Source organism: Planomonospora parontospora (assembly GCA_014647935.1).
Lineage (GTDB): Bacteria > Actinomycetota > Actinomycetes > Streptosporangiales > Streptosporangiaceae > Planomonospora > Planomonospora parontospora.
The window spans coordinates 112,638-156,395 of record BMQD01000018.1 but is presented as its reverse complement, the minus strand read 5'-3'; the positions used below and the strand labels follow the sequence as shown (position 1 = coordinate 156,395).

Genomic DNA, 43,758 nt, shown 5'->3' with positions numbered 1-43,758 from the left:
GTCTTTATTCTTTCAGATCCGCTTTTCCGTGTCAATTTGACCCGGTCTGGCCGATCTTTCTAGAATTCGGACCGCCCCGTTTCCGAGGCAACCCCTCAAACTTACCAGCCCTTGAGCGGTTCTGCGAACCGATCTCTGAAGCCGTTGGTTTCAGGGGATTGTCGACAGAACACGGCAAACCACATCGAAGTCACCGGAGTGAGTGGAGTGGTTTGCGCCGGATCTCGGCGACGTCAAAAGATTAGCAGTCCCCGGGGACCGCTCGAGACGGAACCGCGAACCGGGCGGTCCGGGTCCGGGACGCGCCGGATGAACGCATTCGACCCCGGCCGGAGCATGACAACGCACCGGAGGACGCGCTGATTACCTGATCGGGTCCGAAGCCGCCGGAACCATAGACTCGACGGGGTGAGCAGCGAGATGCCGCCTACGGCGAAGAAGGTCCCCAGCGAGCGCGTGCACCACGGGGACACCGTGATCGACCACTACGCATGGCTGACGGTCAAGGACGATCCCGAGACGATCGCCTATCTCGAAGCCGAGAACGCCTACACCCAGCAGATGACCGCCCACCTGAAACCCCTCCAGGAGACGATCTTCCAGGAGATCAAGGGCCGGACCCTGGAGACGGACCTGTCCGTCCCCACCCGCAAGGGCGACTGGTGGTACTACTCCCGAACCGAGGAGGGCAAGCAGTACGGCATCCAGTGCCGGGTCGCCGCCGCGGGGGAGACCCCTCCGGAGCTCAAGGCCGGTGAGCCGCTCCCCGGCGAGCAGGTCATGCTCGACGGCAACGAGCTGGCCGGCGAGAGCGACTTCTTCGCCCTCGGCACCAGTGCGGTGAGCCCGGACGGCACCCTGCTGGCCTACTCGGTGAACTTCACCGGCGACGAGCGCTTCACCCTCAAGATGAAGAACCTCGTCACCGGCCAGACCCTCACCGACGAGATCCCCGGCATCTTCTACGGCGGCGCCTGGTCCGCCGACGGGACCACGTTCTTCTACACGACGGTCGACGAGGCCTGGCGCCCCTACCGGGTCTACCGGCACACCGTCGGCACCCCGGCCGCCGACGACGTGCTCGTCCACGAGGAGGAGGACGAGCGGTTCTGGATCGGCGTCGGCCTCACCCGCAGCGAGCGCTACCTGATCCTCTCCGCCGGAAGCAAGATCACCAGCGAGATCCGCATCCTGGAGGCGGACCGCCCGACCGGCGAGTTCCGCGTCGTGCGGCCCCGCGAGACCGGCGTCGAGTACGGCCTCGACCACGCCGGCGACCGCTTCCTGGTCCTGCACAACAAGAACGCCGAGAACTTCGAGCTGGCCACGGCCCCGCTCGACGACCCCGGCACCTGGACGCCGCTGATCGCGCACCGCGAGGACACCCGGCTGCTGGACGTCGACGCCTTCTCCGGTCACACCGTCGTGCACTTCCGCCGCGACGGCCTCACCGGCATCCGCATCCTGCCCGCGGACGGCGAGCCGTACGAGATCGGCCTGCCGGAGCCGATCTACGACGTGGCGCCCTCCGGGAACCCCGAGTTCGTCACCGGGCGGCTCCGCATCGGCTACACCAGCATGATCACGCCGCCGTCGGTCTACGACTACGACCTGGCGTCGCGGGAGCTGATCCTGCTGAAGCGCAAGCCCGTGCTCGGCGGTTACGACCCGGCCGACTACGAGCAGTTCCGCGAGTGGGCGACCGCCCCGGACGGCACCCGCGTGCCGATCTCCATCGCGGTGCGCAAGGGCACCGAGCGGCCGGCGCCCACGGTCCTGTACGGCTACGGCAGCTACGAGATCTCGGTCGACCCGTCGTTCTCGGTGGCCAGGCTCAGCCTGCTGGACCGGGGCTTCGTCTTCGCCATCGCGCACATCAGGGGCGGTGGCGAGATGGGCCGCCGGTGGTACGAGGACGGGAAGTTCCAGCAGAAGAAGAACACCTTCACCGACTTCGTCGCCTGCGCCGAGCACCTCAAGGCCGCCGGCTGGTCCTCCGGCGTCATCGCGCGCGGCGGGTCGGCGGGCGGGCTGCTGATGGGCGCCGTCGCCAACCTCGCGCCCGAGTCCTTCGCCGGCGTGGTCGCCGAGGTGCCGTTCGTGGACGCGCTGAACACGATCCTCGACCCGTCGCTCCCGCTCACCGTCATCGAGTGGGACGAATGGGGCGACCCGCTGCACGACCCGGACGTGTACGCCTACATGAAGTCGTACACGCCGTACGAGAACGTGGACGGGCGGGTCTACCCGCCGATCCTGGCGATCACCAGCCTCAACGACACCCGGGTGCTCTACCACGAGCCCGCCAAGTGGATCGCGAGGCTCCGCGACACCGCGCGCGGCGGACCGTTCCTGCTCAAGACGGAGATGGGCGCCGGGCACGGCGGCCGGAGCGGCAGGTACGACTCCTGGCGCGAGGAGGCCTTCACCCTCTCCTGGATCCTTGACACCGCGAAGGCGGCGCAGTGACCCCCGGCGACTACAGGGCGGCCGACGACCGCTACGACGGGCGGCAGCCGTACAACCGGGTCGGCCGGAGCGGGCTCAGACTGCCCGCGGTCTCGCTGGGGCTCTGGCACAACTTCGGCGACGACAAGCCGTTCGAGGTGCAGCGGGCCATCCTGCGCCGGGCCTTCGACCTCGGGGTGACCCACTTCGACCTGGCCAACAACTACGGCCCGCCGTACGGCTCGGCGGAGGCGAACTTCGGGCGGCACCTGCGGGAGGACTTCGCCCGCTACCGCGACGAGCTGGTCGTCTCCACCAAGGCGGGCTACGACATGTGGCCGGGGCCGTACGGCGAGTGGGGGTCGCGCAAGTACCTGCTGGCCAGCCTGGACCAGTCGCTCAAGCGGATGGGCCTGGAGTACGTCGACATCTTCTACAGCCACCGGCCCGACCCGGACACGCCGCTGGAGGAGACGATGGGCGCGCTGGACCACGCGGTCCGGTCCGGGCGGGCGCTGTACGCCGGGATCTCGTCGTACTCGCCGGAGCAGACCGCCGAGGCGGCGCGGATCCTGCGCGAGATGGGCACGCCGCTGCTGATCCACCAGCCGTCGTACTCGATGCTCAACCGGTGGATCGAGGGCGGCCTGCTGGACGTGCTGGAGGCGGAGGGGGCGGGCTGCATCGCGTTCTCGCCGCTGGCGCAGGGCATGCTGACCGACCGCTACCTCGGCGGCATCCCGGAGGGGTCGCGGGCCTCGCTGGGGCACTTCCTCAAACCGGAGATGCTCACCGAGCGGACCATGCGGCGCGTGCGCAGGCTCAACGAGATCGCCTCGGCGCGCGGCCAGTCGCTCGCGCAGATGGCGCTGGCCTGGGCGCTGCGGGACCGGCGGGTGACCTCGGTGCTGATCGGCGCGAGCAGCGTGCGGCAGCTGGAGGACAGCCTCGGGGCGGTGCGGAACCTCTCCTTCACCCCGGAGGAGCTGGCGGCCATCGACGAGGACGCGGCCGAGGCCGGCGTCGACCTCGGGGCCGGCTAACCGTACGTGCGGGACACCGGATCCGGCCCGGCTACAGGGCCTCGTTCCGCTGCAGGTAGGCGAACGAGGCCCAGCCGGGCAGGACCGGGAACCAGAAGGTGAGCAACCGGAACAGCAGCACGGCGGAGATGGCGACCTCTCGGTCGAGACCGGCGATGGTGAGGCCGGTCGCGAGGGCGGCCTCCACCGCGCCGAGGCCGCCGGGGGTGGGGGCGGCCGAGCCGATGGCGTTGCCGGCCAGGAAGACCACCGCGACGGCGGCGAAGGGGAGGGGGTCGTCGAAGGCGCGCACGCAGGCGTCCAGGCAGACGACGAAGAAGACCGTCAGCAGCAGGGTGCCGGCGAAGCCCTCGGCGATCTTCCGGGGGGACTGGAGCACGTCCAGCAGGCGCGGGACGACCCCGGAGAACAGCGAGCGGACCCGCGAGGTCACCATGCGGCGCAGGCGCGGCACGCCCATCAGGAAGAGCACCAGCACCGCCACCGCCAGCAGCACGAAGACCAGGGTCCGCGACGGGGTGAAGGACGCGGCCGTGGCCGAGCCGGTGATGTAGGCGAACAGCAGCAGCAGCGCGATGTGGAAGGCGAGGCCGACGAGCTGGGACGCGCCGACGCTGGCCACCGCCTGGCCCGGCGGGATGCCCCGTCGCTGCAGGTAGCGGGTGTTGACGGCGACACCGCTCACCGCGGCCGGGGCGACCAGCTTCACGAACGACCCGGCGAACTGCGCCAGCACGGTCCGGCCGAGCGGGAGCCTCTCGGGCACGAAGCCCCTCAGCATCAGGGCGGCGGCGACGTAGCTCAGCATCGCGGCGGCGAAGGCCACCCCGGTCCACCCCCACTTGGCGGAGGTGAGCATGTTCAGGTTGGTCTCGGCCAGGTAGGAGACGACGAGGTACGCGGCGAGGGCGCTGGCGACGATCGTGAAGAGGGTCTTCGGGCGGAACCGCTCCAGGCGGATCGTCTCGGCCTCGGCCCTGGGCTCCAGCTCGACGATCCGTTCCCGGATCGCGGGCAGCAGCTCCTTGTCCTTGCTCAGCGCCACCCTGGTCTCGCGGGTGAGCGCGATCCGCTGGAGCAGCGGGAGCGCCGCGGCCAGCGTGTGCGGCCCCGCCACGGTCGCGGCGGCGCGGACCGCGCGCTCGGCTCCGACCCGGAGGCTGAGGTAGGTGAGCAGCTGGGCGATGTCCAGGCTGAGCAGCAGGTCTCCGGCGGCGATCTCGCCGCTGCGGGCGTCCATCAGGACGACCCGGCCCTCGTCGTCGACGTGGATGCTGTCACCGGTCAGCCGCCGGTGGGCGAGCCGCTGGACCTGCAGGAGGAGGACCTGCTCCCAGATCTGGGCGAGCAGGTCGTCGTCGATCTCCTCGTCGGGGATGTCCTCCAGCGCGCGGGTCGGAGTGTGCTCGTAGACGAGCAGCGCGGCCTCCGAGCCGATCTCGCTGGTGCCGACGAGCCGGGGGGTGCTGGCCCCAGCGGCGTGCGCGGCGTACGCCATCAGGGCCTCGCGCTCCAGTTCGGCGCGGAGTGAGCGGATGGCCTTGCGGCGGGTCTCGGAGCTGAGGCGGATGCGCCGCCAGAGGCGGTAGAGCAGACCGGCGACCTGGCGGTCGCGGTCGAGGACGGTGACGTCGAGGCGGCTGCCGTCCCGCAGCCCGACGGCGTACCGGCGGCTGCTCTGGTGGTCGTCGTCGAGCCTGCGGGCCTTGACCGGGTGGAAGCCGAGCTTGCGGACGGCGGCGACGATCGCGCTGCCGGGCGGGCGGGTGTTGGGGCTGCCCACGCCGTACAGCGTGGCGTAGCCGACGGCGAGGCCGACCAGGATGGAGACGACGATGCCGAGCACGGTGGCGGCCAGTCCGGCGAACAGCGCGATCGCGTTCACCACGACCGCCGTCCACAGCGCGGCGCGCCAGGTGGGGCGGTTGGAGATGCGCACCGCGGTGGTGTAGGCGATGACCGAGGTCAGCAGGGTGTTGAGCGGCTCGACCCCGGCGCGGCCGCCGGTGAGCAGCAGGCGCAGGTCCTCGGCGCCGGCGGCGATGATCCACTCGCCGAGGACGAACGAGAGGACCATGCCGGCGATCGCCGCGAACAGGCCCTCGGCGACGCGCAGGCCGTCGCGGTGGATCACCCGCTCGATCGCGTAGGCGGCCGGGATGGCGAGCATGGCGCCGCCGCCCAGCACGCCGACCAGGCCGCTCAGCAGGAACGGCACGCGCCTGGTGCCCTCGGTGACGTCGGCCTCCAGGCCGTTGAGCGTCTTCTTGGCGACCAGCGCGAGGAGGATCACGGCCGCCAGCGCCAGCAGGGTGGCCAGGAAGCGCAGCGCGTCGGAGGGGCGGCGGATGCGCTGGGGCAGCAGCGGCTCGACGACGAGCACGGCGGGGTCGCCGCCCGGCGGCGCGCCGGCGGCGGAAGTCCTCTCCCCGCGTTCCTTGATATTTCTCACCGCCTGCGATTCTGCCTGTTTCGTACTGGATCTGCGTCACCGATCTTTCCTTCCAGTCTCCACAGGCGCGGCCGTGCCCACCTCACCGCCCCACACTTCCGTCCGGAACGGTTCCCGCGGGGATCGGCCGCCCGTCCGAGACGGAGAATTGACCCTCCGGTTCGCGCGATCGCCGGTACGGGGCGGGAGCGACCTGGAAAGCTCGGGTCATGCCCTGTCATCCACCCCGCCACCTGCGGCGTCGCCCTCCATCTGACTCTACTCGGTAACAAATGTCGAGAAATGCTTATCAGGTTCTATTTGTCCGGACGTGTTCCGCCTGATCGCGATCGCGGGGATTTCCCGCTCCACTGGTTCAGAGGAGGAGTTCCGCATGCGCACGCGCGCGCACAGGGGCCTGCTGGCCGCCGTCACCGCGGTTTCGGCCGTGGTCCTGCCCGTCGTCTCCGCCGCCCCGGCCGGCGCCGCCCCGGATCCCCGGACGCTCAGCCAGGCGGTCAAGGCCCCCGCCGTCAAACGGCACCTGCAGGCGTTCCAGGAGATCGCCGCCGCGCACGGCGGCACCCGCGCGGCGGGCACCCCCGGCTACGACGCGTCGGCCGGCTACGTGGCCGACCGGCTGCGCGAGGCCGGTTACCGCGTCACCCTGCAGGAGTTCGAGTTCCCCTTCTTCCGCGAGATCACCGAGACCACGATGCGCCGGGTCGCCCCCTCGGCCAAGGCCTACACCCGCATGACCCACTTCCGGGTCATGACGTACTCCGGGTCGGGCAGCGTCACCGCCGCGGTCCGGGCCGTGGACGTGAAGCTGCCGCCGCCCGCGACCGCCAACGGCTCCACCTCCGGCTGCGAGGCGGCCGATTTCGCCGGCTTCACCCCGGGTGACATCGCGCTCCTGCAGCGCGGCACCTGCACCTTCCAGGTCAAGGCGGAGAACGCGCAGGCCGCCGGGGCCCGGGGCGTGATCATCTTCAACGAGGGGCAGGCCGGGGAGGGCCGGGCGGATCGCCGGGGACTGATCGGCGGCGCCCTCGACGGGACGACCGTGAACATCCCGGTCGTCGGGACCACGTTCGCGGTGGGCAAGGAGCTGTCCGCCCCCGGGACGGCGGTGACCCTCACCACGCACACCGAGGGCGACCCGAAGCGCAGGACGCACAACGTGCTGGCCGAGAGCCGCTGGGGCGACCCGGACAGGGTCGCCATGCTCGGCGCGCACCTGGACAGCGTCCCGGAGGGCCCCGGCATCAACGACAACGGCTCGGGCAGCGCGGGCGTGCTGGAGACCGCGATCCAGGCCGGGGGCCTGCAGACGAGGAACAGGCTGCGCTTCGCCTTCTGGGGCGCCGAGGAGCTGGGCCTGCTCGGCTCCAAGCACTACGTGGCGGGACTGTCCGCCGCGGAGAAGGCCGGGATCAGGCTCTACCTGAACTTCGACATGATCGCGTCCCCGAACCACGTCTTCGGCATCTACGACGGCGACGATTCGGACCGCACCGGGTCCCCTGCCGGTCCGGCGGGCTCGGACAAGATCGAGAAGCTCTTCGAGTCGTACTTCAGGACCGCCCGCCAGCCGTACACCGGGACCGACTTCACCGGCCGCTCGGACTACGGCCCCTTCATCGCGGCGGGCATCCCGGCGGGCGGGCTGTTCACCGGCGCGGAGGGCGTCAAGACCGCGGCGGAGGCCGCGAAGTTCGGCGGCCGGGCCGGGGTGGCCTACGACAAGTGCTACCACGAGGCCTGCGACACCATCGCCAACATCAGCGACAAGGCCCTGCGGGTGAACAGCGGCGCGATCGCCACCGCGGCGTTCACCTACGCCTACAGCCCGGTCCTGCCCGGCGGTTCCACCCGGTCCGGGCGGGCGGCCGCCGGCGGCTCCGGCCGGGCGGCCTCCGGCGGGGGCGGTCTCGGTCACGACCACGACCACGCCGGCGTGCCCTCGTAGCGGGCGGCCGGAGGACGGGGGTACGGCCGGGGCGGGCCGTACCCCTTTCCCTTCTCCGCGGCCGCGCGGCTACAGTCGGGCCCATGTCGGACGAACTGCAGGTCCTGGGGGCGTGTCCGCTGGACTGCCCGGACACGTGCTCGTGGGTGGTGACCGTCTCCGGCGGCGAGGCCGTCAAGATGCGCGGCAACCCGGACCACCCCTACACGCGCGGTGCGCTGTGCGTGAAGGTCAACCGCTATCTGGAGCAGACCCGGGCCGCCGACCGCCTCCTGCACCCGATGCGGCGCGTCGGGCCCAAGGGTTCGGGCGAGTTCGAGCGGATCACCTGGGACGAGGCCCTGGAGGAGATCTCCGTACGGCTGCGCGCGATCGTCGACGAGCACGGCGGCGAGGCGATCTGGCCCTACAACGGCACCGGGAGCCTCGGCTACCTCCAGGGCTGCGAGGGCGTGGCGGGCCGCCGGTTCTGGAACGTGCTGGGTGCCTCCAGGCATCATCTGAACATCTGCTCGGCGGCGGGCAACGCGGGCCTGACGGAGATCAACGGCACTCCCGGCGGCATGGACCCCGAGGACTTCGCGTCGTCGAGGCTGATCCTGCTCTGGGGCACCAACACGCTCACCAGCGGGCACCACCTGTGGAAGTTCGTCCAGGACGCCCGGGCGGCCGGGGCCCACGTGGTGGCGGTCGACCCGATCCGGACCCGCACCGCCGAGCAGGCCGACGAGCACCTGCCCATCCGGCCGGGCACCGACGCGGCCCTGGCGCTCGGCCTGCTCCACGTCGTGCTGGCCGAGGGCGCGGAGGACCGCGACTACCTGGAGCGGCACACCGAGGGCTGGGAGGCGTTCCGCGAGGAGATCCTCCGCCACCCCCCGGAGCGGGTGGCGGAGATCACCGGACTGCCCGAGGAGGACGTCCGGGCCCTGGGCCTGCGCCTGGCCCGCACCCGCCCCACCGGCATCCGCGCCACGATGGGGATCCAGCGGCACGCGGGCGGCGGGGCGGCGCTGCGGGCGCTCGCCGCGATCCCCGCGGTGACCGGCGACTGGCGCCGGCCCGGCGGCGGGATCGCCTACTCCACCAGCGGCCACATCCACCTGGACATCGACCACCGCGACGACCTGCTGGCCCGGCCGGTCCGCACGCTCACCATGACCCGGCTCGCGAGCGAGCTGGACGAGTCGGTGAAGTGCCTGTGGGTCTACGGCGCCAATCCGGTGGGCTCCTCCCCCGACCAGAACCGCATCCGCGAGCGGCTGCTGCGCGAGGACCTGTTCACGGTCGTGATGGAGCAGTTCGCGACCGACACCGTCGACTACGCCGACCTCGTGCTCCCGGCGACGATGCAGACCGAGCACCTGGACCTGCACGCCGGCTACGGCCACATGTACCTGCTGTGGAACGAACCGGCCGTCCCCCCGCCGGGCGAGTGCCTGTCCACCACCGAGACGTTCCGCCGCCTGGCCCGGCACATGGGCCTGACCGAGCCGTCGCTGTTCGACTCCGACCTGGAGCTGGCCGAGCAGCTGCTCTCCTCCGGCCACCCGTCCCTGGACGGGATCACGGTGGACCGGCTCCGGAAGGAGGGCTGGGTCCGGCTGAGCGTGCCGCGGCCGTTCCTGCCCTTCGCCGACGGGTTCCCGACGCCCTCGGGGCGGCTGCGCTTCCCCTCCGGGCCCGCCTACGTGCCCCCGCGCACGGTCACGGCCGCTGCGGCGCGGGAGACGTATCCGCTGGTCCTGGTCACCCCGGCGTCCCACACCTTCCTGAACACGACCTTCGGCAACAACCCCGAGCTGCGGCGGCGCTCGAAGGGCCCCCGGGTCCTGGTGAACCCGGCCGACGCGGCGGCGCGGGGCCTGGCCTCCGGTCAGCGGGCCCGCGTCTTCAACGACGACGGCGCGTTCGAGGCCGAGGTGGAGGTCACCGAGACGGTACGGCCCGGCGTGGTGGCGTCCACCAAGGGGCACTGGCGCAAGCTCAGCCCGGGCGGCTCGACGGTCAACGCCGTGGTGGGCGAGCACGACGCCGACCTGGGCCGGGGCGCGACCTACCACGACAACCTGGTGGAGGTCGCCCCGGCGTGAGCCCGCCGGCCTGCCCGCGCCCAGGCCGGCGGGCCCACGCCGGGAGTGCGGCCGCCTGTGCGGTAGGCCGCCGGCACGGTGACGGCCTACCGGCGGCGCCCGGGCTCGCCGGGGGAGGTCCGGTCGGCCCGCACGAACGCCCTGAGGCAGGCGGTCAGCTTCTCCACCAGGGCCAGCACGTCCGCCCGGCGCTCGGCGCGGAGCCAGGGCCAGGACATCCAGACCGGCACGGAGAGCAGGACGATCACGAGGATCGGCAGGATGAGCAGCGCGATCACCGCGACACGCTGCCAGCGAGCGAGGGCGAGCATCGATCCCCCTGGTGAAGACAGATGAAGCCTGGTGAGGACAGGTGAATGCCGAAGGGGGGAGCCCGGCTTGCGACGATCCCGACGCTACCTCGCCGACGAGTCCCCCGCACGGACGACTCGCACATTCTTTCGAAAGAACAGGTGACACTTCCGGACATCACCGGCGCGGGCCGGATCGGTGGGAATCCCGAGCCGGGACGCGCCCGCGGGTAAGGGAGGAATCAGGGTCGTCCCCCGATGTGGACAAGGGGACGGAAAGGGCAGCCTGGAGGCATGAAAGAGGAACTGACTCGACGTGACGAGATGTCCCTGTCCGGCGCGGCCCTGCGCGGCGCCCCCTGGAAGGCCGCGGCGGTGACCGGCGGCGCGGCGGCGGCCACCAGCTTCGGCCTGGGGGTCATCCTGCCGGGCGACGCCAGCCTGACCTGGGCCCTGTGCCTCGGCATCAGCCTGTTCTCGATGATCGCGGCGGTCGGCTCGGTCACCAGGCCGGACGTCGCCGACCGGGTGACCCGGTCGGCCCGCCAGTGGGCGCGCAACCACCCCTGGCGCTTCTCGCTCTATCCCGCGCTCGGCTCCGCCGCGCTGATGTACCCGGTCCAGCTCATCATCGACCGCGAGGGGCCGTTCAGCGCGGCTCTGGACGCGCTCCAGGGCGGCGTCGCGGTCTACCTGGTCACCGCCGTACTGGCCCTGGTCCTCGGGGGGCGGAAGCAGGCTTCCCTGCCCCGCGGCCACTGAGCGGGCCCTGCCGGACGGCGGCGAGCGGGCCCGCTGCCGCGGCTACTCCCGCTCGGTCTCACTCCTGCAGACGCAGAACTCGTTGCCCTCGGGGTCGAGCATGGTCACCCAACCGGAGCCGTCGGGGGCGCGCCGGTCGGCCTGGACCGTGGCTCCGAGGGCGAGCAGCCGCTCGACCTCCTGGTCGCGGGTGGAGCCCTCGGAACCGGAGACGTCCAGGTGGACGCGGTTCTTGACGGCCTTGCCCTCGGGGACCCGGATGAACAGCAGGTTGACCTTGCCGAGCAGGAGGACCTCGTCGTCGTCCGCCCCGGTCTCCGGGGAGATCTCGAAGCCCGTGGCGTCGCGCCAGAAGGCCGCCAGTTCGTACGGCCGGGCGCAGTCGAAGGTGACGTAGTCGATGTCAATCATGCGTCCAGCCAACCGTGACACCGGCTAAACCGTCAAGCCGGTTACATAACCACCCAATAGGCTATGACGGTTACGCCACGTCCCACCAGAGCGTGACCCACCGGTCCCTGAGCATCGGCCACATGTCCAGCTCGACCGCCGCCGCGACGACCTCCTCCGCCCGCCCGGGGTCGAGGCAGAGTCGGCGGCAGGCGCTCTCGGCCATCGCCTCCAGGCTCGCGAACCGGGGCAGCGGGGCCGGGCGCTCCTCCCGCCGCACGCCGTACCCCAGCCGCCGGGCGAGCGCGGCCACGTCGTCCGCGGTGGGCCGCTCGGGCCGGATGAGACCGTGGAAGCGCGCCCAGAGGGGGCTCAGCCAGCTCATCGGGTGCCGGTGGGTGAGCTCCAGGACGACCCGGCGGCGGGCGTGGCCGGTCAACGCGGCCAGGAAGGCGGCCAGGTCGGGCACGTTGTAGACGACGTGGGCGGCCACCGCGACGTCGGCCGCCGGGGTCTCCCCGGCGACGTCCGGCCAGCGTCCCGTGACGGGCCGCACGGGCACGCCCAGGCTCCCCGCCCGCGCCGCCAGCTCGGCGAGCATCGCCGCGGAGGTGTCGACCGCGATGAGCTCCCCGAGGCGGGTCCCCGATCCCTGCGCGTGTTCGCGCCGCACCGCGCCGCCCGCCGTACCGGCAGGGGACGGCCGCGTCGGCGGGCCCGGCCCCGGACCGGCGTCGTCCAGGCGGGCCAGCGGCAGGGAGGCCGCCCCGGTGCCCGCGCCCACGTCCAGCACGCTCCCGCCCGGTGGAAGCGCCTCGGCGACGCGGGCCAGGGCCGGGCCCTCCGGGTCGGCCAGCGCGCGGTCGGTGCGCTCGCCGAACCGGGCGGGCGAGTGCCCCCACGGGTCGCTGCGGGCCCCGGCCACGATGGCGTCGGGGATGCCCCACTCCGACAGGTCAGCCCGCCAGCGTTCGTCCAGCTCGTCCGGCGTCTCCCGCTCCTCCATGCCGCCGAGCCTACGCCGGGCCCGCCCGGCCCCAGAAGGCCCTGCCGGAACGGGTGCCGGAACGGGTGCCGGACCGGATGCCTGGCCGGACGGAGGTCTCCGGCACGTCGGCCGGGCGGGCCCCGCCCTAGAAGAGCCTGCCGAACTGGTCGATCAGCGTGAGCACGGAGAAGTAGCCGAAGAACGCGAAGGCCACCAGCACGACGACCAGCCGGTAGCCGCGGATCCGGACGGCCTCGGGGAGCATCTTGCGGTTCAGCCGGGCGAGCAGCGCGGAGTAGAGGAACATCATGATCCCGCCGACGCTGGCGGAGATCACCAGCAGCGTGATCGGCTGGTCGAAGCCGATCGTGAGCATCGCGATGCCGAACAGGACGATGAACCAGACGACGAGGCTGTAGACGCGGCTCTCGGTCCACCGGGCGCTGCCCGGCAGGTAGACCGTCTTGACGTTGTCGGCGACCATCCGGGCGACGTAGTCGCAGATGCCCATGCTCGCCGCGAACAGCGAGAACGCGCCGATCGCCCAGAAGAAGGTGCCGAACCACGACAGCCGCTGGTTGAGCGCCTCCCCCTCGGTGCGCAGGAAGGTCACGTCGCTGGCGGTCTCCGCGCCGAAGACCGTGGAGTAGGCCAGCATCGACATCAGGAAGATCGTGAAGACCGTGATCGCCACGAACGAGACCAGCTGCTCGATGTTGGCCACCCGCCACCAGGCGCGCCAGCGGGCCAGGTTCGCCTCGTCGGGCTCGAAGGTGTAGCCGGTGGCGGGAGCGGCCTGGTCCTCGCCGGTCACCGGGGAGACCAGGCGGGGGATCCGGGCGCCCATGCCCATGTTCTTGTCCCTGATCCAGTTGCTCTGCACCAGGTTCTGCCCGCCGCCCGCCCCGGCGAAGGCCATCGCGCCCAGGACGAGCGCCGCGCCGAGTCCCGCCGGCACCTGGCCGATGTGGGTGACCGCCTCGCCCAGCCCGCGGTAGGCGTCGCCGGTGACGGCCAGGAAGAGCGCGACGACCAGGAAGACGACCACCGCGCCGACCTTGACGAACTGGGTGGCCTCCACGGTCCGGTAGATGACCGGCGAGAAGGTGAGCGCCACGCCGATGACCAGCAGCTCGACCACGGCGATGACGGTGACGTCTCCCCCGCCGGCGGCGTAGGTGAGCACCGTGGCCGAACTCGTGGCCCAGCCGGGCCAGATGTTGGCCAGGACCGCCATGAGCGCGAAGACCAGGCCCCAGTGCCGCCACAGGCGGCTGAACCCGGTCAGCGCGGTCTCGCCGGTGGCGAGCGTGTAGCGCTCGATCTCCATGTTCAGGAAGTACTGGGCGATCACGCCGACCACCGCGGCCCACAGGAAGACCAGGCCGACGTTGGCGGAGATGTAGGGCCAGATGACGAACTCGCCGGAGGCGAGGCCGACGCCGGCCGCGATGACTCCCGGTCCGAGCACCTTCCGCAGCGGCTGGGGATCCGGGAGGACGGCCGGGCGGAGCGGGGGTAGCGCCATGAAGGTCACCTGTTCCCCATAACCATGTGACAAACGTCCCTGTCGGGCCTGTTTTTTAGCGGTTACCGGCGGGTAGCATTCTCGGTAAGGTTACTGGCGAGTACACGCCTGTCCCGAGCGAGTACACGCCTGTCCCGAGCACATGCGATCCCGGACCCCCGGCTTCAAGGAGCAGACCCCATGGGCCACTACAAGAGCAACATCCGTGACCTGGAGTTCAATCTCTTCGAGATGTTCGGACGCCGGGAGATCCTGGGCACAGGTCGCTTCGCCGACCTGGACGAGGACGTCGTCCGCAGCATGCTGGAGGAGCTCAACCGGATGGCCACCGGCGTGCTCGCCGACTCCTTCGAGGAGGGCGACCGCACGCCTCCGGTGTTCGACGCGGCGACCGGCGCGGTGAAGATGCCCGAGGGCATCAAGAAGTCCTTCTTCGCCCTGCGCGACGCCGGCTGGACCAACCTCGACCTGCCCGCCGAGATGGGCGGCCCCGGCGTGCCGCGCAGCGTGGCGTGGGCCCTGGCCGAGCTCATCCTCGGCTCCAACCCGGCGCTGTGGATGTACTCCAGTGGCCCCGGCTTCGCCCACATCCTGCACACCATCGGCAACGACGAGCAGAAGCGCTTCGCCGAGCTGGCCATCGAGCGCCAGTGGGGCGCCACCATGGTGCTCACCGAGCCCGACGCGGGCTCCGACGTGGGCGCCGGCCGGGCCAAGGCCGTGCAGCAGCCCGACGGCACCTGGCACATCGAGGGCGTCAAGCGCTTCATCACCAGCGCCGAGCACGACATGGCCGACAACATCTTCCACCTCGTGCTGGCCCGCCCCGAGGGCCACGGCCCCGGCACCAAGGGCCTGTCGATGTTCCTGGTACCGAAGTACCACGTGGACCTGGAGACCGGCGAGCTCGGCGAGCGCAACGGCGTCTACGTCACCAACGTCGAGAAGAAGATGGGCCTGAAGGTCTCCACGACCTGCGAGCTCACCTTCGGCGACAAGCACCCGGCCGTCGGCACGCTCGTCGGCGACGTGCACGAGGGCATCAAGCAGATGTTCATGGTGATCGAGCAGGCCCGCATGATGGTGGGCACCAAGGCGATCGCCACCCTGTCCACCGGCTACCTCAACGCGCTGGAGTACGCCAAGGCCCGCGTGCAGGGCGCCGACCTGACCCAGATGGCCGACAAGACCGCCCCGCGCGTGACCGTCACGCACCACCCGGACGTGCGCCGCGAGCTCATGCTCCAGAAGTCGTACGCCGAGGGCATGCGGGCGCTGGTCCTGCTGACCGCCACCTACCAGGACGCGGTGCAGATCGCCGAGTTCGAGGGCCGCCGGGACGAGCACGCCGAGGCGATGAACGACCTGCTGCTCCCGCTGGTCAAGGGCGTCGGCTCCGAGCGCTCCTACGAGATGCTCTCCCGCTCGCTGCAGACCCTGGGCGGCTCCGGCTACCTGCAGGAGTACCCGATCGAGCAGTACATCCGGGACGCCAAGATCGACTCCCTCTACGAGGGCACCACCGCGATCCAGGGCCTGGACCTGTTCTTCCGCAAGGTCCTGCGCAACCAGGGCGCCGCGCTCGGCTCGCTCCACGCCGACGTCAAGGCCTTCGCCGCCTCCGAGGCGGGCAACGGCCGGCTGAAGGTGGAGCGCGCCCTGCTCGACGAGGCCGCCGACGAGGTCAAGGCCATGGCCGACACGATGGCCGGCTGGGCGATCGGCTCGATGGAGGACCCGAAGGAGGTCTACAAGGTCGGCCTCAACACCACCCGGTTCCTGCTCGCCCTGGGCGACCTGGTGCTCGGCTGGCTGCTCCTGCGCCAGGCCGAGGTCGCGCTGGCCGCGCTGGGCTCCTCCGAGGAGGACCGGTCCTTCTACACCGGCAAGGTGGCCGCGGCCACCTTCTTCGCCCAGACCGTGCTGCCCCGGATCTCCGCTGAGCGCCGCATCCTCGCCGCCACCGGCCAGGACCTGATGGAGCTCCCGGAGGACGCGTTCTGAGCGACCACTCCGCGGGACGGCCCTGAGACGGCCGCTCCCGGAGGGCGAGAACCCCCTGCTCCCGCGGCAGGTCGGCGATGAGGGGCGGTCCCGTGACACGGGACCGCCCCTTCTCCGTTCCCGGGCGCCGTACGGCCCGTCCTCTCGATCCGCGCTCCGGAGCCGTCCTCCGGCCCCGCCCCCGGGGCCGGTCGGCCGTCGGCGGGCCCCGCCGTACGGGAGGAGGGATTGACACGGCCCATCGTTCTTCTCATACTGAGACCATCTCATAGTGAGAAGGACGTGTGATGAGCGGTGAAAGCGAGTACCTGGCGGCCTACGACCCGCGGGAGTTCCCGCCGGTCGCCGTGACCGTCGACGTGGTGGCGCTCACCATCCTCGGCGGGGTGCTGCACGTGCTCCTGGTCGAGCGGGGCGAGCCGCCGTTCGCGGGGCGCTGGGCGCTGCCCGGCGGCTTCATCCGGCCGGGCGAGGACCTGGACCGGGCCGCCGCCAGGGAGCTGGCCGAGGAGACCGGAATGGCCGACCGCGTCCACATCGAGCAGCTCGCCAGCTACGGGGCGCCGGACCGCGACCCCCGGATGCGGATCGTCTCGGTCTCCTACCTGGCCTTCGCGCCCGACCTGCCCGACCCCCAGGCCGGATCGGACGCCGCCGACGCCGCCTGGTACGGCGTCGACCACCTGCCCGAGCTGGCCTTCGACCACGCGCGCATCCTCGACCACGCCCTCGACCGGGCACGGGCCAAGCTGGAGTACACCCCGCTGGCCACCGCCTTCGTCGGCGAGACGTTCACCATCTCCGAGCTGCGCGGGGTCTACGAGGCGGTCTGGGGGGTGCCGCTGCACGCCGGCAACTTCCACCGCAAGGTCCTGTCGGTCCCCGGGTTCGTGGAGAGCACCGGCGAGACCACCGAGAGCGGCGGCCCTCGGGGCGGTCCCCGCGCCCGGCTCTACCGCGCGGGCGACGCCCGGCTCCTCCACCCGGCCCTGCTCCGGCCCGAGCGGGAGGAGGAGGTCCGGTGACCACCACCGCCGAGGCGATCGCCCTGGTCAACGCCGCCGCGACACCGCAGGACCTGTTCGGCGGGGACGCGCCGCGGCGGACCTACCGGCGGCTCGCCCGGTGCCTCCACCCCGACCTGACCACCGCCCCCGGCGCCCCGGAGGCCTTCGCCCGGCTGTCCGCGCTCTGGGCCGCGCTGCGCGGGGGACCTCCCGGTGACCACGCCGGGCCGGAGACGGTGATCACCACCGCGGGCGGGACCTACCGGGTCGGCGGGACGCTCCACCGGGGCGCCACGGCGGTGCTCCGCGCGTGCGAGCGCGACATGCTGCTCAAGCTCCCCCTCGGCCCGGCCGACAACGACCTCATGCGGCGCGAGGCCGAGGCGCTCCGGACGCTCGAGCGCGAGGCCGACCCGCTGCTCCTGCCGTACGTGCCGCGCCTGGTGGACTCCTTCCGGCACCGCGCGGACGGGGTCGAGCGGCACGTCAACGTGATCAGCCGGGTGCCGGACGGGTTCCTGACCCTGGAGGAGGTCCGGCGGCGGCGGCCGGTGCTGGACCCCCGGGACGCGGCCTGGATCTGGCGGCGGCTGCTGGTCGCGGTCGGCACCGCGCACCGGGCCGGGATCGTGCACGGGGCCGTCTTCGGGCAGCACGTCCTGGTCCACCCCGTCGAGCACGGCCTGGTCCTCGTCGACTGGAGCCAGTCGGTGCCGGTCGGCGGCCGGCTGACCGCCCTGGTCACCCGGCACCGCGCGGACTACCCGCCGGACGTCCTCGCCCGGGGGCCGGCCACCGAGGCCCTGGACATCCGCCTGGCCACCCGCTGCGTCGCCGCCCTGATGGGCGTGCGCCCCGACGGCCCCGATCCCGATCCGACCGGACCCGACCGCCTCGGGCACCCCGGTCCCGACGACTCCCGCCGCCCGGCCGGGCGCGTCCCCGGGCCGATGCGCGCCTTCCTCCGGGGCAGCCTGCTCGCCCCGCCGCGCGACGCCTGGCGGCTCCTCGCCGAGCTCGACGAGCTCCTCGACGACCTGTACGGGCCGCGGCAGTACCGGCCCCTCCACCTGTAGCGACCCCTCAAGACCCGCAGCGACCCCTCAAGGAAGAGAACCCATGGGAAGCGGAATCTGGTCCACCGACGTCTACTCCGCCGCCTCCCGCCTCCGGGCGGCCAGGGGCGCCAGCGCCTTCGCCTACAGCGACTCCGGCGCGCGCACCGTGCACGACGACCTGAACCCGCACGGCGTGGCGGCCCGGGAGAGCCGCGACTCCGCCGAGCATCCCGCCTCCCTGGCCGTGGCCGTGCTCTTCGACGTGACCGGCTCGATGGGCGGCGTGCCGCGCACCCTGCAGACCCGGCTGCCCGACCTGCTCGGCCTGCTGCTGCGCAAGGGCTACGCCACCGACCCGCAGATCCTGTTCGGCGCGATCGGCGACGCCACCTGCGACCGGGCGCCGCTGCAGGTCGCCCAGTTCGAGTCCGACAACCGGATGGACGAGCACCTCGGCAAGGTCCTGCTGGAAGGCGGGGGCGGCGGCCAGATGACCGAGTCCTACGAGCTCGCGATGTACTTCATGGCCCGGCACACCTCGATCGACTGCTACGAGAAGCGGGGCCGCCGGGGCTATCTGTTCATCATCGGCGACGAGCTGCCGTACCCGGCGGTGAAGCGGCGCGAGGTCGCCGGGGTGATCGGCGACCGGCTGGAGCGGGACATCCCCACCGAGGACGTCGTCGCCGAGCTGACCCGGATGTACGACGTCTACTTCATCCTCCCCGCCGGGGCGAGCCACTCCCGCAACGGCCACGTGCTGGCCGCCTGGCGCGGGCTGCTCGGGCAGAACGTGCTGGAACTGGACGACCTGGACGCGGTCTGCGAGACCATCGCGCTCACCGTCGGGCTGGGCGAGGACGCCGTCGGCCTCGACGAGGGCCTGGCGGACCTGGCCGAGTTCGGTTCCACCGCGCAGGCCTCGGTCTCCCGGGCGCTGGCCGGTCTGGAGCGGGGCGCGGCGGTGGTGGACTCCCCCGCCCTCGGCGCGTCCCTCGACCCCCGGAGCGCGCTCGGCCCGGGTGACCCCGCCGGCTCCCGGGACGCGCTCGGCCCCGGTCACCCCTCCGGCCCGCGCGGCGCGCTCGGCCCGGGCGGCCCCTCCGCCCCCGGCGGCAGCGGGGTGACCCGGCTGTGAGGGACCACGTGATCGTCGTCGACCTCGGATACGGCGACGCCGGCAAGGGCACCGTGGTCGACTGGCTCTGCTCCCGCGGCGGGGTCTCGGCGGTGGTCAGGTTCAACGGGGGCGCCCAGGCCGGGCACAACGTCGTGCTGCCCGACGGGCGGCACCACACGTTCTCCCAGTTCGGGTCGGGGACCCTGCGCGGCGTGCCGACCCACCTGTCGCGGTACACCGTGGTGGACCCCTTCGCGCTCACCGCCGAGGCCGACCACCTGCGCCGGATCGGCGTCCCGGACCCGTACGGCCTGCTCACCGTCGACCGGGAGGCCCTGCTCGCCACGCCGTACCACGTGGCGGCCGGGCGGGCCCGGGAGCTCGCCCGCGGCGGGAAGCGGCACGGATCCTGCGGGATGGGCGTCGGGGAGGCGATGGCCTACGCGCTGGAGCACCCCTTCATGGCCCCCAGGGTCGGCGACTGCGAGCGGCCGTGGGCGCTGACCCGCAAGCTGGAGGCGCTGCGCGAGCGGCTCGGCGCGGGCGGGCCGCCGGTCGCCGACTGCGTGGCGGTCTACCGGGCGTTCGCCGAGCAGGTGGCCCTGGTCGACCCCTCCTACGTCACCGCCCTGCTGCGCAGGCGGCCCGTCGTCTTCGAGGGCGCCCAGGGGGTACTGCTCGACGAGTGGCACGGCTTCCACCCCCACACGACCTGGAGCACGACGACCTTCGGCAACGCGCTGGCGCTGCTCGACGGGGCCGCCGCCGTACGGCTCGGCGTGCTGCGCACCTACACGACCCGGCACGGTCCGGGGCCGCTGGTCACCGAGGACCCCCGGTTGCGCCTGCCCGAGCCGCACAACCGGGACGGCCGCTGGCAGGGCCCGTTCCGGACCGGGCACTTCGACGCCGTCGCGCACCGCTACGCGCTGTCGGCGGCGGGCGGGGCGGACGCCCTGGCCCTCACCCACCTGGACGCGCCGGTCTCGCGGATGTGCGACTCCTACGACATCGGCGAGCCGCCGGTGGGCCGCAGGGGCGACCTGGAGGGCCAGGCCCGGCTCACCGCCCGGCTGGGGCGGGCCCGGCCGCACTACGCCGACGGGGTCGACGACTGGCCGGAAGCGGTCGCCGGAGCGCTGGGCGTGCCCGTGTGGCTCGGCTCCTCCGGCCCGACCTCCGCGGACAAGGCGCTGATCGCGTCTGCCAGAGGCCGGGTTCTGCGGGCGGTCTAGACGTGGTGCCGCACGGCGGCGTGCACTGATCGTCTCCGCCGGAGGCCGGGTCCGGCCGCCGGTCTAGACGTGGTACTGCACGGCGGCGCGGGAGGCCAGGATCGGCTTGATGCGCTCGGCGATCACGGCCTGGTGCTCCGGGTGGTCCCGGTAGACGACGTAGTCCTCGACGCCGTCGAAGTCCGCGACCACCGCGAAGTCGTGGTTGCCGGCGCTCACCCCCGCGTCGGGACCGATCACGTAGGAGCGCAGCTGCGGGATCAGCTCCGGCAGCCTGCCCAGTCCGGCCGCGACGGCGGCCTTCTGCTCGTCGGTGGCGTCCTCGGTCCAGGCGAGCAGCACGATGTGGCGGAACATGGTCGGTCCTGTCTCCCTCGCGGTTCGGATGCCCGCCAGCGTACGGCGGGCCCCGCCGGTGCACGGCGGGCCCCGCCGATCTCCGGCCGTCCGGCTCCGGACCGGGACCTCCGGCGTCCGGTCCCGGTCCTTCTGGTCCCGGTCCTTCACCGTCCGGCTCCGGCCCCGGCCGTGCGGCCTCAGCCCCAGGCGAGCATGCGCAGCGGGTCCTCCAGCATGGCCCCGATGTCGCGCAGGAACAGCGAGCCGAGCTCGCCGTCCACCACCCGGTGGTCGAAGGAGAGCGCGAGCGTGCACACCTTGCGCACCGCGATCTGCCCGTCCACCACCCACGGCATGTCCCTGACCTGGCCGAGGGCCAGGATCGCGGACTCGCCCGGGTTGAGGATCGGCGTGCCGGCGTCCACCCCGAACACGCCCACGTTGGTGATCGTGATCGTGCCGCCCGCCATGTCCGCCGGTCGGGTGCGGCCGGCCCGCGCGGTCTCGGCCAGCTCCGCCAGGGCCGCCGCCAGTTCCGGCAGCGACAGGGACTGGGCGTCCTTGACGTTGGGCACGAGCAGGCCGCGGGGGGTCGCGGCGGCGATGCCCAGGTTCACGCGGTGCTTGACCACGATCTCCTGCGCCGCCTCGTCCCACACCGAGTTGATCATCGGATGGCGGCGGACCGCGACGAGCAGCGCCTTGGCGACCAGGAGCAGCGGCGAGACCCTGACCCCGGCGAAGTCGTCGAGGGCGCGCAGCCGCCCGACCGCCTCCATGGTCCCGGTCATGTCCACCTGGAGGAACTCGGTGACGTGCGGGGCGGTGAACGCCGAGGCCACCATGGCCTGGGCGGTCGCCTTCCGCACGCCCTTGACCGGGATCCGCTCCTCGTCCGCCGCCCCGGTCCGCGCCGCAGGCCGTACGGGTGCGGCCGCCGCCGCGTGCACGTCCTCCCGGGTGATCGAGCCCTGCGGCCCGGTCCCGGTGAGCGCGGCCAGGTCGATCCCGAGGTCCTTGGCGAGCTTGCGCACCGGGGGCTTGGCCAGCACCGCCACGCGTCCCGCCGCGGCCCCCGGACCGGTCGCGGCGGACGCCGGGCCCGGCACGCCGCCCGACTCCGCGCCCGGCGCGGCGGCCTGCGGAGCCGGTCCGGCGGCCGGCCGGTCCGGCACGGCGCTCCGCTCCGCGCCCGGCGCGGCGGGCGGCTGCTTGCGGGGGCGGCGCTTGGCCGCTCCCGGCTTGACGCCGTAGCCGACCAGGACGGGCTGGCGCTTCTCCCCTCCCCCCGCGGCGGTCCCGTTCCGGCCCGCCTCCGCGGGGACCGCCGGGACGGCCGGGACCATGTCGTCGGCCAGCGCCGCCCGGCCCGCGGGGGCGTCCGCCGGGGGCGGCGGGACCGGGGCCGGGGAGCCGTCGTCGACCGCGATGATGGGCCTGCCCACGTCGACGGTCTCGCCCTCCTCCGCCAGCAGGGCGGCGACCACGCCCTCGAACGGGCAGGGCAGCTCGACGACCGCCTTGGCGGTCTCGATCTCCACGATGGTCTGGTTCACCTTGACCGGGTCGCCGGCCTTCACGTGCCAGCGGACGATCTCCGCCTCGGTCAGGCCCTCGCCCACGTCGGGGAGCTTGAACTCCTTCACCGTCCCCCTCCTCAGAACGCGAACGCGCGGTCGACGGCGTCCAGCACCCGGTCCAGGTCCGGCAGGTAGTGATCCTCCAGCCGGGAGGGCGGGTACGGCGTGGACGGCCCGCCCACCCGCAGCACCGGCGCCTCCAGGTGGTAGAAGCACTCCTCGGTGATCCGGGCGGCCAGCTCGGCGCCGTAGCCGTTGAAGACGGGCGCCTCGTGCACCACGACGCACCGCCCGGTGCGCCGTACCGACTCCACGACCGCGGGCAGGTCCAGCGGGTTGAGCGAGCGCAGGTCCACGACCTCCAGCGAGCGGCCGTCCTCCTGGGCGGCCGCGGCCACCTCCAGGCAGGTCTTCACCATCGGCCCGTAGGCCAGCAGCGTGACGTCCGCGCCGGGCCGTACGACGCGGGCCCGGTCGAGGGGGAGCCAGTCCGCCGCGCCGGAGGTGTCGACCTCGGCCTTGTCCCAGTAGCGGCGCTTGGGCTCGAAGAAGACGACCGGGTCGTCGCACCGGATCGCCTGCTGGATCATCGCGTAGGCGTCCGCCGGGTTGGAGCAGGTCACCACGCGCAGGCCGGCGGTGTGCGTGAAGTACGTCTCGGGGGACTCGCTGTGGTGCTCCACCGCGCCGATGCCGCCGCCGCAGGGGATGCGGACCACGACGGGGAGCCTGAGCTTGCCCAGGGAGCGCATCGGCATCTTGGCGAGCTGGGTGATGATCTGGTCGGCGGCGGGGAAGACGAACCCGTCGAACTGGATCTCGCAGACCGGCCGGTAGCCGCGGAGCGCGAGGCCGATGGCCGTGCCGATGATGCCGGACTCGGCCAGCGGGGTGTCGATGACCCGCTGCTCGCCGAAGTCCTTCTGCAGGCCGTCGGTGACGCGGAACACGCCGCCGAGCTTGCCCACGTCCTCGCCCATGACGAGGACCTTGGGGTCGTCCTCCATCGCCTTGCGCATGCCCTCGTTCAGGGCCTTGGCCATGGTGAGCGTCGTCATCCCTCGACCCCCTCGTTCTCGAATCCGGCGAGGTAGGCGGCGAACTCGGCGCGCTCGGCCTCGATCAGCCGGTGCGGCTCGGCGTAGACGTGCTCGAACATCTCCATCGGCCCCGGGTCCGGCAGCTGCAGGCAGCGCCTGCGCACGTCCTTGCCGAGCTCGTCGGCCTCGGCGTCGACCCCGTCGAAGAACGCCTGGTCGGCGAGCCGGTTGCGGACCAGGTAGGCCTTGACCCGCTCGATCGGGTCCTTGAGCTTCCAGGCCTCCAGCTCGTCGGCCAGCCGGTAGCGGGTCGGGTCGTCGGAGGTGGTGTGCGCGCCCATCCGGTAGGTGTAGGCCTCGATCAGCACCGGGCCCTGCCCGGAGCGGGCGTCGGCCAGCGCCTTGCGGGTGACCGCCAGGCAGGCGAACACGTCGTTGCCGTCCACCCGGACGCCGGGGAAGCCGAACCCGCTGGCCCGGCGGTAGAGCGGGATGCGCGACTGCTTCTCCAGCGGCTCGGAGATGGCCCACTGGTTGTTCTGGCAGAAGAACACCACCGGGGCGTTGAACACCGACGCCCAGATGAACGACTCGTTCACGTCGCCCTGGGAGGTGGCGCCGTCGCCGAAGTAGACGATCGAGGCCGCGCCGTCCTCGCCGACGGCCCCGTCGCGCTGGATGCCCATGGCGTAGCCGACCGCGTGCAGGGTCTGGCTGCCGATCACGATCGTGTAGAGGTGGAAGTTGTGCTCGGCGGGGTCCCAGCCGCCGTGGTTGACCCCCCGGAACAGGCCGAGGAGGTTGACCGGGTCCACCCCGCGGCACCAGGCCACGCCGTGCTCCCGGTAGGTCGGGAACGCCATGTCCGCGTCGGTCAGGGCCCGGCCGGAGCCGATCTGCGCGGCCTCCTGGCCGAGCAGCGAGGCCCACAGGCCCAGTTCGCCCTGGCGTTGCAGGGCGACGGCCTCCAGGTCGATCCGGCGCACCATGACCAGGTCGCGGTAGAGGCCGCGGATCTCCTCGGGTGTCAGGTCGATGTCGTAGTCGGGGTGCTCGACCCGCTCCCCCTCCGGGGTCAGCAACTGGACGAGCTCGGGGGGTGCCTGGGCACCGCGAGAGGCGTCGGCTGTCACGTGCCGCTCCTGTGTGCTCGGGGCCGTCCGAGCGGGGTCGCCGCTCGTGTCCGGCCGGTTAGCGACGCATCGGATCCGGTCGATGATGGTTCGTCTGCGCTTGTGGACATCGTGGCAGACGTCACATACCTGCGCGCAAGCCCTGCTCCGGCCTCCATACGGTCCCCGTTCCCCTCCGGCCCCCTTTACACCCGTGCGGAGCGGATGCCCTTCGCACCGGTACGGGACGCGCGCCCGCCCGGCCCTCCCCGGACCGGGGCGGACCCGGCGACGGGCCGCCGGCGGGGACCGTTACGCTTGAGGCGCCCAACCGACCCCGCTGCACCCTGGAGGAACACCGTGGCGCGCGTCATCGTCGACGTCATGCTGAAGCCCGAGATTCTCGACGCCCAGGGGCAGGCCATCGCCCGGGCGCTCCCGCGGCTCGGCTTCTCCGGCGTCTCCGCGGTACGGCAGGGCAAGCGGTTCGAGGTGGAGCTCGACGGCCCGGCCGACGAGGCCGCCCTTTCGGACATCCGCAAGATGGCCGAGACCCTGCTGGCCAACACCGTGATCGAGGACTACAGGGTCACCGTCGAAGAGTAGTCGGCCGGATATATCAGCAAAATCCCTCTGTGCCGGTTAAATCCATCCCTGGGGGCATCCCACACCACGTCCTGACTAACAGTGGATAACATCACAGTTATTTTGCGGTTAGCCCGGATTCCCCAGGGAAACCTTCACTGGGTGACGTCTGGCCCGGGAGGGATCCGGTGGATTTCGAGTTCTCATTGGCTCTGCCAAGAGAGGCCGTCGGCATTCCGATGGTCCGCAGGATTCTCGGCGACTCCCTGGCCTTCCGCGGTGTGACGAGGAGCTGCGTCTCCGACATCCTGCTCGCGGTCACCGAGGCGTGCACCAACGCCGTGCGCCACGGCGGCCCGGACAACCGCTACGAGGTCGAGGCCGCCATCGGCCCCGACCGCTGCGACGTGCGCATCACCGACCGGGGCCGCGGTCTCGTCCGGGTGCCGGACCACTACCCGCCGAACGACATCGAGAACGGCCGCGGCATCCTGATCATGCAATCCGTGGTGGACGAGATCTCCTTCGACATCGCCCCCGGCCGCGGCACCACCGTGCACCTGCGCAAGCGGCTCCGCCGCCACGACGGCCCCGCCCCCGCGCGCCCCCGCGAGCTGGCCGCCGTCTGACCTCTTCCGGCCGCGTCCGTCCCGCCCCGCGGCGCCGCGGGTCCCGTGATCAGGATTCCCGGCCGCGGGCAGGTCACCGCCGGATCCGGGGCGCGGGCCGTACACCTCGTTGTGAGCTCTCCCCGGAGAGCGGATAGCCTGGGCGCACCGCCGCAGACCGCCGTCCGATGTGTGAGACGTCGGCGCGGTGCTCGTTTGTGGAGGGGAACGCTGTCATGAGTGCTGCCCGCGTGGGCGTCGTCACTTTTCCCGGGACTCTTGACGATCAGGACGCGGCCCGTGCCGTGCGCCATGCGGGGGGCGAAGCCGTCCCGCTGTGGCACGCCGACCCCGATCTCAAGGGGGTGGACGCGGTCTTCCTGCCCGGCGGGTTCTCCTACGGGGACTACCTCCGGTGCGGGGCGATCTCCAGGTTCGCGCCGCTGATGGAGGAGCTGATCCCCGCCGCCAGGGCCGGGCTCCCCGTCCTGGGGACCTGCAACGGCTTCCAGATCCTCTGCGAGGCCCACCTGCTGCCCGGCGCGCTGATGCGCAACGCCGGGCTTCACTATGTCTGCCGCGACCAGGGCATCCGGGTGGAGAACACCGCCACCCCCTGGACCTCGGACTTCACCGAGGGCCAGGAGATCGTGCTGCCGGTCAAGCACGGCGAGGGCCGCTACGTCGCGGACCCGGCCACCCTCGCGGCGATCGAGGCGGGCGGCCAGGTCGTCTTCCGCTACACCGGGGGCAACCCCAACGGCTCCCTGAACGACATCGCCGGCATCCGCAACGAGGCCGGCAACATCGTCGGCCTGATGCCCCACCCCGAGCACGCCGTCGAGGACCTGACCGGCGCCCCGAGCACGGACGGCCGCGCCTTCTTCACCTCGATCCTCAAGAAGCTGGTGAACACGTGAGCGAGCGGAGCGAGCGAGCCGATAGACACAGCAACGTCGCGAACGCGGCCGACGGAGGAGGCCGCGTGAACCCTGACGTGAACCTCGACACCGTCAAGCGCGCCGCGGACACCCCCGACGAGCGCCAGCCGTACGCCGAGCTGGGCATGAAGCGCGACGAGTACGACCGGGTCAAGGAGATCCTCGGCCGCCGGCCGACCAGCTCCGAGCTGGCCATCTACAGCGTCATGTGGAGCGAGCACTGCTCCTACAAGTCCTCCAAGGTGCACCTGCGGCAGTTCGGCACCAAGGCCCCGCAGTCCGACGCGCTCCTGGTCGGCATGGGCGAGAACGCCGGCGTCGTTGACATCGGCGACGGCTGGGCGGCCACCTTCAAGATCGAGTCGCACAACCACCCGTCCTACGTCGAGCCGCACCAGGGCGCGGCCACCGGCGTCGGCGGCATCGTCCGCGACATCATGTCGATGGGCGCGCGGCCGATCGCGGTCATGGACGCCCTGCGCTTCGGCGGCGCCGACCAGGCCGACACCCGCCGGGTGCTGCCCGGCGTGGTGGAGGGCATCAGCCACTACGGCAACTGCCTGGGCCTGCCCAACATCGGCGGCGAGGTCGTCTTCGACCCCTGCTACATCGGCAACCCGCTGGTCAACGCCCTGTGCGTGGGCCTGCTCCGCAAGGACCAGATCAAGCTGGCCATCGCGCCGGGCGCGGGCAACAAGGTCGTGCTCTTCGGCGCGCTGACCGGCCCCGACGGCATCGGCGGCGCGTCGGTGCTGGCGAGCGCCACCTTCGAGGACGAGTCCCAGGCCAAGCGCCCCAGCGTGCAGGTCGGCGACCCGTTCATGGAGAAGCTGCTGATCGAGTGCTGCCTGGAGCTCTACCAGGCCGACGTGGTCGTCGGCATCCAGGACCTCGGCGCGGCCGGCGTCTCCTGCGCCACCACCGAGCTCGCGGCCAAGGGCACCGGCGGCATGGACGTCAGGCTGGACCTCGTCCCGCTGCGCGACCCGTCGCTGCGGCCCGAGGAGATCCTGATGAGCGAGTCGCAGGAGCGCATGATGGCGGTCGTCGCCCCCGACGACATCGACGCCTTCATGGCGATCTGCGCCAAGTGGGACATCCCCGCGACCGTGATCGGCGAGGTCACCGACTCCGGCCGCCTGGTCATGACCTGGCACGGCGAGACCATCGTGGACATCCCGCCGGGCACCGCGGCCGACGAGGGCCCGGTCTACGAGCGGCCCTTCCACGAGCCGGCCGGGCAGGCCGCGCTCAACGCCTCCTCGCCCGCGGACCTGCCGCGCCCCGAGGACCTGCGCGCCGCGCTGCTGCAGCTGCTCGGCTCGCCGAACCTGGCCTCCAAGGAGTGGGTGACCTCCCAGTACGACCGGTACGTCCGGGGCAACACCGTGCTGGCCCAGCCCGCCGACGCCGGGGTGCTGCGGATCAGCGAGGCCATGCCCGGCGCCGAGGAGACCACCCGCGGCATCGCGCTGGCCACCGACGGCAACGGCCGCTACGCCCGGCTGGACCCCTACGCCGGGGCGCAGCTCGCCCTGGCGGAGGCCTACCGGAACGTCGCGGTGACCGGCGCCGTCCCGCTCGCGGTCACCAACTGCCTCAACTTCGGCTCCCCCGAGGACCCCGAGGTCATGTGGCAGTTCTCCGAGGCCGTGCGCGGCCTGGCCGACGCCTGCAAGACCCTGGGCGTCCCGGTGACCGGCGGCAACGTCTCGTTCTACAACCAGACGGGCTCCACCCCGATCCACCCGACCCCGGTCGTGGGCGTGCTGGGCGTGATCGAGGACGTGGCCAAGCGGGTGCGCAGCGGCTTCACCGGCACCGGCGAGAAGGTCGTCCTGCTCGGCGAGACCAGCGCGGAGTTCGGCGGTTCGGAGTGGGCGCACGTCGCCCACGGCCACCTGGGCGGCCTCCCGCCCGAGGTGGACCTGGAGGCCGAGCGCGCCCTCGGCCGGGTGCTCACCGAGGCCGCCGCGCAGGGCCTGCTCACCGGCTCCCACGACCTGTCCGACGGCGGCCTGGCCATCGCCCTGGCCGAGGCGTGCCTCGCCCAGGGCATCGGCTGCACGGTCTCGCTCACGGGCGACGACGCGTTCGTCGACCTGTTCAGCGAGTCGGCCTCCCGCGCGCTGGTGACCGTCCGGCCGGAGTCCTTCGAGGCCTTCGCCGAGCTGTGCGCGGCCCACGAGGTGCCCTGCTACGGCCTGGGCACCACCGGCGGCGCCTCGCTGGTCGTCGAGGGCGTCCTGGACATCCCGGTCGCCGAGCTCAGGGAGACCCACACGGGCACGCTCCCGGCCATCTTCGGCTGATCCACGCACGACGGAGGGGTACGGCTCACGCGGGCCGTACCCCTCCGCCTTTTCGCGGGACGATGTCCGGTCGGGCGAGGTCCCGCCCGCTACCGCGCTGCGAGGCTCAGGAGAGCAGCTCCCGTATCGTGACGGTGACGGGAAAGGGCGCCATGAGCCGGAGTTTCTCCCGCTCGATGCCGATCGGCACGTAGGCGCCGGTGGTGTCGTCCAGCTCGTACACGTGGACGACGGGGAGGCTGTTCTCGTTCTCGATCCGCCAGAAGTGGCGGATACCGGCCTGTGCGTACCGCTCAGGCTTGACCTTCCGGTCGCGCTCCTCCGAGTCGGGTGAGACCACCTCGACCGCGAGGACGACCTCCTCGGGCCGGTAAGTCGTGCGCTCCAGCCCCGTCCCGGGGGGTTCCCGGACGACCATGACGTCCGGCTCCGGCCGCTGACGCCGCCCCAGCGTGACCGTCATCTCCCGCACCACGTCGAGGCCTTCCGGTGCCGCGGACCGCAGCACTCGGGTGAGGTTGTCGATGACCCTCATGTGGAACTTGGTCTGCGGGGACATCACGATGAGGGCTCCATCGACGAGTTCGAGGCGGCGCGGCGCTTCGGGGGGGAGCCGGTCGAGATCCTCGGCGACCCAGCCGTCGGCCGGCGGGTAGAACCAGGAAGGCAGCACTTCAGCGGTCATCTCGTCCCCCTCCGAATCCGTTGTCACTTTAGGGTTCACCTCCGTCCGTCTCAGGTCTTTCCACGGATTCCTCTCCCGCCCACCTTCTCATTCCCGGCGAATGATTACATTCATCCGCCGCCGGGTCGCGGGCCGCCGGTCGCATCCGGTACGGACGCTTACCGGCGGAGGTCCAGCGGGGTTTCCGCAGGGGTCCCGTAAGGTTTCCGCGGGGGTCCCGCGGGATCTCCGCACAGGGTTTCCGCGCGGTGGTCCCCGGGAGCGGAAAGGCGTTGGCGGCACCGGCGGTGTGCCTGGATAATCGGGGCGTTCGGGGGAACCCGCCCACGGGGCGGGGCGGACGCCACAGGGGGTCACGGGACCCCCGACGAATACGGAGGCCACTGTGCCGACGAACGACTCGACGGCCGCGCCGGAGGCCGGCAGCGCCGGGCCCGAGCCGTACCTCCCTCCGGCGACCCAGCCGGTCCGCGCGGTGGTCTGGGTGATGCACCTGGCCCTGCCGATGCTCGGGCTCTGGCTGCTGCTCGCCCAGCCCCGTCTCAACGCCCGGTGGCAGGACAACCCCGCCCACTTCTGGCTGATCAACGTCGTGGCCGTGATCAGCCTGGTCCTGGGCGCGCTGGTCAGCCGGTCCGCCTCCCGGCGCGCGGACGCCCGGCTGCTCCTGGTCTCGCTGGTCTTCCTGGGCAGCGCCGGCTTCTTCTTCGTGCACGGCCTGACCACCCCCAAGGTCGTCCTCGGCGGGCCGAGCCGCGGGTTCGACCTGTCCCACCCGGTCGGCCTCCTGGTCGCCGCGGCCTTCGCGTTCGCCTCGGCGCTGCCGCTGGGCGAGCGGGCGGCCGGGGCCGTGCTCCGGTCGCGCAACCTGCTGCGCGGCGCGCTCGCCGCGCTGGTCACCGGCTGGGGGGCGGCCTGCCTGGTGCCGGGCCTCACCCCGCTGAGCGCCAGGCCGCCCGCGCACGGCGCCGACCTCGGCGGGGCCGAACTGCTCGCCGTCGCCCTGTACGGCGCCGCCGCGGTGATGGTGTTCCGGCTGCACCGCAGGCGACCGGCGGCGATGCTGATCAGCCTGGTCACCGCCTACGCCCTGCTCGCCGAGGCGGTGGTCGCGGGGATGTCCCACCACAACTGGCACCTGTCCTGGTGGCTCTGGCACGTGCTGCTCACCCTGGCCTTCGCCTTCGTCGCCTACAGCGCCCACCTGCAGTTCCGTCGGGAGGGCTCCGGTGCCGGGCTGTTCGACTCGGTGGCGCTGAGCGCGACCGTCCGCAGGATGCGCGGCGAGTACGCCCAGGCGCTGGAGGAGCTCGTCACCCACCTGCGCCGCCGGGAGGACGGCAGGCCGGGCGGCGGGGCGGGCGACGGGACCGGCGCCGGGGTCCCGGTCGCGACCAGGCTCGCGGGCAAGTTCGGGCTCACCGAGGCGCAGGCCGCCGTGCTCGACCGGGCGGGCGAGGCGCTGGCCACCGAGCGCGAGCTGTCCGAGCGGCTGGCCGCCCTGGTGGACCTGGGCAACCGGGCCCGGGTGGGCCTGCCCGAGGGCGAGCTGCTCTCCCACGCGATGGAGCGGGTACGGCAGGCCTACGGCGACGTGCGCATCAGCCTGGTCGCGGACGGGCGGGTCGTGGTCGGCTCCGCCGCGTACACCGCGCAGGACTTCCCCGGCGGCGGGCCGATCCGGCGCGGCGGCGCGGTCCTGCACCCGCTGACCGTCAAGGGCCGCCTCGCCGGGGCGCTGGAGGTCCCGGTGGGCCTGACCTCGCAGGACGAGGCGCTCGCGGCGACCCTGGCCGCGCAGCTCTCGATCTCCCTGGAGAACGCCCGGCTCTACCAGGAGCTGGAGGGGCTCTTCCGCAACTACATGTCCCCGGACGTGGCGCAGGCGCTGCTGGCCGATCCGCGCCGGGCCGAGCTCGGCGGCGAGCTGGTCGAGCTGACCGCGCTCTTCGCCGACCTGAAGGGCTTCACGAGCTTCTCCGAGCGGGTCGCGCCCGGGGAGATCGTCGACATGCTGAACCGCTACCACGGCGCGGCCGTGCCGATCGTGCTCGCCAACGGCGGCACGATCGTGCAGTTCGTCGGCGACGCGATGCTGGCGCTGTTCAACGCCCCGGCCCGGCAGCCCGACCACGCCGAGGCCGCGGCCCGGGCGGCGCTGGCCATGCAGGAGGCCGCCGAGGAGATCGCCGCCGGCACGCCCGGCTACCCCCGGTTCAGGATCGGGATCAACACCGGGCCCGCGCTGGTCGGCAACATCGGCAGCCCCCAGCTGCGCGGGTTCAACGCGATGGGCGACTGCGTGAACGTGGCCGCCCGGCTGGAGGGCGTGGCCGAACCCGGTACCGTCGTGATCGGCCAGAGCACCCTCGACCGGATCGGCCCCGGGGCGAAGGTCCAGCCGCTGGGCGGGCTGAGCCTCAAGGGCAAGGAGCATCCCGTGCACGCCTACGTCCTGTCCGGGCTGACCTGATCCGGCCGGAGCGGGAGCCCGGACCTCACCGCGGGGCCGCCGCACCGGACCGCACCCCGCCGGACCACACCCCGCCGGAACGACCGGCGCCGCACGCCGTCGTACCGGCCCGCCACCCCGTGTCGACCAGCATCCCCTCCAGGAGGCACCCGTGAGCCCGTCCCCCTCCCCGTCCGTGTCCGAACCGGGCGAGTTCCTCTCCCTGCTCACCCCCGAGGAGGCCGCTGGGCTGCGCACGGCCGGGCGGCCCCGGAGGTGGGACCGGGGCGCGACGCTGATGGCCGAGGGCGACGCGTCCGACTGGGTGCTCGTGCTGACGTCCGGCCGGGTGAAGATCTCCTCGCACACGTCCTCCGGCACCGAGGTCGTCCTCGCCGTGCGCGGGCCCGGCGCGCTGCTCGGCGAGTTCTCGGCCATCGACGGCCTGCCGAGGTCGGCCACGGTCACCGCGCTGGAGCCGGTCGAGGGCATCGCGGTCCGCGACTTCCCGGCGTTCCTGCGCGAGCACGGCCGAGTCGCCGTACTGCTCCTGCAGACGGTGACCGGCCGGGTCCGCGACGCCGACCGCAAGCGGATCGAGTACGGCGCGTTCGACACCGCCGGCCGGGTCGCCACCCGGCTCCTGGAACTGGCCGAGCGGTACGGCGAGCAGGCGGGCGGCGCGGTCCGGGTGGCGCTGCCGCTCTCCCAGGACGAGCTGGCCGGCTGGACGGGTTCCTCCCGCGAGGCGGTCAGCAAGGCCCTGCGCTCGCTCCGGGACCGGGGGCTGATCGAGACCGGCCGCCGCCGAGTGGTCATCCACGACATGGAGGGGCTGCGCAGGCGCGCGAGGTGACCGGCCACCCGACCCGGGACAAAACGGACGTACAGTGTGCGTCAGACTGGTCGGCATGGTCGCGATCCCCCAGGACCTCCCCGGCTCGCCCGAATACTCCGCCAGGCTCCGCTACGCCTGGCGCGTCTGCTCGGTCACGAGTCTCGGGCTGGTGCTGATCGGCGTCTCCGGAAGCACCCTGAACGTCGCCCTCCCGGCGGTGGTCCGGCACTTCCGGGCCGACGCCTTCGCCTCCGGCTGGATCCTGCTCTCGTTCATGCTCGTCAACACGGCGACCCTGGTGTTCTTCGGCAGGGTCGCCGACCTCCTCGGCCGCCGGGAGGTCTACCTCGCCGGATTCGCCCTCTTCACCGCCGCCTCGCTGCTCGCGGGGCTCTCCCCCGGCGTCTGGTTCCTGATCGCGATGCGGGTGCTCCAGGCGGTCGGCGCGGCGATGATCCTGGCCAACGGGACCGTGATCATCACCGACGCCTTCCCGCCCGACCGGCTCAGCCAGGGCATGGGCGTCTACATCGGCACGCTCTCGGTGGCCCAGCTCGCCGGCCCCACCCTGGGAGGGCTGATCGCCGAGACGGCCGGCTGGCAGTGGATCTTCTGGGTGAACGTGCCGGCCGGGCTGATCGCCTTCGGCTGGGGCGCGTTCGCCCTGCGCAAGGCCGACCGCGATCCGCAGGGTCCCCGCGAGCCGGTGGACGCGGCGGGCAACCTGGTGGTCTTCGCGCTGCTGTCCGCCGCGCTCGTCGCGCTCTCCGAGGCGGGCTCGCGCGGCCCCGGCAGCCCGGTCGTGATCACCGGCGCGGTGGTCGCGGCACTCCTGGTCCCGGTCCTCGTCGCCGTGGAGCGCCGCGCCTCCCACCCCGTGCTCGACGTGCGCCTGTTCGGCAAGCGCGTGCTGGCCTTCGCCAACCTCGCCTCGTTCTGCAACGCGCTGGCCCGCTCGGCGCTGATCCTGCTGGTCGCCCTCTACTTCCAGGCGGCCAGGGGCGTCGACGCCGTCACCGCCGCCCTGGGCGTGCTCCCGGTCCCGATCGGCATGGCCCTCGCCTCCCCGCTCGCGGGCGCCCTCGGCCGCCGGGTCTCCCCCTACGCGCTCTCGGTCGGCGGCTCCCTGTTCAGCGCCTCCGGGCTCGGGATCCTGCTGCTCAACACCGCGCCCGCCACGCCGTACTGGGTCGTCGGCGCGGGGTTGTTCCTGTGCGGCTGCGGCAGCGGGACGTTCCTCACCGGGAACACCACCCAGGTCATGAAGGCCCTGCCGCCCGGGAGCCTCGGCGTGGTGAACGGCTTCCGCCTCATGATCATGAACGTGGGGATCGTGCTCAGCGTCGCCGTCACGCTGAGCGTGCTCACCGGCTCGGTCAGCCCGCGGCTGCGCGACCAGGTCTACGCGGGCACGCTCTCCCGCGTCTCCCCGGTCGCCGTGGAGCAGCTCATGGACGGCTTCCAGAGGACGTACGGCGTGCTGTTCGCCGTCGCCCTGACCGGCGCCCTGCTGGCCGCCCTGGCCGGAAACCCCCGGGAGGCGTCCCCCGCCCGGTGAGCGCCCCGGCGGGGCGCCCGCCGCGGGGGCGGCCCGCCGCGCCGTCCGTGCGGGCGCCGTACCCGACCGGATCGGGCCCGCGGATGTCGGGTCCGGCCCGGCCGCCCGCACCTAGCGTGAACCTCGTGAGGGAAGGAGAGCCGGGAGTGCTGGAGCGGCTCAACCAGGCCATGGAGTACATCGAGCGGCACCTCGACTCCGAGATCGAGACGGCCGAGCTGGCGCGGATCGCCGCCACGTCGGAGTACCACTTCCGGCGGCTGTTCTCCGCGCTGGCGGGCCTGCCGCTCTCGGAGTACGTCCGCCGCAGGCGGCTCACCGTCGCGGGCGCCGAGGTGCTCGCCGGGAAGGAGACGCTGCTCGACGTCGCGGTGCGCTACGGCTACGGCTCGGGTGAGGCGTTCGCCCGCGCGTTCCGCGCCCTGCACGGCGTCGGCCCCGGCGAGGCCAGGCGGACCGGCGCCGCCCTGTACTCCCAGCCCCGGATGTCCTTCCGCCTCGTCGTCGAAGGGAGCAGCGGCATGCGGTACCGGATCGTGGAGAAGGACGGGTTCCGGCTCGTGGGCAGGAGGACCCGCGTCCCCCTCGTCCACGAGGGGATGAACCCGGCGATCGTCGAGTTCACCCGGGGCCTCGGGAAGGAGGCCCTGGCGCGCATCGCGGCCCTGTCGGACCAGGAGCCGGAGGGCCTCGTCAACGTGGCCCACGACATCGCCGAGCCGCGGGAGGAGGGCAGCGAGCTCGACTACTACTGCGCCGCGGCGACGGGCGGCGAGGCGCCCGAGGGCATGGACGTCCTGGAGGTCCCGGCGGGCACCTGGGCGGTCTTCGAGGCCTCGGGCCCGTCCCCGCAGACCGTGCAGTACCTGTGGCGGGACGTCTACACCCAGTGGTTCCCCTCCAACCCGTACGTGAGCCGGCCGGGCCCGCAGATCACCCGCACGGTGTTCTCGCCGGACGGCCGGGAGGCGGAGGCCGCGCTCTGGATCCCCGTGGAGCGGACCACCGGCTGACCGGGCGGCGACCGCACGCGCGTCCGCCGTACCCGGTCCCCCGGGCCGGGTACGGCGGGCGCGTGCGGAGTCAGGAACCGATCTTCCGGCCCCGGGTGTGCCAGGCCACCGCGACCGACGGGCGGGGCTGGCTCTCCCCGCCGTCGGGCCAGTGGCTGGCGGGGGTCTCGGGCGAGGCGCCGTCGACCTCGCCCGGGTGCTGCACCGCGACGAAGACGCTGCGCTGGTCCGCGGTGATGAACGGGCCGCAGGTCTCCGCGCCGATCGGCACGGTGAGGAACTGGCGCAGGTGGCCGCGCTCGGAGCCGGTGACCGGCATGACGAACAGGCCGTCGTTGGAGCCGAGGGCGTTGCCGTCCGTGGAGATCCACAGGTTGCCGTCGCGGTCGAAGGCGACGTTGTCCGGGCAGGAGATCGGCGAGACCCTGCTCTTGTCGAACCCGGCGAAGTACGTCGAGGGGTCGGCCGGGTCGCCGCAGACCAGCGGGAGCGACCAGGCGAAGGTCGTGGCCGCGGCGTCGTCGCGGCGCTCGGTGATCTCCAGCACGTGGCCGTGCTTGTTGGCGGGGCGCGGGTTGGCCTCGTCCACCTGGGCCGGGGTCCGGTTGGAGTTGTTGGTCAGCGCCAGGTAGACGCCGCCGGTGACGGGGTTGCGCTCGATGTCCTCGGGGCGGTCCATCTTGGTCGCGCCGGCCTTGTCGGCGGCCAGGCGGGTGAAGACCAGGACCTCCGCGGCGGTCATGCCCGGCACGTGCGAGACGTTCCCGGTGACCAGCGGGATCCACTCGCCCGAGCCGTCGAACCGCCCGTCGGCGGGGAGCTTCCCGGAGCCGTCGATCTCCGCGGCGGGGCTGTCGCCGGTGAACCTGGCGACGTACAGCGTGCCCTCGTCGAGCAGGGTGCGGTTGTGCCGGTCGAAGCCGGGGATGTAGCGCTTCTTCGAGACGAACTTGTAGACGTACTCGAAGCGGGAGTCGTCGCCCATGTAGGCCACGACCCGGCCGTCCCCGGCGAGGGTGGTGGTGGCGCCCTCGTGGGCGAAGCGGCCCAGGGCCGTGCGCTTGACCGGGGTGGAGCCGGGGTCGAACGGGTCGATCTCCACGATCCAGCCGAAGCGGTTGGCCTCGTGCGGGTGCCTGGACAGGTCGAAGCGCTCCTCCACGCGCTCCCAGCCGCGGCCGCTCGGCTTGGTCGAGGCGGTGTCGATGCCGTACCGCTTGAGCCCGGCCTTCTGCTCCTCGGGAGCTCCGCCGCCCATCGCGAAGTACTGGTTGAAGTTCTCCTCGGCGGTCAGCACGGTGCCCCACGGGGTGGTGCCGCCCGCGCAGTTGTTCAGCATGCCGAGGACGGTGGCGCCCTTCGGGTCTGCGGCGGTCTTCAGCAGGTCGCTGCCCGCCGCCGGACCGGTGAAGCGCATGGGGGTCTGCGCGGTGATGCGGCGGTTGTAGCGGCGGCGACCCCGGGTGACCAGCCTCCACTGACCGCTGTTCCCGACCCGCTCGATCTCGACCACCGAGCCGCCGTGCGCGGCCAGGCCGATCCTGATCTGCTCCTCGGTCGCGGACGCCCCACCGGTGTAGCCGCGGAACATGAGCGCCTCGTCGGAGTACTCGTGGTTCACCCAGAGCAGGCCGCGGTGGCCGCCCATCGGGAAGAACGTCACGAAGTCGCAGTTGTAGCCGAACTGCTGGGCCTGCGCCTCGGCGCTCTGGTTCTCGTAGTCGAACTCCGGGGCGCCGGGCAGGACCGGGTCGCCCCAGCGCACGACGGGGGCCGACTCGTAGCCCTCGGGCACCGTGAGGCGGTCCTCCCGGTTCGGCGCGACGGCCGCGAAGCGGAGGCCTCCCCGGCCGCCGTTCCCGTGGCCGTGCCCGCGGCCGAGGCCCTGGGCCTCCGCCCCGGGGTCGGCGGCGGCGGGTGCGGCTCCCGCCACGCCGATCGCGCCCGCCCCGACCGCGACGGCGCCGAGCGCTCCCGCCCGGAGCATTCCGCGGCGGGACAGGACCGAGGTGACCACGTCGCCGAAGTACGTGTTGTCGCCGGTGTTCGGGACATCGTGCGCGCAGGCGTTGCCGCAGCGGAATTCGCAGGTCAGTGCGGACCGCCCGCTCTTGTGCGGGCTGTTGAGCAGCGGGAGCGTTCGGCGCGGCGACGGGTTCGCCACAGGGGCCTCCAAGGTTGTGCACAGGCGTTTCCGAGCGGGGACGCTACGGGCGCCGGCCGAACCCGAGGTGAACGAGGTTTGCCCGGGTGATGAACCGTTCGTCATCGATGTCCGATCGGCTCACCGTCCGGGCGGTCCCGCCACCCGGAGGAACCTGCGCTCCGGAGCGGGTGATCCGGCCGTCCGGACGGCCCGGCCGCCGGGGCGGGCGGGCATGATGGGAGGCGTGCCGCCTCACAAGCCCGACCCCGAGAGGGTCCGCACCGCCCTGGACGCCCAGCTGACCGCCCTGGACGAGCCCCCCTACGACGGGCCGGAGGGTCTCGGCACCCTGCTGGGCGCGTGCGCGGCCGCGGTCATGCGCGCCTACGAACGGGAGGTCCGGCCGGAGCGGGAGGCCGCGCGGCTGGCCGTACGGCACCTGCTGGACCGGCTGGCCGCGGCGGCGCCGGGGCGGACCGTCGAGGTGCGGGTCCCGCCGCACGCGGCCGTGCAGTGCGTGGAGGGCCCCCGGCACACGCGGGGCACCCCGCCGAACGTGGTGGAGACGGACGCCCGGACTTGGCTGGAGCTGGCCACCGGCCGGTTGACGTGGGCCGACGCGATGGCGGCGGGCCGTGTCTCGGCGAGCGGGGCCCGCGCGGACCTCTCGGACCACCTGCCGGTCGCCTGAGCGCGCCCGCTCAGGGGACGTCGATCCGCACGCCGAACCGCTCCTCCAGGCAGCGCTCCTGGAGATCCGGGGGCAGGTCCATGCAGACGCCCGCCCGGCTGAAGAACCAGGCGACGAGCGCCGCGGCGACGATCAGCGTGAGGACGCTCAGGCCGATGCCCACCCAGGCCCGTCCCCGGTTGGAGTCCTTGGAGACCGCGACGAAACCGACGATCAGGCCGGCGACCGCCGTCAGCGTTCCCAGTCCGCAGGCGAACAGCAGGAAGAGGCTGACGATTCCGAGCACGAGCGCGGCGGTGCCGATGCCCCCGCCGCGCCCGGTCGCGGGACGGCCGCCGGGGGGAGGCGCCGGGTACTGCGCCGGGCCTCCCGGATATGTGGGACCGCCCGGCCAGGGTGCCTGCGGCGAGCCCGGCGGGGCGGAGGAGTACGGCCCGCCCGCGGGCGGCGCCTGATATGGAGATCCGCCTGACGGCGGAGCGGAGGGGGCGTACGGGTGCGCTCCGGTGGGTGCTCCCGGTGGTCCGCCGTACGGACCGCCGGGCCCCCCGGCCGGTGGCCCGCCGTACGGACCCCCGGGCCCTTCGGCGTGCGGGTCTCCGTGCGGATCGGGCCTTTCAGCGCGCGGGCCGCCGTGCGGGTCGCCGGGCCCTCCGGCGGGTGGACCGCCGTGCGGGTCGCCGGGCGTCGGCGCGGACGGCCGGTCCGGCGGGAAGTCCTCGCCCACCGGCTCGGTGGCCTGGGACGGGACGGGTGACAGGCCGGGAGGAGGGGTCGGCGGCTCGTAGCGCGACGGCCCCGAGGCGCCCGCCCCGATGGAGGGCGAGGGGCTTCCGGGAGGTCCCGGCTCGGCCCGGAGCGGCTCCGGCACCTCCGGCGCCTCCGGCACGTCCGGATGCGCCGGCCTCGGCTCCTCCGGCGGCCTCGGCTCTCCCGGCCTCGGCGCCTCCGGCGCGTCCGGATGCGCCGGCCTCGGCTCCCCCGGCTCACGCCGCGGTTCGGGCTGGTCTGGGTCCACAGGTGTCGTCACGTCCGCTCTCCCGACGCGTAGAGATGCCGGAGACCCCACTTTCCCCCGGCCTCCGCCAACGGCGCGGACCGGCGCGGCAAACCGCGGACGATCGTTCGGTCAGGGTGTCGCAAGCCGGAGAGGCGGCCCCGGGGTACGAGCAGACGGAAGGCCGACCTAGACTGAAGCACGTGCTGAAGGGCGACGGCCATCTGAGCCATGACCTTGACCCCCATGACCGACCCCCGAAAGACGCCTGCGGTGTCTTCGGCGTATGGGCCCCCGGGGAGGAAGTCTCCAAACTCACCTACTACGGGCTGTACGCGTTGCAACACCGCGGACAGGAATCCGCCGGCATCGCGGTCAGCGAAGGCAGCCGCATCCTCGTCTACAAGGACATGGGCCTGGTGGCCCAGGTCTTCGACGAGTCGGTGCTGGGCACCCTCCGCGGCCACCTGGCCATCGGCCACTGCCGCTACTCGACCACCGGGTCGAGCGTCTGGGAGAACGCCCAGCCGACGCTGAGCTCCACCGACGGCGGCGGGCTCGCGCTCGCGCACAACGGCAACCTGATCAACACCCGGGAGCTGGCCGAGCGTCTGGCTCCGGGCACCACCAGGGCGACCACCGACACCGAGGTGCTGGCCGCGCTGCTGGCCCAGGACCGCAGCCAGCCCGTCGAGGACGCGGCGGCCGAGCTGCTCCCCCAGGTGAAGGGCGCCTACTCCCTCGTCTTCATGGACGAGAAGACGCTCTACGCCGCCCGCGACCCGCAGGGCATCCGCCCGCTGGTCCTCGGCCGCCTGGAGCGCGGCTGGGCGGTCGCCTCCGAGACCGCCGCCCTCGACATCGTGGGCGCCACCTTCGTCCGGGAGATCGAGCCGGGCGAGCTCCTGACCATCGACGAGCGCGGCGTGCGGTCCCGCAGGTTCGCGCTGGCCGAGCCCAAGGGCTGCCTGTTCGAGTACGTCTACCTGGCCCGCCCCGACACCACCATCGCCGGGCGCGGCGTGCAGACGACCCGCGTCGAGGTCGGCCGCGTGCTCGCCCGCGAGCACCCGGTCGAGGCCGACCTGGTCATCCCCACCCCCGAGTCCGGGACCCCGGCCGCCGTCGGTTACGCCGAGGAGAGCGGGATCCCGTACGGCCAGGGCCTGGTGAAGAACTCCTACGTCGGCCGGACCTTCATCCAGCCGTCCCAGACGATCCGCCAGCTGGGCATCCGGCTCAAGCTGAACCCGCTGAAGGAGGTCGTCGCCGGCAAGCGCCTGGTCGTCGTGGACGACTCGATCGTGCGGGGCAACACCCAGCGGGCGATCGTCAAGATGCTGCGTGAGGCGGGCGCGCGTGAGGTCCACGTCCGGATCTCCTCCCCCCCGGTCGCCTGGCCGTGCTTCTACGGCATCGACTTCGCCACGAGGGCAGAGCTGATCGCCGGCTCGCTCAGCGTGGAGGAGATCCGCGACTCCCTCGGCGCCGACTCCCTCGGCTACATCTCGCTGGAGGGCCTGACCGAGGCCACCACGATCCCCTCCGAGCGGCTCTGCCGGGCCTGCTTCACCGGGGAGTACCCCATCGCCGTCGACCGCGACAACGTGGGCAAGTACGTCCTGGAGGCCAAGGCGTGAGCGCGCGCACCCGGAACACCGGGGACCCCCGGGGCACCGCCGCGTCGCGCACGCGGCCGGCCGGGGGGATCGCGTGCGCCCGGGGCACCGCCCGCGGCGCCGAGGCCGTACGACCGACGGAGGAGGACGCGTGACCAGTTACGCCGCGGCCGGGGTGGACATCGACGCGGGCGAGCGCGCGGTCGAGCTGATGAAGGCGAAGGTCGCGCGGTCGCGCCGGCCCGAGGTCGTCGACGACGCCAGCGGGTTCGCCGGCCTCTTCGACGCCTCGGCCCTGCTGGGTTACCGCCGCCCGCTGCTGACGACCTCGACCGACGGGGTCGGGACCAAGGTCATGCTGGCCCAGCAGCTGGGCAGGCACGACACGATCGGCATCGACCTGGTCGGCATGGTCGTCGACGACCTGGTGGTCTGCGGCGCCGAGCCGCTCTTCATGACCGACTACATCGCCTGCGGCAAGGTCGTCCCGGAGCGGATCGCCGAGATCGTGGGCGGGGTCGCCGAGGGCTGCCGCCTGGCGGGCGCCGCGCTGGTCGGCGGCGAGACCGCCGAGCACCCGGGGGCCATGGGCGCCGACGAGTACGACCTGGCGGGTGCGGCCACCGGTGTGGTGGAGGCCGACGAGATGCTGGGCCGGGACCGGGTCCGCGAGGGCGACGTGGTGCTGGCGCTGGCCTCGTCCGGCGTGCACTCCAACGGCTACTCGCTGGTCCGGCACATCATCAGGCTCGCCGGGCTCTCGCTGGAGCAGGAGGTCCCGGAGTTCGGCCGGACGCTGGGCGAGGAGCTGCTGGAGCCGACCCGGATCTACTCCCTGGACTGCCTGGCGCTCGCCCGCTCGGTCGAGGTGCACGCCTACGCCCACATCACCGGCGGCGGTCTGGAGGGCAACCTGTCCCGTTCGCTCCCGCCGGAGCTGGACGCCCTGCTGGACCGGTCGTCGTGGACCCCGCCCGCGGTCTTCGACGTGCTCGCGGGACACGGCAAGGTCGCGCAGGCCGACATGGACCGCACCTTCAACCTGGGCGTGGGCATGGCGGCGGTCGTCCCCGCCGAGGCGGTCGACCCGGCCCTGGCGCTGCTGAGGGAGCGGGACCTCCCCGCGTGGGTCCTCGGCGAGATCGTCCCCGGCACCGGCCGGGCCCGCTACCGCTAGCCGTTCCCGGTGCGTCCCGGTCCGGTGGGACCGGGACGCACCACCGGGACGCACCGGGCCGGGCCGGAAGCAGGGCCTCCTCGGAAGCGGTTCCGGGCTCCGGTCCCGGCTGCGGGCGGGCCCGGAGGCACTGCGGACGCCGGCCGTCCCCAGGCACGCCCTGAGGCGCTGTGGATGCCGGCCGTTCCGGGCGTGCCCTGAGGCGCTCCGGGTGCCGGAGCGCCTGGTGAGGACGTGGGAACGAGGGCGGATGCGGAAAGAACGCCCGGCGGTGACCGCCGGGCGTTCCCACCCGCTCAGTGTGCGGACCGCCTAGCGGCGGCCGGACGTCCCGTTGTCCCGGTCGTCTCCGGGGTCGAAGTCATCGGCGTAATCGGCATACCGATCCGCGAGATCATCGTAGGAGTCGTCAGCGTCGTCCTTGTGGACGGAGTCGTCTCTGACTCCGAGCTCGTTGCGAAGACGCTCAAGATCAGTGCCACCGCTGTTGTACTTCAGCTGGCGAGCAACCTTGACCTGCTTGGCCTTTGCTCGGCCGCGCCCCATTGGCTCGACCCCCTCGTGTGGGGTCGTGCCCGACCCCTCGTCGCTAACGCACCACGCACTGACGCCACCTGACTGAGGCGTCAGTTCTCGTTCGACTACAACCGTACCTGTTTTGCGCCCGCCTCGGTACGCCGCGGGGGCATGAGGGGCTAGCGACCTAGCCAAATGCCCCTAATCCGCCCGACTTCCGACATTCTGCGCTCGGCTAGCCTATCTGCTGCGACAGCCGGCGGGACGCCGTCCTCCGCCGCCGTGGTGAAAATCTTGAGAGTCGTAGCGTAGATCTTCTCGGCCTTTGCCCTCGCCCGGTCCATGTCGAACCCCTGGATCTCGTCGGCGACCTGGATGACCCCGCCGGAGTTGACGACGTAGTCGGGCGCGTAGAGGATGCCGCGGTCGGCGAGCTGCTTCTCCACCCCGGGGTGGGCGAGCTGGTTGTTGGCGCCGCCGCAGACGATCGAGGCCCGCAGCCGGGCGACCGTACCGTCGTCCAGCGCCCCGCCGAGGGCGCACGGCGCGTAGACGTCGATGTCGGCCGCGGTCAGGGCGGCCTGGTCGGCGACGACCTCCACCTGTGGGTGCCTGCGCCGGACGAGCTCGACCGCCCGCTCGCTCACGTCGCAGACCACCACCTCCGCGCCGTCCTCGACGAGGTGGTCGACCAGCCGGTGGCCCACCTTGCCGACGCCCTCGACCCCGACCCGCCTGCCGCGCAGCGACGAGGTGCCGAAGACGTGCTCGGAGGCGGCCCGCATGCCCTGGAAGACGCCGAAGGCGGTGAGGATGGACGAGTCGCCGGCGCCGCCCTGGGCGAGGGTGCGGCCGGTGACGTAGGAGGTCTCGCGCGCGATGAGGTCCATGTCCTCGCTGTAGGTGCCGACGTCGCACGCGGTGAGGTAGCGCCCGCCCAGGGACTGGACGAACCGGCCGTAGGCCCGGAGCATCGCCTCGTTCTTGTCCGTCTCCGGGTCGCCGATGATGACGGCCTTGCCGCCGCCGAGGTCGAGACCCGCCAGGGCGTTCTTGTAGGCCATCGCCCGCGAGAGGTTGAGCACGTCCGCCAGCGCGGCCTGCTCGCTCCCGTAGGGGTAGAACCGGGTCCCGCCGAGGGCCGGGCCCAGGGCGGTGTTGTGGATCGCGATGATCGCGC

At 72.8% G+C, this 43,758-nt stretch carries 35 protein-coding genes (1 of these 35 cut by a window edge); 21 read left to right on the top strand and 14 right to left on the bottom strand.

The window, feature by feature from the left end; genetic code table 11:
• Positions 1-408: 408 nt before the first annotated feature.
• Both IEZ07_RS25975 and mgrA read left to right on the top strand, forming a co-directional pair.
• On the top strand, positions 409-2,469 hold the full coding sequence (locus IEZ07_RS25975; RefSeq protein WP_204054544.1) for a S9 family peptidase: 2,061 nt from the start codon (positions 409-411) through the stop codon (positions 2,467-2,469).
• Positions 2,466-3,491 carry an L-glyceraldehyde 3-phosphate reductase gene (gene mgrA, locus IEZ07_RS25970; protein ID WP_191897123.1) on the top strand — a complete coding sequence of 342 codons (1,026 nt, stop codon included), beginning with the start codon at positions 2,466-2,468 and terminating at the stop codon, positions 3,489-3,491. Before IEZ07_RS25975 ends, mgrA begins: the two co-directional genes overlap by 4 nt.
• 31 nt (positions 3,492-3,522) lie before the next feature.
• Here the strand turns inward: mgrA and IEZ07_RS25965 are convergent, their stop codons facing one another.
• On the bottom strand, positions 3,523-5,943 hold the full coding sequence (locus IEZ07_RS25965) for a lysylphosphatidylglycerol synthase transmembrane domain-containing protein (protein WP_239320444.1): 2,421 nt from the start codon (positions 5,941-5,943) through the stop codon (positions 3,523-3,525).
• 373 nt (positions 5,944-6,316) lie between these two features.
• Between IEZ07_RS25965 and IEZ07_RS25960 the strand changes: the two genes are divergently transcribed.
• Together IEZ07_RS25960 and IEZ07_RS25955 are read left to right on the top strand one after the other, a co-directional pair.
• Positions 6,317-7,894, top strand: coding sequence for a M28 family metallopeptidase (locus IEZ07_RS25960; protein ID WP_191897122.1), 1,578 nt, complete (start codon positions 6,317-6,319; stop codon positions 7,892-7,894).
• An 83-nt stretch (positions 7,895-7,977) separates the two neighbouring features.
• The gene (locus IEZ07_RS25955) at positions 7,978-9,987 is read left to right on the top strand and encodes a molybdopterin-containing oxidoreductase family protein (RefSeq protein WP_191897121.1); all 2,010 of its coding nucleotides are present in this window, start codon (positions 7,978-7,980) and stop codon (positions 9,985-9,987) included.
• A gap of 86 nt (positions 9,988-10,073) precedes the next feature.
• Here IEZ07_RS25955 and IEZ07_RS25950 read toward each other — a convergent pair whose 3' ends face one another.
• The gene (locus IEZ07_RS25950; RefSeq protein ID WP_068902862.1) at positions 10,074-10,298 is read right to left on the bottom strand and encodes a hypothetical protein; all 225 of its coding nucleotides are present in this window, start codon (positions 10,296-10,298) and stop codon (positions 10,074-10,076) included.
• Between the two features lie 273 nt (positions 10,299-10,571).
• Between IEZ07_RS25950 and IEZ07_RS25945 the strand changes: the two genes are divergently transcribed.
• The gene (locus tag IEZ07_RS25945) at positions 10,572-11,039 is read left to right on the top strand and encodes a hypothetical protein (RefSeq protein WP_068902860.1); all 468 of its coding nucleotides are present in this window, start codon (positions 10,572-10,574) and stop codon (positions 11,037-11,039) included.
• Between the two features lie 42 nt (positions 11,040-11,081).
• Here IEZ07_RS25945 and IEZ07_RS25940 read toward each other — a convergent pair whose 3' ends face one another.
• The 3 genes from IEZ07_RS25940 to IEZ07_RS25930 form a co-directional block, all read right to left on the bottom strand.
• Positions 11,082-11,450 carry a VOC family protein gene (locus IEZ07_RS25940; RefSeq protein WP_191897120.1) on the bottom strand — a complete coding sequence of 123 codons (369 nt, stop codon included), beginning with the start codon at positions 11,448-11,450 and terminating at the stop codon, positions 11,082-11,084.
• 70 nt (positions 11,451-11,520) lie between these two features.
• Positions 11,521-12,435: a class I SAM-dependent methyltransferase gene (locus IEZ07_RS25935; RefSeq protein WP_239320446.1), complete on the bottom strand. Its 915-nt coding sequence runs from the start codon at positions 12,433-12,435 to the stop codon at positions 11,521-11,523.
• Positions 12,436-12,562: 127 nt separating this feature from the next.
• A complete protein-coding gene (locus IEZ07_RS25930) occupies positions 12,563-13,945 on the bottom strand; it encodes an Nramp family divalent metal transporter (protein WP_191897119.1) in 1,383 nt (460 codons plus the stop codon).
• 180 nt (positions 13,946-14,125) lie between these two features.
• Between IEZ07_RS25930 and IEZ07_RS25925 the strand changes: the two genes are divergently transcribed.
• The 5 genes from IEZ07_RS25925 (at position 14,126) to IEZ07_RS25905 (ending at position 20,369) form a co-directional block, all read left to right on the top strand.
• Positions 14,126-15,949, top strand: a complete 1,824-nt coding sequence (locus IEZ07_RS25925; RefSeq protein ID WP_191897118.1) for an acyl-CoA dehydrogenase — start codon at positions 14,126-14,128, stop codon at positions 15,947-15,949.
• 287 nt (positions 15,950-16,236) lie between these two features.
• Entirely contained in the window at positions 16,237-16,974 is a 738-nt protein-coding gene (locus IEZ07_RS25920) for an NUDIX hydrolase (protein ID WP_068902850.1), read from the top strand.
• Positions 16,971-18,032 carry a molecular chaperone DnaJ gene (locus IEZ07_RS25915; protein WP_191897117.1) on the top strand — a complete coding sequence of 354 codons (1,062 nt, stop codon included), beginning with the start codon at positions 16,971-16,973 and terminating at the stop codon, positions 18,030-18,032. The genes IEZ07_RS25920 and IEZ07_RS25915 overlap by 4 nt, the downstream gene beginning before the upstream one ends.
• A gap of 43 nt (positions 18,033-18,075) precedes the next feature.
• Entirely contained in the window at positions 18,076-19,152 is a 1,077-nt protein-coding gene (locus IEZ07_RS25910; RefSeq protein WP_239320448.1) for a hypothetical protein, read from the top strand.
• The gene (locus IEZ07_RS25905) at positions 19,149-20,369 is read left to right on the top strand and encodes an adenylosuccinate synthetase (RefSeq protein ID WP_191897116.1); all 1,221 of its coding nucleotides are present in this window, start codon (positions 19,149-19,151) and stop codon (positions 20,367-20,369) included. Before IEZ07_RS25910 ends, IEZ07_RS25905 begins: the two co-directional genes overlap by 4 nt.
• 63 nt (positions 20,370-20,432) lie before the next feature.
• On the opposite strand, the gene IEZ07_RS25900 is transcribed toward IEZ07_RS25905, so the two are convergent.
• From IEZ07_RS25900 to pdhA, 4 genes are all read right to left on the bottom strand, one after another.
• On the bottom strand, positions 20,433-20,726 hold the full coding sequence (locus IEZ07_RS25900; protein ID WP_191897115.1) for a Dabb family protein: 294 nt from the start codon (positions 20,724-20,726) through the stop codon (positions 20,433-20,435).
• Between the two features lie 179 nt (positions 20,727-20,905).
• A complete protein-coding gene (locus IEZ07_RS25895) occupies positions 20,906-22,354 on the bottom strand; it encodes a dihydrolipoamide acetyltransferase family protein (RefSeq protein WP_191897114.1) in 1,449 nt (482 codons plus the stop codon).
• An 11-nt stretch (positions 22,355-22,365) separates the two neighbouring features.
• Positions 22,366-23,346 (bottom strand): alpha-ketoacid dehydrogenase subunit beta, encoded by a 981-nt coding sequence (locus tag IEZ07_RS25890; RefSeq protein WP_068902835.1) that lies wholly within the window; start codon positions 23,344-23,346, stop codon positions 22,366-22,368.
• Positions 23,343-24,461 (bottom strand): pyruvate dehydrogenase (acetyl-transferring) E1 component subunit alpha, encoded by a 1,119-nt coding sequence (pdhA, locus tag IEZ07_RS25885; RefSeq protein ID WP_191897113.1) that lies wholly within the window; start codon positions 24,459-24,461, stop codon positions 23,343-23,345. Before pdhA ends, IEZ07_RS25890 begins: the two co-directional genes overlap by 4 nt.
• A 339-nt stretch (positions 24,462-24,800) precedes the next feature.
• Between pdhA and purS the strand changes: the two genes are divergently transcribed.
• The 4 genes from purS (at position 24,801) to purL (ending at position 28,886) form a co-directional block, all read left to right on the top strand.
• Positions 24,801-25,046 (top strand): phosphoribosylformylglycinamidine synthase subunit PurS, encoded by a 246-nt coding sequence (purS, locus tag IEZ07_RS25880; protein ID WP_191897112.1) that lies wholly within the window; start codon positions 24,801-24,803, stop codon positions 25,044-25,046.
• 218 nt (positions 25,047-25,264) lie between these two features.
• Positions 25,265-25,654, top strand: coding sequence for an ATP-binding protein (locus IEZ07_RS25875; RefSeq protein WP_230880694.1), 390 nt, complete (start codon positions 25,265-25,267; stop codon positions 25,652-25,654).
• Between the two features lie 215 nt (positions 25,655-25,869).
• Positions 25,870-26,553: a phosphoribosylformylglycinamidine synthase subunit PurQ gene (gene purQ / locus IEZ07_RS25870; protein ID WP_191897111.1), complete on the top strand. Its 684-nt coding sequence runs from the start codon at positions 25,870-25,872 to the stop codon at positions 26,551-26,553.
• Between the two features lie 65 nt (positions 26,554-26,618).
• The gene (gene purL, locus IEZ07_RS25865) at positions 26,619-28,886 is read left to right on the top strand and encodes a phosphoribosylformylglycinamidine synthase subunit PurL (RefSeq protein WP_191897110.1); all 2,268 of its coding nucleotides are present in this window, start codon (positions 26,619-26,621) and stop codon (positions 28,884-28,886) included.
• A gap of 106 nt (positions 28,887-28,992) precedes the next feature.
• Here the strand turns inward: purL and IEZ07_RS25860 are convergent, their stop codons facing one another.
• A complete protein-coding gene (locus IEZ07_RS25860; RefSeq protein WP_191897109.1) occupies positions 28,993-29,571 on the bottom strand; it encodes a Uma2 family endonuclease in 579 nt (192 codons plus the stop codon).
• A 385-nt stretch (positions 29,572-29,956) separates the two neighbouring features.
• Here IEZ07_RS25860 and IEZ07_RS25855 point away from each other — a divergent pair, with 385 nt between their 5' ends.
• The 4 genes from IEZ07_RS25855 to IEZ07_RS25840 all read left to right on the top strand — a co-directional run bounded on the left by IEZ07_RS25855 (position 29,957) and on the right by IEZ07_RS25840 (position 35,432).
• On the top strand, positions 29,957-32,044 hold the full coding sequence (locus IEZ07_RS25855; protein WP_239320452.1) for an adenylate/guanylate cyclase domain-containing protein: 2,088 nt from the start codon (positions 29,957-29,959) through the stop codon (positions 32,042-32,044).
• 151 nt (positions 32,045-32,195) lie between these two features.
• Entirely contained in the window at positions 32,196-32,879 is a 684-nt protein-coding gene (locus IEZ07_RS25850) for a Crp/Fnr family transcriptional regulator (RefSeq protein WP_191897108.1), read from the top strand.
• A 55-nt stretch (positions 32,880-32,934) separates the two neighbouring features.
• Positions 32,935-34,419 carry an MFS transporter gene (locus IEZ07_RS25845; protein ID WP_191897107.1) on the top strand — a complete coding sequence of 495 codons (1,485 nt, stop codon included), beginning with the start codon at positions 32,935-32,937 and terminating at the stop codon, positions 34,417-34,419.
• Between the two features lie 146 nt (positions 34,420-34,565).
• A complete protein-coding gene (locus tag IEZ07_RS25840; RefSeq protein WP_191897140.1) occupies positions 34,566-35,432 on the top strand; it encodes an AraC family transcriptional regulator in 867 nt (288 codons plus the stop codon).
• A gap of 70 nt (positions 35,433-35,502) precedes the next feature.
• Here the strand turns inward: IEZ07_RS25840 and IEZ07_RS25835 are convergent, their stop codons facing one another.
• Positions 35,503-37,596 carry a PhoX family protein gene (locus IEZ07_RS25835; RefSeq protein ID WP_239320454.1) on the bottom strand — a complete coding sequence of 698 codons (2,094 nt, stop codon included), beginning with the start codon at positions 37,594-37,596 and terminating at the stop codon, positions 35,503-35,505.
• A gap of 217 nt (positions 37,597-37,813) precedes the next feature.
• Here IEZ07_RS25835 and IEZ07_RS25830 point away from each other — a divergent pair, with 217 nt between their 5' ends.
• A complete protein-coding gene (locus IEZ07_RS25830; protein ID WP_239320463.1) occupies positions 37,814-38,269 on the top strand; it encodes a sterol carrier family protein in 456 nt (151 codons plus the stop codon).
• Positions 38,270-38,279: 10 nt separating this feature from the next.
• Here IEZ07_RS25830 and IEZ07_RS25825 read toward each other — a convergent pair whose 3' ends face one another.
• Positions 38,280-38,555 (bottom strand): hypothetical protein, encoded by a 276-nt coding sequence (locus tag IEZ07_RS25825; protein WP_068902812.1) that lies wholly within the window; start codon positions 38,553-38,555, stop codon positions 38,280-38,282.
• A gap of 914 nt (positions 38,556-39,469) precedes the next feature.
• Between IEZ07_RS25825 and purF the strand changes: the two genes are divergently transcribed.
• Positions 39,470-40,906: an amidophosphoribosyltransferase gene (gene purF, locus IEZ07_RS25820; RefSeq protein ID WP_068902809.1), complete on the top strand. Its 1,437-nt coding sequence runs from the start codon at positions 39,470-39,472 to the stop codon at positions 40,904-40,906.
• A gap of 130 nt (positions 40,907-41,036) precedes the next feature.
• Positions 41,037-42,062: a phosphoribosylformylglycinamidine cyclo-ligase gene (gene purM, locus IEZ07_RS25815; RefSeq protein ID WP_191897104.1), complete on the top strand. Its 1,026-nt coding sequence runs from the start codon at positions 41,037-41,039 to the stop codon at positions 42,060-42,062.
• Between the two features lie 312 nt (positions 42,063-42,374).
• On the opposite strand, the gene IEZ07_RS25810 is transcribed toward purM, so the two are convergent.
• Positions 42,375-42,608 carry a DUF3073 domain-containing protein gene (locus IEZ07_RS25810; protein ID WP_068902805.1) on the bottom strand — a complete coding sequence of 78 codons (234 nt, stop codon included), beginning with the start codon at positions 42,606-42,608 and terminating at the stop codon, positions 42,375-42,377.
• A gap of 149 nt (positions 42,609-42,757) precedes the next feature.
• Positions 42,758-43,758, bottom strand: the 3' portion of a protein-coding gene (locus tag IEZ07_RS25805; RefSeq protein WP_275413855.1) for a Glu/Leu/Phe/Val family dehydrogenase. Its footprint extends 115 nt past the window's final position; the window shows 1,001 of its 1,116 coding nt (coding positions 116-1,116); the start codon falls outside the window, past its right edge — the gene reads right to left on this strand; its stop codon occupies positions 42,758-42,760.

Excerpts from the sequence above, each read along its gene's own strand:
- IEZ07_RS25955 (WP_191897121.1), top strand. The coding sequence starts at position 7,978 with ATGTCGGACGAACTGCAGGTCCTGGGGGCGTGTCCGCTGGACTGCCCG.
- IEZ07_RS25945 (WP_068902860.1), top strand. The coding sequence starts at position 10,572 with ATGAAAGAGGAACTGACTCGACGTGACGAGATGTCCCTGTCCGGCGCG.
- IEZ07_RS25860 (WP_191897109.1), bottom strand. The coding sequence starts at position 29,571 with ATGACCGCTGAAGTGCTGCCTTCCTGGTTCTACCCGCCGGCCGACGGC.
- IEZ07_RS25875 (WP_230880694.1), top strand. The coding sequence starts at position 25,265 with ATGGTCCGCAGGATTCTCGGCGACTCCCTGGCCTTCCGCGGTGTGACG.
- IEZ07_RS25845 (WP_191897107.1), top strand. The coding sequence starts at position 32,935 with ATGGTCGCGATCCCCCAGGACCTCCCCGGCTCGCCCGAATACTCCGCC.
- IEZ07_RS25935 (WP_239320446.1), bottom strand. The coding sequence starts at position 12,435 with ATGGAGGAGCGGGAGACGCCGGACGAGCTGGACGAACGCTGGCGGGCT.
- IEZ07_RS25950 (WP_068902862.1), bottom strand. The coding sequence starts at position 10,298 with ATGCTCGCCCTCGCTCGCTGGCAGCGTGTCGCGGTGATCGCGCTGCTC.
- IEZ07_RS25940 (WP_191897120.1), bottom strand. The coding sequence starts at position 11,450 with ATGATTGACATCGACTACGTCACCTTCGACTGCGCCCGGCCGTACGAA.
- purQ (WP_191897111.1), top strand. The coding sequence starts at position 25,870 with ATGAGTGCTGCCCGCGTGGGCGTCGTCACTTTTCCCGGGACTCTTGAC.
- IEZ07_RS25920 (WP_068902850.1), top strand. The coding sequence starts at position 16,237 with ATGAGCGGTGAAAGCGAGTACCTGGCGGCCTACGACCCGCGGGAGTTC.
- IEZ07_RS25930 (WP_191897119.1), bottom strand. The coding sequence starts at position 13,945 with ATGGCGCTACCCCCGCTCCGCCCGGCCGTCCTCCCGGATCCCCAGCCG.
- IEZ07_RS25900 (WP_191897115.1), bottom strand. The coding sequence starts at position 20,726 with ATGTTCCGCCACATCGTGCTGCTCGCCTGGACCGAGGACGCCACCGAC.
- IEZ07_RS25910 (WP_239320448.1), top strand. The coding sequence starts at position 18,076 with ATGGGAAGCGGAATCTGGTCCACCGACGTCTACTCCGCCGCCTCCCGC.
- IEZ07_RS25890 (WP_068902835.1), bottom strand. The coding sequence starts at position 23,346 with ATGACGACGCTCACCATGGCCAAGGCCCTGAACGAGGGCATGCGCAAG.
- IEZ07_RS25960 (WP_191897122.1), top strand. The coding sequence starts at position 6,317 with ATGCGCACGCGCGCGCACAGGGGCCTGCTGGCCGCCGTCACCGCGGTT.
- IEZ07_RS25810 (WP_068902805.1), bottom strand. The coding sequence starts at position 42,608 with ATGGGGCGCGGCCGAGCAAAGGCCAAGCAGGTCAAGGTTGCTCGCCAG.
- IEZ07_RS25830 (WP_239320463.1), top strand. The coding sequence starts at position 37,814 with ATGGGAGGCGTGCCGCCTCACAAGCCCGACCCCGAGAGGGTCCGCACC.
- IEZ07_RS25925 (WP_191897118.1), top strand. The coding sequence starts at position 14,126 with ATGGGCCACTACAAGAGCAACATCCGTGACCTGGAGTTCAATCTCTTC.